At 67.6% G+C, this 55,710-nt stretch carries 54 protein-coding genes (2 of these 54 running past the window's edge); 32 read left to right on the top strand and 22 right to left on the bottom strand.

Annotated features, from left to right (window positions below):
- The 3 genes in view from GEMRO_RS0103740 to GEMRO_RS0103750 are tightly spaced (each overlapping or abutting the next) and all read left to right on the top strand, a layout consistent with a single transcriptional unit that may run on beyond the window.
- Positions 1-885, top strand: partial view of a pyridoxal-phosphate dependent enzyme gene (locus GEMRO_RS0103740; RefSeq protein WP_027132943.1) — the 3' portion only. 189 nt of this gene lie to the left of the window's left edge; 885 of the gene's 1,074 nt are visible here — the last part of the coding sequence; the start codon falls outside the window, past its left edge; it ends in the stop codon at positions 883-885.
- A complete protein-coding gene (locus tag GEMRO_RS27390) occupies positions 882-2,201 on the top strand; it encodes a Zn-dependent hydrolase (protein ID WP_051328656.1) in 1,320 nt (439 codons plus the stop codon). Before GEMRO_RS0103740 ends, GEMRO_RS27390 begins: the two co-directional genes overlap by 4 nt.
- The gene (locus GEMRO_RS0103750; RefSeq protein ID WP_027132944.1) at positions 2,198-2,776 is read left to right on the top strand and encodes a peroxidase-related enzyme; all 579 of its coding nucleotides are present in this window, start codon (positions 2,198-2,200) and stop codon (positions 2,774-2,776) included. The genes GEMRO_RS27390 and GEMRO_RS0103750 overlap by 4 nt, the downstream gene beginning before the upstream one ends.
- Before the next feature lie 52 nt (positions 2,777-2,828).
- Here GEMRO_RS0103750 and GEMRO_RS0103755 read toward each other — a convergent pair whose 3' ends face one another.
- Entirely contained in the window at positions 2,829-4,199 is a 1,371-nt protein-coding gene (locus GEMRO_RS0103755) for an amidase (protein WP_205624889.1), read from the bottom strand.
- Positions 4,200-4,398: 199 nt separating this feature from the next.
- Here GEMRO_RS0103755 and GEMRO_RS0103760 point away from each other — a divergent pair, with 199 nt between their 5' ends.
- Positions 4,399-5,361: a phosphotransferase family protein gene (locus tag GEMRO_RS0103760; protein ID WP_157505440.1), complete on the top strand. Its 963-nt coding sequence runs from the start codon at positions 4,399-4,401 to the stop codon at positions 5,359-5,361.
- Positions 5,361-6,332, top strand: coding sequence for a phosphotransferase (locus GEMRO_RS0103765; protein ID WP_035484701.1), 972 nt, complete (start codon positions 5,361-5,363; stop codon positions 6,330-6,332). Before GEMRO_RS0103760 ends, GEMRO_RS0103765 begins: the two co-directional genes overlap by 1 nt.
- Here the strand turns inward: GEMRO_RS0103765 and GEMRO_RS0103770 are convergent.
- From GEMRO_RS0103770 to GEMRO_RS0103780, 3 genes are all read right to left on the bottom strand, one after another.
- Positions 6,265-6,621, bottom strand: coding sequence for a hypothetical protein (locus tag GEMRO_RS0103770; RefSeq protein ID WP_027132948.1), 357 nt, complete (start codon positions 6,619-6,621; stop codon positions 6,265-6,267). The genes GEMRO_RS0103765 and GEMRO_RS0103770 overlap by 68 nt on opposite strands.
- Before the next feature lie 197 nt (positions 6,622-6,818).
- Complete coding sequence (locus tag GEMRO_RS0103775) at positions 6,819-7,013, bottom strand: hypothetical protein (protein ID WP_157505441.1); 195 nt, start codon at positions 7,011-7,013, stop codon at positions 6,819-6,821.
- A 420-nt stretch (positions 7,014-7,433) separates the two neighbouring features.
- The gene (locus tag GEMRO_RS0103780) at positions 7,434-8,267 is read right to left on the bottom strand and encodes an aldo/keto reductase (RefSeq protein ID WP_027132950.1); all 834 of its coding nucleotides are present in this window, start codon (positions 8,265-8,267) and stop codon (positions 7,434-7,436) included.
- Positions 8,268-8,354: 87 nt separating this feature from the next.
- Between GEMRO_RS0103780 and GEMRO_RS0103785 the strand changes: the two genes are divergently transcribed.
- Positions 8,355-8,741 (top strand): DUF1090 family protein, encoded by a 387-nt coding sequence (locus tag GEMRO_RS0103785; protein WP_051328659.1) that lies wholly within the window; start codon positions 8,355-8,357, stop codon positions 8,739-8,741.
- Between the two features lie 12 nt (positions 8,742-8,753).
- Here the strand turns inward: GEMRO_RS0103785 and GEMRO_RS0103790 are convergent, their stop codons facing one another.
- On the bottom strand, positions 8,754-9,800 hold the full coding sequence (locus GEMRO_RS0103790; RefSeq protein WP_027132952.1) for an NAD(P)-dependent alcohol dehydrogenase: 1,047 nt from the start codon (positions 9,798-9,800) through the stop codon (positions 8,754-8,756).
- A 547-nt stretch (positions 9,801-10,347) separates the two neighbouring features.
- Entirely contained in the window at positions 10,348-10,848 is a 501-nt protein-coding gene (locus GEMRO_RS33995) for a hypothetical protein (RefSeq protein ID WP_157505442.1), read from the bottom strand.
- Between the two features lie 589 nt (positions 10,849-11,437).
- Between GEMRO_RS33995 and GEMRO_RS34000 the strand changes: the two genes are divergently transcribed.
- Positions 11,438-11,740 carry a hypothetical protein gene (locus GEMRO_RS34000; protein WP_169728304.1) on the top strand — a complete coding sequence of 101 codons (303 nt, stop codon included), beginning with the start codon at positions 11,438-11,440 and terminating at the stop codon, positions 11,738-11,740.
- Between the two features lie 207 nt (positions 11,741-11,947).
- Here the strand turns inward: GEMRO_RS34000 and GEMRO_RS0103800 are convergent, their stop codons facing one another.
- Positions 11,948-12,733, bottom strand: a complete 786-nt coding sequence (locus tag GEMRO_RS0103800) for a bestrophin-like domain (RefSeq protein WP_027132954.1) — start codon at positions 12,731-12,733, stop codon at positions 11,948-11,950.
- A 366-nt stretch (positions 12,734-13,099) separates the two neighbouring features.
- On the opposite strand from GEMRO_RS0103800, the gene GEMRO_RS0103805 reads away from it, so the two are divergent.
- Positions 13,100-13,390, top strand: a complete 291-nt coding sequence (locus GEMRO_RS0103805; RefSeq protein WP_027132955.1) for a hypothetical protein — start codon at positions 13,100-13,102, stop codon at positions 13,388-13,390.
- Positions 13,391-13,450: 60 nt separating this feature from the next.
- Here the strand turns inward: GEMRO_RS0103805 and GEMRO_RS32305 are convergent, their stop codons facing one another.
- On the bottom strand, positions 13,451-14,452 hold the full coding sequence (locus tag GEMRO_RS32305) for a hypothetical protein (protein ID WP_051328660.1): 1,002 nt from the start codon (positions 14,450-14,452) through the stop codon (positions 13,451-13,453).
- Positions 14,453-14,670: 218 nt separating this feature from the next.
- On the opposite strand from GEMRO_RS32305, the gene GEMRO_RS0103820 reads away from it, so the two are divergent.
- Positions 14,671-15,441: an SDR family oxidoreductase gene (locus GEMRO_RS0103820; RefSeq protein WP_027132957.1), complete on the top strand. Its 771-nt coding sequence runs from the start codon at positions 14,671-14,673 to the stop codon at positions 15,439-15,441.
- Between the two features lie 602 nt (positions 15,442-16,043).
- Here GEMRO_RS0103820 and GEMRO_RS0103825 read toward each other — a convergent pair.
- Positions 16,044-16,856, bottom strand: a complete 813-nt coding sequence (locus tag GEMRO_RS0103825) for a DeoR/GlpR family DNA-binding transcription regulator (protein WP_027132958.1) — start codon at positions 16,854-16,856, stop codon at positions 16,044-16,046.
- Positions 16,857-17,058: 202 nt separating this feature from the next.
- On the opposite strand from GEMRO_RS0103825, the gene GEMRO_RS27400 reads away from it, so the two are divergent.
- Together GEMRO_RS27400 and GEMRO_RS27405 are read left to right on the top strand one after the other, a co-directional pair.
- Positions 17,059-18,315, top strand: a complete 1,257-nt coding sequence (locus GEMRO_RS27400) for a polyhydroxyalkanoate depolymerase (RefSeq protein ID WP_084507708.1) — start codon at positions 17,059-17,061, stop codon at positions 18,313-18,315.
- Positions 18,316-18,346: 31 nt separating this feature from the next.
- Entirely contained in the window at positions 18,347-19,516 is a 1,170-nt protein-coding gene (locus tag GEMRO_RS27405) for an MFS transporter (protein ID WP_051328662.1), read from the top strand.
- Here GEMRO_RS27405 and GEMRO_RS0103840 read toward each other — a convergent pair.
- Complete coding sequence (locus tag GEMRO_RS0103840; protein ID WP_027132959.1) at positions 19,498-19,983, bottom strand: DUF1579 domain-containing protein; 486 nt, start codon at positions 19,981-19,983, stop codon at positions 19,498-19,500. The genes GEMRO_RS27405 and GEMRO_RS0103840 overlap by 19 nt on opposite strands.
- Before the next feature lie 174 nt (positions 19,984-20,157).
- On the opposite strand from GEMRO_RS0103840, the gene GEMRO_RS0103845 reads away from it, so the two are divergent.
- Complete coding sequence (locus GEMRO_RS0103845) at positions 20,158-21,771, top strand: peptide chain release factor 3 (RefSeq protein WP_084506496.1); 1,614 nt, start codon at positions 20,158-20,160, stop codon at positions 21,769-21,771.
- Between the two features lie 49 nt (positions 21,772-21,820).
- Here the strand turns inward: GEMRO_RS0103845 and GEMRO_RS0103850 are convergent, their stop codons facing one another.
- Both GEMRO_RS0103850 and GEMRO_RS0103855 read right to left on the bottom strand, forming a co-directional pair.
- Positions 21,821-22,576, bottom strand: a complete 756-nt coding sequence (locus GEMRO_RS0103850; protein WP_027132961.1) for a hypothetical protein — start codon at positions 22,574-22,576, stop codon at positions 21,821-21,823.
- A gap of 13 nt (positions 22,577-22,589) precedes the next feature.
- Positions 22,590-23,390, bottom strand: coding sequence for a hypothetical protein (locus GEMRO_RS0103855; RefSeq protein WP_157505444.1), 801 nt, complete (start codon positions 23,388-23,390; stop codon positions 22,590-22,592).
- Positions 23,391-23,547: 157 nt separating this feature from the next.
- Here GEMRO_RS0103855 and GEMRO_RS27410 point away from each other — a divergent pair, with 157 nt between their 5' ends.
- From GEMRO_RS27410 to GEMRO_RS27415, 4 genes are all read left to right on the top strand, one after another.
- On the top strand, positions 23,548-25,548 hold the full coding sequence (locus GEMRO_RS27410; protein WP_035484704.1) for a DUF4139 domain-containing protein: 2,001 nt from the start codon (positions 23,548-23,550) through the stop codon (positions 25,546-25,548).
- A complete protein-coding gene (locus GEMRO_RS0103865) occupies positions 25,545-26,282 on the top strand; it encodes a Crp/Fnr family transcriptional regulator (RefSeq protein ID WP_051328663.1) in 738 nt (245 codons plus the stop codon). Before GEMRO_RS27410 ends, GEMRO_RS0103865 begins: the two co-directional genes overlap by 4 nt.
- A gap of 112 nt (positions 26,283-26,394) precedes the next feature.
- Complete coding sequence (locus GEMRO_RS0103870; protein WP_027132964.1) at positions 26,395-27,564, top strand: zinc-dependent alcohol dehydrogenase; 1,170 nt, start codon at positions 26,395-26,397, stop codon at positions 27,562-27,564.
- A gap of 11 nt (positions 27,565-27,575) precedes the next feature.
- On the top strand, positions 27,576-28,268 hold the full coding sequence (locus GEMRO_RS27415) for a cyclase dehydrase (protein WP_205624890.1): 693 nt from the start codon (positions 27,576-27,578) through the stop codon (positions 28,266-28,268).
- Here the strand turns inward: GEMRO_RS27415 and GEMRO_RS0103880 are convergent.
- Positions 28,253-29,161 (bottom strand): sugar phosphate isomerase/epimerase family protein, encoded by a 909-nt coding sequence (locus tag GEMRO_RS0103880; protein ID WP_027132965.1) that lies wholly within the window; start codon positions 29,159-29,161, stop codon positions 28,253-28,255. The two genes, GEMRO_RS27415 and GEMRO_RS0103880, sit on opposite strands and share 16 nt — an antisense overlap.
- Before the next feature lie 307 nt (positions 29,162-29,468).
- Here GEMRO_RS0103880 and GEMRO_RS0103885 point away from each other — a divergent pair, with 307 nt between their 5' ends.
- The 10 genes from GEMRO_RS0103885 to GEMRO_RS0103930 all read left to right on the top strand — a co-directional run bounded on the left by GEMRO_RS0103885 (position 29,469) and on the right by GEMRO_RS0103930 (position 41,010).
- Positions 29,469-30,296 (top strand): carbohydrate ABC transporter permease, encoded by an 828-nt coding sequence (locus tag GEMRO_RS0103885; RefSeq protein ID WP_205624891.1) that lies wholly within the window; start codon positions 29,469-29,471, stop codon positions 30,294-30,296.
- Positions 30,296-31,186 carry a carbohydrate ABC transporter permease gene (locus GEMRO_RS0103890; protein ID WP_035484708.1) on the top strand — a complete coding sequence of 297 codons (891 nt, stop codon included), beginning with the start codon at positions 30,296-30,298 and terminating at the stop codon, positions 31,184-31,186. Before GEMRO_RS0103885 ends, GEMRO_RS0103890 begins: the two co-directional genes overlap by 1 nt.
- A gap of 42 nt (positions 31,187-31,228) precedes the next feature.
- Positions 31,229-32,755: an ABC transporter substrate-binding protein gene (locus GEMRO_RS0103895; protein WP_035484710.1), complete on the top strand. Its 1,527-nt coding sequence runs from the start codon at positions 31,229-31,231 to the stop codon at positions 32,753-32,755.
- Positions 32,756-32,839: 84 nt separating this feature from the next.
- Positions 32,840-34,372 (top strand): xylulokinase, encoded by a 1,533-nt coding sequence (locus GEMRO_RS27420; protein WP_035484712.1) that lies wholly within the window; start codon positions 32,840-32,842, stop codon positions 34,370-34,372.
- Positions 34,369-35,664, top strand: coding sequence for an iron-containing alcohol dehydrogenase (locus GEMRO_RS0103905; RefSeq protein WP_051328664.1), 1,296 nt, complete (start codon positions 34,369-34,371; stop codon positions 35,662-35,664). The genes GEMRO_RS27420 and GEMRO_RS0103905 overlap by 4 nt, the downstream gene beginning before the upstream one ends.
- 1 nt (position 35,665) lies before the next feature.
- Positions 35,666-36,706 carry a 2-dehydropantoate 2-reductase N-terminal domain-containing protein gene (locus tag GEMRO_RS27425; protein ID WP_051328665.1) on the top strand — a complete coding sequence of 347 codons (1,041 nt, stop codon included), beginning with the start codon at positions 35,666-35,668 and terminating at the stop codon, positions 36,704-36,706.
- A gap of 11 nt (positions 36,707-36,717) precedes the next feature.
- On the top strand, positions 36,718-37,176 hold the full coding sequence (locus tag GEMRO_RS0103915) for an RpiB/LacA/LacB family sugar-phosphate isomerase (protein ID WP_027132970.1): 459 nt from the start codon (positions 36,718-36,720) through the stop codon (positions 37,174-37,176).
- Positions 37,177-37,213: 37 nt separating this feature from the next.
- On the top strand, positions 37,214-37,888 hold the full coding sequence (locus tag GEMRO_RS34005) for a hypothetical protein (RefSeq protein WP_157505445.1): 675 nt from the start codon (positions 37,214-37,216) through the stop codon (positions 37,886-37,888).
- Between the two features lie 61 nt (positions 37,889-37,949).
- Positions 37,950-40,211: a N,N-dimethylformamidase beta subunit family domain-containing protein gene (locus GEMRO_RS0103925; RefSeq protein ID WP_027132972.1), complete on the top strand. Its 2,262-nt coding sequence runs from the start codon at positions 37,950-37,952 to the stop codon at positions 40,209-40,211.
- 25 nt (positions 40,212-40,236) lie between these two features.
- Entirely contained in the window at positions 40,237-41,010 is a 774-nt protein-coding gene (locus GEMRO_RS0103930; RefSeq protein WP_051329543.1) for an SDR family NAD(P)-dependent oxidoreductase, read from the top strand.
- Here GEMRO_RS0103930 and GEMRO_RS27430 read toward each other — a convergent pair.
- From GEMRO_RS27430 to GEMRO_RS35115, 7 genes are read right to left on the bottom strand one after another with little or no spacing between them, the layout of a single operon-like run.
- Positions 40,995-43,001, bottom strand: a complete 2,007-nt coding sequence (locus tag GEMRO_RS27430; protein WP_157505446.1) for an adenylate/guanylate cyclase domain-containing protein — start codon at positions 42,999-43,001, stop codon at positions 40,995-40,997. The genes GEMRO_RS0103930 and GEMRO_RS27430 overlap by 16 nt on opposite strands.
- 31 nt (positions 43,002-43,032) lie before the next feature.
- Positions 43,033-43,692 (bottom strand): LysE family translocator, encoded by a 660-nt coding sequence (locus tag GEMRO_RS0103940; protein WP_027132974.1) that lies wholly within the window; start codon positions 43,690-43,692, stop codon positions 43,033-43,035.
- Positions 43,693-43,699: 7 nt separating this feature from the next.
- Positions 43,700-44,089 carry a RidA family protein gene (locus GEMRO_RS0103945; RefSeq protein ID WP_027132975.1) on the bottom strand — a complete coding sequence of 130 codons (390 nt, stop codon included), beginning with the start codon at positions 44,087-44,089 and terminating at the stop codon, positions 43,700-43,702.
- 21 nt (positions 44,090-44,110) lie between these two features.
- Positions 44,111-44,875, bottom strand: coding sequence for an SDR family NAD(P)-dependent oxidoreductase (locus GEMRO_RS0103950; RefSeq protein ID WP_027132976.1), 765 nt, complete (start codon positions 44,873-44,875; stop codon positions 44,111-44,113).
- Positions 44,872-45,405, bottom strand: coding sequence for a GNAT family N-acetyltransferase (locus tag GEMRO_RS0103955; protein ID WP_027132977.1), 534 nt, complete (start codon positions 45,403-45,405; stop codon positions 44,872-44,874). Before GEMRO_RS0103955 ends, GEMRO_RS0103950 begins: the two co-directional genes overlap by 4 nt.
- Positions 45,402-46,511, bottom strand: coding sequence for a 3-dehydroquinate synthase (gene aroB, locus GEMRO_RS0103960; RefSeq protein WP_027132978.1), 1,110 nt, complete (start codon positions 46,509-46,511; stop codon positions 45,402-45,404). The genes GEMRO_RS0103955 and aroB overlap by 4 nt, the downstream gene beginning before the upstream one ends.
- Complete coding sequence (locus GEMRO_RS35115) at positions 46,508-47,032, bottom strand: shikimate kinase (RefSeq protein WP_240476590.1); 525 nt, start codon at positions 47,030-47,032, stop codon at positions 46,508-46,510. Before GEMRO_RS35115 ends, aroB begins: the two co-directional genes overlap by 4 nt.
- A gap of 180 nt (positions 47,033-47,212) precedes the next feature.
- Between GEMRO_RS35115 and GEMRO_RS34575 the strand changes: the two genes are divergently transcribed.
- The 6 genes from GEMRO_RS34575 to GEMRO_RS0103995 all read left to right on the top strand — a co-directional run bounded on the left by GEMRO_RS34575 (position 47,213) and on the right by GEMRO_RS0103995 (position 53,654).
- On the top strand, positions 47,213-47,353 hold the full coding sequence (locus GEMRO_RS34575; RefSeq protein ID WP_169728305.1) for a hypothetical protein: 141 nt from the start codon (positions 47,213-47,215) through the stop codon (positions 47,351-47,353).
- Complete coding sequence (locus tag GEMRO_RS0103975; RefSeq protein WP_027132980.1) at positions 47,350-48,855, top strand: hypothetical protein; 1,506 nt, start codon at positions 47,350-47,352, stop codon at positions 48,853-48,855. Before GEMRO_RS34575 ends, GEMRO_RS0103975 begins: the two co-directional genes overlap by 4 nt.
- On the top strand, positions 48,848-49,762 hold the full coding sequence (locus tag GEMRO_RS0103980) for a site-specific tyrosine recombinase XerD (protein WP_027132981.1): 915 nt from the start codon (positions 48,848-48,850) through the stop codon (positions 49,760-49,762). Before GEMRO_RS0103975 ends, GEMRO_RS0103980 begins: the two co-directional genes overlap by 8 nt.
- 45 nt (positions 49,763-49,807) lie before the next feature.
- Positions 49,808-50,788, top strand: coding sequence for an HpcH/HpaI aldolase/citrate lyase family protein (locus GEMRO_RS0103985; protein ID WP_027132982.1), 981 nt, complete (start codon positions 49,808-49,810; stop codon positions 50,786-50,788).
- Positions 50,789-51,429: 641 nt separating this feature from the next.
- Positions 51,430-52,506: an NAD-dependent epimerase/dehydratase family protein gene (locus GEMRO_RS0103990; RefSeq protein WP_027132983.1), complete on the top strand. Its 1,077-nt coding sequence runs from the start codon at positions 51,430-51,432 to the stop codon at positions 52,504-52,506.
- Between the two features lie 161 nt (positions 52,507-52,667).
- Entirely contained in the window at positions 52,668-53,654 is a 987-nt protein-coding gene (locus tag GEMRO_RS0103995; RefSeq protein ID WP_169728307.1) for a glycosyltransferase family 47 protein, read from the top strand.
- A 98-nt stretch (positions 53,655-53,752) separates the two neighbouring features.
- Here GEMRO_RS0103995 and GEMRO_RS0104000 read toward each other — a convergent pair whose 3' ends face one another.
- Positions 53,753-54,862 carry an autoinducer 2 ABC transporter substrate-binding protein gene (locus GEMRO_RS0104000; protein ID WP_027132985.1) on the bottom strand — a complete coding sequence of 370 codons (1,110 nt, stop codon included), beginning with the start codon at positions 54,860-54,862 and terminating at the stop codon, positions 53,753-53,755.
- A 37-nt stretch (positions 54,863-54,899) separates the two neighbouring features.
- On the bottom strand, positions 54,900-55,710 hold the 3' portion of the coding sequence (locus GEMRO_RS0104005) for an ABC transporter permease (RefSeq protein WP_051328668.1). Its footprint extends 173 nt past the window's final position; only the last 811 of its 984 coding nucleotides appear in the window; the start codon falls outside the window, past its right edge; its stop codon occupies positions 54,900-54,902.

Consider the following 55,710-nt stretch of genomic DNA (forward strand, 5'->3'; position numbering starts at 1 on the left):
ACCTATGCCGGCCTGCACGCGCTGGCCCGCGCCGCCGGCACCACCATCGCCGGCCTGATCGATCCGGCGCGCCGCCCGGCCAAGCTGCCGGCCCTGGTCTGCGCCAGCGACGGCAACCATGGCCTGGCCGTGGCCGCGGCCGCCCGCGCCGCCGGCGCACCCGCCAGGATCTATCTGCACGCCCGGGTCCCCGCCGCCCGGGCCGACCGGATCGTGGCGCAGGGCGCCGAGATCGTGCGGGTGGACGGCACCTATGACGACGCGGTGGCCGCCGCGGCCGGGGCGGCGCGGGCGGGCTCAGGCATCCTGGTGGCCGATACCACCGACGATCCGGGCGACCCGGTGGTGCAGGACGTCATGGCGGGCTACGGCGTGATGGCCCATGAGATCCGCCGGCAGGTCGAGGTGGCCGGCCACCCACGGCCGACCCATCTCTTCGTCCAGGCGGGCGTGGGCGGCCTGGCCGCCGCCATGGCGGACGGCCTCGCCGCCTGGATGGCGCCTCCGGCGGCCGTGATCGTGGTCGAGCCGGCCAGTGTCGCCTGCGTCGCCGCCGCCCTGGCGGCGGATCGCCCCGTCCGCGTGCCGGGCGAACTGGAGACGGCGGCCGAGATGCTCTCCTGCGGCGAGGCCAGCGCGCCGGCCCTGGCGGTGCTGCGACGGCACGGCGCCCGCGGCCTGACCGTCCCGGAGGCGGCGCTGGGCGAGGCCACCCGCCTGCTGCGCGAGCTGGGCGGCCCGGCCACCACCCCGTCCGGCGCCGCAGGGCTGGCCGGTCTTTTGGCCCTGCAGGCGCAAGCCGCGGGCGCCGGCTTCGGACTCGATGCCGCCAGCCGGGTCCTGATCCTGGTGACCGAGGCCGACCTCGAGGAAGATGCGGCATGAGCCAAGGCGACGATGCCGGCGGCCTTGCCGCCCAGCCGCCCTCGATCGACGCCGATCGGCTGCTCGATCGCCTCCGGCAGCTCGGGCAGGTCGGGCGCGACGCGGAAGGCCGCCTGTGCCGGCTGGCGGCCTCGGATGCCGACAAGGCCGGACGCGACCGGCTGGCGGACTGGATCGTGAGCGCCGGGCTGGAGCTCGCGATCGACCGGGTCGGCAACATGTTCGGCATCTGGCGTCCCGCGCAGGCGCCGGACGCGACGCCGGACGAGGCGCCGGTGATGATCGGCTCCCACATCGACACGGTGATCGACGCCGGGATCTATGATGGCTGCTATGGCGTGCTGACCGGCCTGGAAGTCGCCCAGGCCCTCCAGAGCTCGGGCTTCACCCCCGCCTGCCCGATTGTGGTCGCGGCGTTCACCAACGAGGAAGGCGTGCGCTACGCGCCCGACATGATGGGTTCGCTGGTTTATGCCGGCGGCCTTGCGATCGACGAGGCGCTGGCGACCCTTGGCACCGACGGGACGGCGCTCGGCGCGGAACTCGCCCGGATCGGCTATGCCGGTTCCGAGGAGCCGGGCTTCCTGCGGCCGCGGGCCTATCTGGAGCTCCATGTCGAGCAGGGCCCGGTCCTGGAGCGCGACGCGGTGCCGATCGGTGCCGTGGAGAACCTCCAGGGCATCTCGTGGCAGCGCATCACGATCCAGGGCGTCGCCAATCATGCCGGCACCACGCCCATGTCGATGCGGCAGGACGCCGGCCAGGCCGCCGCGCGGGTGGTGACCTTCCTGCGCGACCGCATCGCCGGCCCGACCACGGTGGCGACGGTGGGATGCATGAGCTTCGAGCCGAACGCCATCAACGTCATCCCGTCGCGCGCGACCTTCACGGTGGATCTCCGCGATCCCGACGAGCACAGGCTCCGGCAGGCGGAGGCCGCGCTTGCCCGCTACCTGGACGAACTCGCCCGTTCCGAGGGTGTCACGGTCTCGGCCGAGCGCCTGGCGCGCTTTGCACCGGTGAGCTTCGACAAGGCCATTGTCGGGCTGGTGGAGGACGCCGCGCAACGGCTGGGCCTGCGCTCCAGGCGCATGACCTCCGGTGCCGGCCACGACGCGCAGATGCTGGCCCGCATCTGCCCGGCCGCCATGATCTTTGTCCCCAGTGCCGGCGGGATCAGCCACAATCCGCGCGAGCACACCGAGCGTTCGGACCTGCTGGCCGGGGCCGACGTGCTGCTCGACGTGGTGCGGCGCCTGGCCGGCGCCACCTTCCCGCCCCCATCGTGCCACCGAGCAGGAGGCTTTCAGCCATGACCGACGCCGCCCCTCCGATCAGCCGCTACCCGGTGCCCGCGCTCGAGGCGATGCCGGAGGACATCCGCGCGCGCATCCTCAAGGTGCAGGAAAAGTCGGGCTTCATCCCCAACGTCTTCCTGATGCTTGCCTACCGGCCGGACGAGTTCCGCGCCTTCATGGCCTACCACGACGCCCTGATGGACAAGGAAGGCGGGCTCAGCAAGGCCGAGCGCGAGATGATCGTGGTGGCGGTCTCCGCGGCCAACCAGTGCCAGTACTGCGTGGTCGCCCATGGCGCGATCCTGCGCATCCGCGCCCGCAACCCCCTGATCGCCGACCAGGTCACCGCCAACTACCGCAAGGCGGACATCACGCCGCGGCAGCGGGCCATGCTCGACTTCGCCCTGAAGGTCACGCGCCAGGCCGAGGCGGTGGACGAGGCCGACAGCGCGGCGCTGCGCGGGCACGGCTTCGGCGAGGACGAGATCTGGGACATCGCGGCGATCGCGGCCTTCTTCGGCATGTCCAACCGCCTGGCGAACTTCACCAGCCTGCGCCCGAACGACGAGTTCTATGGGATGGGGCGGAGCTGAACGGAGATTCTGGGCTGCATGACGGGCCGGGCATGTCCCGGCAGGGACATCCTCAGAACGGCCAGCGCGGCCCGGACCCCCGCACCTTCTCCAGGTAGGCCGCCGCCTGCAGCACCCCCAGGTCGTCGAACCGCCGGCCGACCAGCTGCACGCCGATCGGGTGGTTGCGGCCGTCATGGCCGAACGGGAGCGACAGGGCCGGCTGCCCGGTCTGGTTGAACCAGGCGGTGAAGGTCGCATGCGCCAGCGGCGTTTCCTCGTCCAGCCCGACCTGCTCGGCCGGGAAGCCCACGCAGGGCATGGTCGGGGTCAGCAGGAGGTCGTAGCCGCCGATGGCGGCGTGGAGCTCGAGCTTGGCGTTCTCGATCAGGCCCAGCAGCTCGTGGTAGCGCGCCCCGTCGATCGCTTCCGCCTTCAGGCTCCATGCCGCCACCTGCGGCAGCACCTTGGCCTGCTGGTCGGCGGTGAAGCTGCGATACTCGGCCAGGCCCCGGACCTGCAGGGTCTGGTCGATCGCGGCATAGGCGTCGTAGGCGAACGGCGGGTTGAGCGGCTCGACGATCGCCCCGGCATCGGCCAGGGCGTTGGCGGCGGCCAGCACGGCCTCGCGGACCACCGGCTCCACCGGCGCGCCATAGCCCATCGACAGGAGCAGCCCGACCCGCTTGCCGGCAAGATCCGCTTCCAGCTTCTCGTGGTAGGCGATGCCGTCCGGCGCCAGCGCGCCGCTGTCGCGCGGGTCGGGCCGGGCCAGGATGCCGAGATAGAAGGCGACGTCCGCCACCGAGCGCGCCATCGGCCCGGCCGAGCGGGTGGTGCTGGGCGCCAGATGCGGGATGCGCCCCTGGGTGGGCTTGAGCGCCACCACCCCGCAATGGGCGGCCGGCAGCCGCACCGAGCCGGCGATGTCGGAGCCCACCGACAGATGGCAGAAGCCCGCCGCCAGCGCCGCCCCTGCCCCCGCACTGGAGCCGCCGGTGTTGGTGGCGAGGTCCCAGGGATTGCGCACCACGCCGAACGCCGAGCTCACCCCGGCGGCGAGCAGGCCGAAATCGGGCATGGTGGTCTTGGCAAGGAGGATCGCCCCGGCTTCCAAACTGCGCGCCGCCGGCGGCGCGTCGAAGCTGGAGGCCGGGCGGCCCTCGTTGGCGGCGGTGCCGTGCAGGTAGGGCCAGCCGGTGACGTGGATGCTGTCCTTGAGGGTGATCGGGATCCCGTCCAGCGGCCCGGCGGGCGTGCCGGCGGCAAAACGCGCGGCCGATTCAGCCGCGGCCACGCGAGCCGCCTCGGCGCGGATCGACCAGAGCGCGTTGATCTCGCGGTTGCTTTCCTCGATCCTTGCCAGGGTCGCGTCGACCACGTCGACCGGCGAGACCGAGCCATCCCGGTAGGCGGCAGCGAGCGAAAGCGCCGATGATTCCAACAATTCCCGCATCGACACCCCTTTCACACAATCGCTCCCGGTCTCGCGCCGCTGTGCTGTCCCGTCAAGCCGCTGGCGGGTCGCGGCGGAGGCGGCATGGAACTTGCGGGCTTTTCCGAAGCGCCCGGCCTGCCTAGGCTGGGAACCGCAAAGCAAACAAACCCACAAAACGCGCCCCCATGTGGAGGAATCGCTGCCGATGAGCGAACCCGACCAGGAACGGAGCCGAGCGCTCGCCGCGGTGACCGCGGCCTGGGCCGAGCAGGCATCCGACGCGGCTCCCGTCCAGATCGTCCTGGAGCCGGCCTTCGCGGTCCTGGCCTCGCCGGGCTGGCACGGGGTCGACGGCGTCCATTTCAAGGCGACCCTGCCGGACGGCACCCGCCGCCACGTCAAGGCGATGCATGACGACGCCCGGCATTATGTCGACCTCGGCACTGCCTTCCTGGCGGCGCGCCAGGCGGCATCGATGGGCATCGGCCCGGCCGTGGAGCGCGGCAGCCTTGCCGACGGCGTGCTGGTGATGGCGGACCTTGCCGACTACCGCACCGGCACGCTCGACAAGCTGCGCGATCCCGATACCTGCCTGGCCCTGCTGCGCCAGCGCCAGGCCTTCCAGAAGGGGCCGAAGCTCGGCCGCGCGGTCAGCGTGTTCGACGAGATCCGCCGCTTCCATGCCGCCTGCCGGGAAGCCGGCGCCGCCCTGCCCCCGGACACGGACTGGCTGGTCGACAACGTGCTGGACGCGGAAAAGGCGATCCTGGCAGCCGGCGTCGACCTGGTGCCGGCCCATGGCGACGGCAACGCGTCGAACTTCATGGTCGGTCCGGACCGCCATGTCCTGCTGGTCGACTGGGACCGCGCCGCCGACATGGACCCGTTCGCGGATCTCGGCAGCTTCATGGTCGAGGCCGCCCAGCAGGAGCCGGAGGCCCGCGCTTTGTTCGAGCTGGCCCATGGCGCCATGGACGAGGCGCTGTTCGCCCGGACCATGCTCTACGGCGTGGCCGACCATCTGCGCTGGGGGCTGATCGGGACCCTGCTGGCCAAGGTCTCGCCCAGGACCTCCCTGGAATTTTTGAAATACGCCAGCTGGCGCTACTTCCACGGCCGGCAGGCGGTGCGCGACCCGCGCTTTGCCGAGCGGGTGCGGAGGATCTGATGAGCACGACCGAACGCAGGCTGGGCGAGGCCCGCACCCAAGACGAGGCCGCGATCGAGGCGGCGATCCGCCGGGTCCCGGACTGGCAGGGCCGGGAGGCGACCTACAAGATGCTGGTCGGCGGGATCAACAACCGCAACTGGCTGGTCGCGGTGGACGGCCATCCGCGCCGCTACTTCGTCAAGGTGCCGGGCCCCGGCACCGAGAAGTTCATCGACCGGGCGGTGGCGCACCAGGCGGCGGTCAACGCCCATGCCATGGGCCTGGCCCCCGAAGTGGTCTATTTCGACCCATCCGACGGGCTGGAGGTCCACGAGTTCCTGGAGGGCTATGCCGCCTGCACCAATGCCGATTTCGAGCGGGCGGAGATCCAGGAGGCGGTGATCGCCTGCTACCGGCAGCTCAATGCCGGGCCGAAGCTGGGGCTGACCAAGACCATCTTCGACATGATCGACGAGCACTGGCAGGACGCGAAGGCGCTGGGCGCCTTTCTGCCCCACGACTTCGACTGGATGATGAAGCAGTACGGGCAGGCCAGGGCGGCGTTCGAAGCCTCCGGCCTGGACCTGGTGCCGTGCTTCAACGACCCGATGCCCGGCAACTTCCTGGTCTCGCCCGGCAAGCCGATGAAGATCGTCGACTACGAGTTCGCCTCCAACAACGAGCGGGCCTACGAGCTTGGCGTGCTCTTGGGCGAGATGTTCTTCACCGAGGAGCGCTCGCTGCAGCTGATCGAGGCCTATTACGGCGAGGCCCGCCCGGAGACCGTGGCCAGGGTCTGGATCGGCCGGGCGCTGGCCGACATCAAATGGGCCGGCTGGGCGATCCAGAACCGGATGCTGACCGACTGGGACTTCGACTACCAGAAATACGGCGACTGGAAATGGGCGCGCGCCCGCTCGGTCATCCTGGATCCGCGCTGGGAATGGTGGCTTCGCCTGGTGGCGTCGGGTCGGCCGCAGCCGCGTTGAAGTCCAGCGCCAGCGGGCCGGCCCGGCCGGTCCGCCGGCCGGACGGCGCGTTGTGCAGGATCGCCTGGCCCAGCTCTTCCCAGGGCTCGTCCTTGGCGTTGCGGATCTCGACCCGGACCAGGCCCGGCCGCAGCTCGGAGGCGCGCTCGGGCAAGAGCCCGCTGGAAGCGCTCAGCAGCATGTCCGGGATCGACCCGGCCTTCTTCACCAGCAGGCAGCGCGGCGCGTCCAGCACCAGGGCGATCCGTCCCTGGGACAGGCGGACATGGGCTATCGGAAAGGCGATCATGCGGCCATCGCTCGTGCGCGGTTCCCGTGCTGGCAGGCGCGCGGGCGGGGCAGCTCAAGACCCGCTCACGGTCCTGCACATGACCGGCGCGTCCACCCGGCTATCATCATCCGTCCATGTTCGGCCATAGGCCGCGCGTTTTGGCCCCGTGGGACAAATCCCCGCAGGGCCGGTGTCGTTTGCCTTCTGAACGGTGCTTAGAAAATATGCAGGTAGCGGATCGCCTCGGCCAGCACGCAGCCGAGCGCGGTGCCGGCCAGGGCGAAGCCCAGCCAGGACCAGGAGAAGGACAGGGAGCGGCGCTTGCCGCGCGGGCCGATGGTCAGCTCGATCCGGCCGTCCTCGCGCTCGTGGCTGGCCAGGATCTGCTCGTCGGGCAGCAGCACCAGCATGCCGGCCATTTCCGGCTCGATCAGCAATGTCTGCCGCGACGGATCTTCGAGAGATACCAAACCTGACCTTAGGGTCGCCATGGCGCAGTCACGCAGGAGGGGAACGAGGGCGGGCCCGGCCATGACCGGCATCGGCCGGTCACGATCAGTTCAGACGACATTAACGTCCGGCCAGCAGCCTAGCAACTTAAACGATTTGTTAATATTCACCGCGACAAGCAGGCGTCCAGGACAATTGCCGCAAATTCTCGACATATATCCGGAAATCTACTTCAAGAACAAACTCCGTCCTTGGGAGTGTTCTTCAGAATCCCTTCGGCAACCGCCCGCATCGCCCGAGGCGCGGCAAGACGCGCCAGGACGACGACCCGGTTCCGATCCTGATCGGGCCAAGTCGCCGGCCGGCCTGTTCTCTTTGGCTCAAAGCATTTCCAGCGGCCGCCGCCGGGTCGGCGGCGGGAAGGCCCGGTCGAGTGCTTGGCGGTCCTGGTCGGTCAGGACCAGGTCGGCCGCCCGCCGGTTCGCCTCCAGATGCTTGCGGTCCGCCGCCTTGGGGATCGCGATCACGCCATCGTGGCCCAGCACCCAGGCCAGCGCCACCGCGAACCGGTCGACCCCGTGGCGCCTGGCCACCTCGTCCAGCGCCGGATGGTCCGGCATCCGGCCCTGCTCGATCGGGCTGTAGGCCATCACCGGCATGGCGCGCGCCCGGCACCAGGGCAGCAGGTCGAAGCCCGGCCCCCGCCGGGTCAGGTTGAACAGCACCTGGTCGGTGGCGCAGTCCGCCCCGCCCGGCGCCGCCACCAGTTCCTCCATGTCGTCCTGGTCGAAATTGCTCACCCCCCAGTGGCGGATCTTGCCCTCCTCCTGGAGCTGGCGGAACGCCGCCACCGTGTCCGCCAGCGGGTGGCTGCCCGGCCAGTGCAGCAGATAGAGGTCGATATGGCTGGTGCGCAGCCGCTGCAGGCTGCGCTCGCAGGCGGCGATCGCCCCCTTGCGCGAGGCGTTGTGCGGATAGACCTTGCTGACCAGGAACACCTGGTCGCGCTGGCCCTGGATCGCGTCGCCCACCACCTCCTCGGCGCCGCCCTCGGCATACATCTCGGCGGTGTCGATCAGGGTCATGCCGAGCTCGATGCCATGGCGCAGCGCGTCGGCCTCGGCTTTGCGCCGTCCGCCCCCCTCGCCCATGTACCAGGTGCCCTGCCCCAGCGCCGGGACATTCTCGCCATCGGGTAGGCTGATCTGGCGCATCGCCGCACTCCTGTCCGCGTTCGGGCGCCAACCTATATGGCACCAGCCGGGCCCGGTCGATCCGTCCCGGCCGATCGGGAGGATTTCATGAAGGCCACCGTCCTGCTGTCTCTCGCGGCCGTCCCGGCGCTGCTCCTGGCCTCCACCGGCGCCCATGCCCTGGACATCCACTGCGCGGAGAAGATCGACACGCTGGAAGCGTCGCTGGCGGATGCCCGGGCGGAAGCCGATCCGGAGCGGATCGGCGGGCTGGAGGAGGCCTTGCGCCGCAGCCGCGCCGAGTGCGAGGGCCAGGACCTGCGCGCCCAGCGGGAGGAGCGGCTGGCGCAGCTTCAGGCCGAGGTCGCCGAGGACCGGCAGGAGCTGCACGAGGCCGAGCGCGAGGGCGACGTCGACGACATCCTGGATGCCCGGCGCGACCTCGCCGAGGCCAAATGGGAGATGGAGGAGGCCAGGCGGGCGCTGGCCCCCTGACCTCCCCTGCCCTCACATGTCGATCTGGATCTTCACCGAGCCTTTCGGCGAAGTCGCCGCATACTCGAACGCCTTCACGCTCTCCTCGAACGAGAACTTGTCGGTGATCAGCGGCGACACATCGATCGCCCCCGAGCCCAGCATCGCGATGCAGCGCGGATAGACATGGGCATAGCGGAACACATGCTCGACCCGCGCCTCCTTCAAGGCAGCGCCCGGCACGTCATAGGCCACGTCGTGCAGCGGCATGCCGATGAACACCACGCAGCCGCCCGGACGCAGCGGCTTGAACACGCCCGCCGCCGCCTTCTCATTCCCCGAGCACTCGAACACGATGTCCGCGCCCCAGCCATCGGTGTCGGCCATCACCACGTCCTGGATGCTCTTGGAGCGCACGTCCACGCCCACCACCGAGCCCGGCACCTTGGCCAGCTTCTCGGCCAGCGCCAGCTTGCCCTCGTCGATGTCGGCCACATAGACCTTGGCGCAGCCCGCCGCGAACGCCGCCAGCACCGTGACGAGCCCGATCGGCCCAGCCCCGATCACCACCGCGGTGTCGCCCGGCATGACCCGCGCCTTGACCGTGCCATGCACGCCCACCGCCAGCGGCTCCACCATGGCCGCCGCCTCGAACGAGACATTGTCCGGGATCTTGAAGGTGAAGTCCGCCGGGAACACCAGGCTCGGCCTGAGGCAGCCATGCACCGGCGGCGTCGCCCAGAACTGCACGGCCGGATCCAGGTTATACATCCCCAGCCGTGACGCCCGGCTGCTCGGATCCGGAATGCCCGGCTCCATGCACACCCGGTCGCCGACCTTGAGGTTGCTCACCTCCGCCCCGGTCTCGATCACCACCCCCGACGCCTCGTGGCCCAGGATCATCGGCTCCCGCACGATGAACTGCCCGATCCCGCCATGGGTATAATAGTGCACGTCGCTGCCGCACACGCCGACGGTCTTCATCTCGATCCGCACGTCGCGCGGACCGAGCTCCTCCGGCACGTCGATGTCGCGCAGGTTGAGCTTCAGCTTTTCTTCGAGAACGAGGGCTTTGACCATGGTGCCTTGGTCCCTGAGGCGAGTGGGAAACCGGAGGATCGACGCCCTCCGCTTGGCGCGCACAGGTAGCGCGTTTGTTCTCTGGTTGCCACATAGCGCTGCTATGGTTGCCTCGGCGGCAGGTGGCGCAGCGGGAAATGCACATTGCACCCCAGGCGTCGTATTCTACATGTCGGAGGATGCTTAGACCAAAACTGGATCTAAAATACAGCAGAACGACGCGCGCAGCTCGCCGGACGTCCAAGGCAAGAACTGATTCATGTTTGCGGCACACCTTGAAGACACTAGTAAGAAAAATTTGTATGATAGGATCCCCACGCCACAACCTCGCAGAGCATCTTGATATTGTGACGCGAATAACCCCGTGGGCTTCATCTAAGCGGGATGCCTGCACAAAGGGCTAATGCAAGAAGGTATTAATGCAAGAAGCGAGGCCTGAATCTCCAAGCTTGAAGAACACATCTGCGAATCGCCTTACTCACGATCTGGATGCGCAGCTTTGGAGACAAACCTAGTTTCTGCTGCAATAAATCGGAAGACGTTACACCTAAGGCGCGGCCACAGCTTTTACCAAAGCTTCGGTATTCAGCTCGCCGGAAGCAAGGAGTGCGTTAGCAATCTTCTCAACGACGTCCAATGAGATTTTATCAGCCCAGCCAATCGCGTACTTCATAAATTCCGTATCCAGATCACTCGGCCACTGACCATCGGACTGAGCAAGATCTTCTCCAAAATAGCTAATACGATCTTGATTAGAATTATCAATAGCATAATCGATGAATTCTTTTTCTTTTGGTCGACACCCATCTTGTTTCACTAACCGACCTGTTTTATACAGCAGATACTCTGCTGCAAAGCCTCCCAGTGCAATGTGGCGTCGCTGACAGTCATTCCGGCAGACCTGCGTGCGACCATAACTGCGGGGTTCTGCGGAATAGAGTTTCATCTCAACAACTGTCGCGCCAACCTTTAATGCCACAGCGGCATGACCAGCCTCATGATAACATGCAAGCTCTGGAGAATCGAAAGAAATTATCGGTGGCATCATGGTCTCGCTACGCTCCTGAGGCTCTTAACATCCCGCCTATCCTTGACATGGTCTACTCAAAAGATCTCCCAAGGTACGTCAGAGCCCAAACCGCTCTCTAGCAGGTAAACGCTGACCAGCGACCGGATGCCAACCACCATAAGAACTCAGCCGATTGCCTGGAAGGCGTACTCACAGGCTTGCAGCCGGGAGAGCCAAGTGCCGACTTTCAGGTGATGCCAGCCGAAACGGGTGGCCGTAAGGATCCTGAACTGCAAAGCAGTATCGATCCGCCTCCACCAACCCTGCATACGCAGTTGTTCAAGCCTAATCTGCTCCGCCCACGTCATCTGACGGTACTTTGGCGCCACCCAATCATTTAATCGAATTGAATCGACGTCACCGAGACCTTCGTTGAGACACGGTAATGAGGCTAACAATGCGGCGTCCTTAGATTCCGCGCCGGCTCCTGCTCTGGCGGCTCTAGAACCGTCCGAGTTACGGATCGATTCCACTAAAAATTATTGGAATAAGGTGAACCGAACAAGTTATTGACTAGAAGTGAGATGAATGCTTTAGATTGTGCGCGACTTCGTGTTGCAGGAGAACAATGATGCTAAAAGCAATGACGGTTGCCGGTTTTTCGCTGTTTGCGTTAGTTGCAACTATATCGCTCGATGCGAGTGCGCAGCAGGATGATAATTTGATACCCAATGATCTCGCGATCGAAGCATATCAAGGAGGCTGGCGAAGCGGCGGCAGCGATCCAACAAAAGAGTGCCTCGCACACTTCAACTCGAAATATCCGACTAAGCGCATCCAAATAATTTCGACAAGCGAAGAGAGCAGAAAAGATTGGAAGGGACATGTCGAGTATAAGTATCAATGCACTGCTGCCATAAAATTAAAATAGCGATAGTTGATTATTAGGGTTTGGGGTTCGATGCGAGCAGGCACTCAGACCAAGCCATAGTAGATCTAATCTAAAAGAGCCCTCAGTCTTCACCTTCGGCATTATGCCAACTCAGCCTCATAGGCGGCCTGAAGTGCAAGAACTCTGGATCAGGCCTTGCTTCTTGCGTTAACGCCGCCTTGCACCGGACCGACGCCCCAACACCCCTCACCCCGACCCACCCGCCGGAATCGCATCCCGAGCATCGATCAGCGGCTGCACCGGCACCTGGATGAACCCCCGCGCCGGCCGGTCCAGGTCGGCCACCAGCGTCATCACCACGCCCACCGTCGCCGCCATCAGCAGCGTCGCCACCGGCCGCCGCACGCCCTGAGCGCCCGAGTGGTAGCCGATCAGCAGCAGCGCCACCAAGGCGACCCCCAGCAGGATCGCCATCACCTCGCGCGGGATGCCGTAGCGGAGCGCGGTGACTCGGCGCTCGTGGATGTTGTTGACCTCGTTGAGCGAGCCGACGAAGCGGTAGGCGGGCAGGGACTGCGGCGAGGCCGCGGTCATCTGGACCGCCAGCGCCCATAGCCGGTTCTGCAGTTCCTCGGAGCGCTGGACGTCCCGCTCCAGCTTCGCCGGGTCGTAGGGCGTGCCCAGGCCGGTCCGCACCTCCACATAGCCGCGCAAGAGGTCCAGGACCGGCTGCCGGTCGGCCTGCGGCAGCATCAGGGCGAAGTTGGCGGTGCTGCCGATGGCGTTGGCCTCCTCCAGCACCATGGAGCGGCGCGTGTCGAACCGCGACAGGGCCAGCGAGAAGCTGAAGGCCAGCAGCAGCGCCAGCAGGCCCAGGCCCGCCCCCGCCAGCATGCCCAGATCCTCCCGCCCGCCATTGCGGCCGTGCGTGCGGTTGCCGAGCCAGGTCCCGACGAGCGCGGTCACGACGCTCAGCGCCACCACGGCGGGATAGAGGATCGAGAAGTCGAGGTCGTAGACCCAGTCGGACATGCCGGCCTGCCCCAGGCTCGATGCGGAGCCGGCTGATCCCAGGCTCGGCCCGGACGGTGGTTCAACTCCACGTCGAAGTCGAGTCCGGCCGCCCGGCGGGACGATCCGGCCTTGAAGGGGGTGGCACTCCCGGCCCCGGCCCCGCCTCCCGGCGCCCGCCCGCCAGGGCCAGCCGGCCGCGGCCGCGCACCGGGCGAGATCGATCGACTTGGCCCGCGAAAGACGATCGCCGCGTTCTCGGCCGCCGTCACTTCCGGAAAACCTGGCGGAGCATCATGCTTGCAAGAAAAAACGATCAAGCCTATTCGATAATGTCGATGCCGGTTCATCCGTCGACATCGGCCTCGCCCGAGGGGGAGACATGCCGTGCACGCCGTCATTCGCAGCTACACAGGCGCTGGTGCGAAGGAACTGTTCGACCTGCTGCTCGCCAACAGATCGGAAGTCGAGAGCCTGATCCGGTCGGCCACCGGCTTCGTGAGCTACCACGCCCTGCGCACCGAGCAGGGCGGCAGCACGATCACCATCTGCCAGGACAAGGCCGGCACCGACGAGAGCGTCCGCCTGGCCGGCGACTGGGTGCGGAACCACACTGCCGACCTGCCCGGCATCCAGCCGCCCACGATCACCGAGGGGCCGGTGGTGATCCATATCTAGCCCGGCGCATGTTCTGGCCGATGTCATGGCCGGCGCGCGCGGGCGGCCAGTCCGTCCGCCCTACCGGATCGAGCAGGCCGGATACCCGTTCGCCCGTATGAACGCCTTGGTCTCGACCCACCAGTCCATGTCCTTCTCCCAGCGCGCCCGCTTGAAGCCGGAGCCGTCCGCGCCGAGCGTCCCCCAGATCACCGCGCCATCGGCGCCTAAGCGCTGGAGCGTGGCCAGCTGGGTCGCGAACACCCCCTTGTCCAGCAGCTTCTTGCGGATCGCCGGGTCGGACGCATAGTCGTGGTATTGCGGCCAGAGATAGGCATAAACCGGCTTTCTGCCGATCGCGGGCTGCCAGTCCTCGCGGATCAGCCGCATGATCCCCTCGGCCCTTGCGATCCAGCCCTTGCTGCCGCTTTCCCGGTAGCGGGTGTACATCTGCGGGAACAGGACGTCGGCGTTCTGGGCGATCTTCCGGGTGAAGCTGTTGGTCTGCATCGTGGACGGCACCTGGCTGCGCCCGGCGATGTAGCCGAAATAATCGTTGATCGGCGCTTCGCCGAAATAGCCCAGGAGCGTGCCCTTGGCGCGGATCGCCGGCTGGCGGCGGAAATGCGCGATCAGGGTGGCGTACTGCTCGGACTTGCGCGCCGCCTGGGGATCGCCCCGCTGGATCATCCAGCCCTGCTTCTCGACGTTCAGCACCACGAGCTTCGCCGGCGGCGTCGCCGCGGCGATCTTGTCGGTGGCGTACTTCATCCGCGCGCCGGCCAGGTCCAGCGGCTCGTGGTAGCGCGGCATGCTGCTGCCGAAGATCACCGATTCGGTGATCAGCGGCACCGTCTCGATCCCGCAGGCGCGCAGCTGCTCGGCGGTCGGCGCCTTGGCGGTGGTGCCGTTCGCCCAGCTCATCTGGTAGAAGATCTTGAACTTGGGCGTCGCCGGCTGGTGGCTGGCCTTGGCCGGCGCCATCGCCAGCACGCCCAGGCAGGCCGCCAGGCCCAGACAGGAGGCGGCCGCGCGGATGCGGGCGGTCAGGCCCCGGCCGCGAAAGGACATCGATCCGGACATCTGCTCTTCCCTCGCGTCGCACCATGGTCGAGGGTCGCCGGCCTGGCCGGTGGGCAGCGAACGACCCGATGATGGTACGCCCCTTCGCCGTGCTGTCGCTGGCGGCATTGGCAGGGCCTTCCGTTGCAGCTAACGGCTTTTTCCGGCCAAGGTGCCCTGGGGTATGCATAAATGGCAGGCTGCGGCCCCGAGCCGCCCGCCTGCCGAAGGAGGTTTGGATGTTCAGCCTGCAGTCCCGCACCGTCGCCATCACCGGGGCCGGCGGCGGCATCGGCCAGCGCCTGGTCGCCCGCTTCGTCGAGGCGGGTGCGGTCGTCATCGCCTTCGACCGCACGCGCGAGCGCATCGAAGGCCTGCCCGGCATCGCCCATGCCGGCGCCTTCGAGATGGGCGACCGCGAGGGAGCCGAGGCGGCGATCGCGACGGCGGTGGAGGCGGTCGGCCCGATCCGGGTCCTGGTCAACAATGCCGGCGGGGCCAGCGCCGAGACCCTGACCGACCTGACGCCGGAGGGCTGGGACCAGGACATCGCCCTGAACCTGACCGGCGCCTACCAGGTCACCACGCCCATCCTGGCGGGGATGCGCGAGCAGGGCGGCGGTGCCATCGTCACCATTGGCACGGTCAACGCGCTGATGCATTTCGGCAACCCGGCCTATGCGGCGGCCAAGGCGGGCCTCGTCGCCTACACCAAGGCGATCGCCCTGGAGCAGGGCCGCTTCGGGATCCGCGCCAACATCGTCTGCCCGGGCTCGGTGCGCACGCCCGCCTGGAACCGCCGGATCGAGAAGGATCCCACCATCGTCGAGCGCCTGTCCCGCCACTACCCGATCGGCCGGATGGTCGAGCCCGACGAGGTCGCCGCCGCCGTCCTGTTCCTGGCCTCCGACCTGGCCTCCGGGATCAGCGGCGCGGTCCTGCCGGTCGATGGCGGGCTGATGGCCGGCATGAAGGCGATGACCGAGGTGATCACCTCGGAAACCTTCTGACCCGCAGCCCGCCCCGGAAATACTAGGACCGAGTACCTACAACCATGCTATCCTGCGCCTCCCCCCGGAGCCGCAGGAGGCCCATGCCGTGCCCGTCCCCCTCGCCACATCCTGCACGAACGAACCCGAGCCCGGCGCTGCCAAACGAACCCGGGAACAGCCGGGCGACCTTGGGCACCACGCCGCCCAACGAACCCGAGAACGGCCGCCGGCACGTTTTGCACCAACGAACCCGAGCCCGGCGCTGCCAAACGAACCCGGGAACAGACGGACGACCCCAGGCACCACGCCGCCAAACAAACCCGACAACGGCCGCCGGCACGCTTTTGCACAAACGAACCCAAGCCCGGCGCAACCAAACGAACCCGGGAACAGCAGGGCGACCCTGAGCATCACGCTGCGCAACAAATCCGGAGACGCCCGCCAGCACGCTTTGCACAAACGAACCCGAGCCCGGCGCTGCCAAACGAACCCGGGAACAGCCGGACGACCCCGGACACCACGCTGGCCAACGAACCCGAGAACGCCCGCCGGCACGTTTTGCACGAACGAACCCGAGCCACCCGGCAGAAGTTGCCCCGGCAGGACCTGCCGGCCGGCAGCTATGACCGGGCCGGGCGCGGGTCCTGGGCCACGGTCACCGTAGCGCCGGCATGCGCCAGCGCCTCCGCCAGGTGCTCGTCCGGCGCCCGGTCGGTGATCAGCTGGCCGATCTCGGCCAGCTCGGCATGGATCGCGAAGGCCGGCCGGCCGAACTTGGCATGGTCGGCCACCACCAGGACGCGCGCCGAGGCCAGCCGCATCGCCCGGTAGACCGCGGCTGCCTCGTCGTCCACATCGGCCGCCCCCGCCGCGGTGATGCCGCTGGCGCCCACGATCGCGCATTCGGCATGGAAGCGCCCGACATGGTCGACCGTCTCCGCCCCGACCACGATCCCCTCGCGCGGCTCGTAGCGCCCGGGCACCATCAGCACCCGGATGCCCGGGTTGGCGGCCAGCACCGCGGCATGGGCGAAGCCGTGGGTGACCACGGTGCCGCGCGGCAGAGTGGTCGCCAGCATCCGCGCCACGTGCAGCGTGGTGGAGCCGCCGCCCAGCATCAGCGCCTCGCAGCCGCCAAGCGCCGCCACGGCGGCCACCGCGATCCGCCGCCGCTCCGCCACCATCTCCCGCTCGCGCTCGGCCACCGCCGGCTCGATCGCCACCGGCCTTGCCGCCCCGCCATAGGTGCGCGCCAGCAGCCCGGCATGGCCGAGCTCGTCCAGGTCGCGGCGGACGGTCTCGGTGGAAACCCGGAATTCCTGGGCCAGCTCGGCGATCCGCAGCGCCGGGGCGGCCCGCAGCGCCGCCACGATCGCCTGCTGGCGGCGTGCCTTGGCATTGGCGGCCGGCATCCTGCCATCCCGGTTGACCATGCTGCCGCTCCGCTCGCGCTGTCTGGGCGAGCCGGTTACCACAGCCGGGTTGGCCAATCCAACATGGACGAAGCTTCCGGAAATTGCCAGACTTGGGAACTGCGCATCGGGGAGGGCACCAGAGCTTGGCACAGCCGTTGCTCCTCCCGGCAGTGGTATGATTTTTTTTGAGAACTCCCTGGCAGAGAAGACGCCCGCGCCGATGCAGTACCACACGTACGAAATGGCCCATGCCCTTCTGGCGCCCCTGCGGGCCCAGGCCAAGCTGGTGAGCCAGTTCCTCGACAACCCGCTGGTGCCGCTGGCCCATACCAAGCTCGGCCGCGAGATCTCCGCCGGCTGCGAGGTGTTCGAGGGGATCACCCGGCGCTACGGCAAGCCCGAATGGGGCATCAAGGACACCCGCATCGCCGGGCTGACCGTGCCGGTCCGCGAAGAGGTCGTGATGCGCACGCCGTTCTGCGAGCTGCGCCATTTCGACCGCGACGAGGCGGTCTGCGGCAAGCGCTACGACCCCAAGGTCCTGCTGGTGGCGCCGATGTCCGGCCACTACGCCACCCTGTTGCGCGGCACCGTCCAGGCGATGCTGCCCGAGCACAATCTCTACGTGACCGACTGGGTCGACGCCCGCCACGTGCCGGTGTTCGCCGGCAAGTTCGACCTGGACGACTTCATCGAGCACATCATGCAGATGGTGCGCTTCATCGGCCACAACACCCACGTGATCGCGGTCTGCCAGCCCTCGGTCCCGGTGCTGGCGGCCACCGCGATCATGGCGGCGCTGAAGGACGAGTGCCGGCCGGCCTCGATCACCCTGATGGGCGGGCCGATCGACACCCGCTGCAACCCGACCCTGGTCAACCAGCACGCCCAGTCCAAGGACATCGGCTGGTTCGAGCGCAACGTGATCTCGCCGGTGCCCTGGCCGAACATGGGCTGCATGCGCCTGGTCTACCCGGGCTTCATCCAGCTCACCGGCTTCATGACCATGAACCTCGACCGGCACCTGAACGCGCACAAGGGCCTGTTCGAATCGCTGGTGAAGGGCGACTGCGATTCGGCCCTGCAGCACCGCAAGTTCTACGACGAGTACCTGGCGGTCATGGACCTGCCGGCCGAGTTCTTCCTGCAGACGGTCAAGACCGTGTTCCAGGACCACGACCTGCCCGACGGCCGGATGACGTGGAAGGGCCAGCCGGTCGACTGCGGCGCCATCGAGGACACCGTGCTGATGACCGTCGAGGGCGAGCGCGACGACATCTGCGGCCTGGGCCAGACCGAGGCGGCCCACGCCCTCTGCCGCAACCTCTCCAACGAGAACCGGGTCCACTACGTCCAGCAGGGCGTGGGCCATTACGGCGTGTTCAACGGCACCCGCTGGCGCACCGAGATCCAGCCGCGCATCCGCGAGATGATCCGCGGCGTCAACTTCCAGCGCCGCCGGATGGCGATGCACTGACAGGCCGCGCCTGCCCGATGGGAGACCGGCCATGGCAGCGGGAGGAGTGCCCGGCGGGCGGCTGATCCTGGTCGTCATCCTGATGGCCAGCGTGTTCGCCATGGCCCAGGGCCTATCCTACCCGCTGCTGGCGTTCATCCTGGAGCGCCAGGGCGTTTCCCCGGCGCTGATCGGCCTGAACACCGCGATGACCCCCTTGGGCATCGTCTGCTCAGCACCCCTGGTGCCGCTGGCGGCGCGGCTGATGGGGGCCGCCCGGATGGCGCTGGCCTGCGCGCTGATGCTGGCTTGCGTGCTGGCGGTGATCGGCGCCTGGCAGAACCTCGCGGTGTGGTTTCCGGCCCGGTTCCTGATCGGGGTGGCGATCAACGGCCTGTTCGTCGCCAGCGAGACCTGGGTCAACCTGATGGCCCCGCCGGAGCGGCGCGGCCGCCTGCTCGGCCTGTTCTCGGCCTCCCTGGCCGCCGGCTTCGCGCTCGGCCCCTTCATCATCGTGGTCACCGGCACACGAGGCTGGCCGCCCTTTTTGGTCGGGGTCGCCGTGTTCCTGGCGACCGCCCTGATCCTGTTCCTGGCCCGCCGGCAGCTTCCCTCGATCCATGGCGACGGCCATGCCTCGATCCGCGCCTTCCTGCCGCTGGCCCCGTTCCTGCTGCTGACCGTCGCCGCCGCCGCTGCGTTCGACCAGGGCAGCCTGGCGCTGCTGCCCTCCTATGGCCGCGCGTTCGGAGTCGGCGAGGCCGAGATGGCGACGGCGCTGGGCGTGCTGATCCTGGGCAACATCCTGTTCCAGGTCCCGATCGGCTGGCTGGCCGACCGCTGGTCGCGGCGCGGGACCATGCTGCTCCTGTGCAGCGTCACCATCGCCGGCGCCATCCTCCTGCCGCTGGTGATCGGGTCGCCGCTGCCGACCCTGGCGCTGTTCTTCGTGTGGGGTTCCACCGCCTACGGCATCTACACCGTGGCGCTGATCGATCTGGGCGACCGGTTCGGCGGCGCCCTGCTCCTGTCCGGCAACGCCGCCTTCTCCCTGATGTGGGGCTTTGGCGGGATGACCGGCCCGCCCGCCTTCGGCCTCGCCATCGCCCTTCTGGGCCCGCACGGCCTGCCGCTGATGCTGGGCCTGCTCTACGCCGTCCTGCTGGTCGCGGCGCTTGGCTGGCGGGCCGGGATGCCCGTTCCTCAGCCGGTCCGTCGGTAGCGCGCGGTCATGAACACCTTCCAGCTGCCGTCCTCGGTCAGCACCGAGGAGGTCATCACCCGCTGATCGGGGCCATCGAACGTGATGCTGTCGCGATAGGTCGCCGTTCCGGCAGGATCGGCGAAGGACGGGCCTTCGACCTCCAGCACCAGCGTCTTCCCGTCCGGCTCCAGCCATCCCTTCGTGTAGACGCAGTGCCAGCTCATCATCGAGCCGACCCAGCTGCCGACATAGCGTTCCTGCCGGATGTCGTAGCCGATGGTCAGCAGGGTGGTGGCGGGTCCGCCCCCCGGCACCTCCCCCTGCCCCTCGGCGACCACCCAGAACCCGCCCAGCGACCGCACCGTCTCGATGCCGCTCGCCTTGGACGGCGGCTGGCCGTCGCCCATGTCGGCCTCCGCCTCGTAGCTCCACGCGCCCACGAACTGCTGCAGCCATTCGTGCTGCGGTTGCAGGGTCTCGTTCATCGCCGTCTCCTTGGCTTGGCCCGGTCGTGCGCGGCAGGATCTACAGTGGGAAAATGCCAACCGTCCAGTTAAGTATCGTCAGGGTTCGACCGCCCTCGCTCGGAACCCTGCGCCGGCCGGTCCACCCGGTAGTGGCGCCGGCACCGCGCCTCGTGCTAGACGCCGCGCATCTTCATGCTGGGACCCAGACCCTTGGACCTCGACCAGAGCAGGAACGGAGGCGGGCTTGCCGCCGACGTGGCGCGCAGGCGTACCTTCGCCATCATCAGCCATCCCGACGCCGGCAAGACGACCCTCACCGAGAAGCTCCTGCTGTTCGGCGGCGCCATCCATCTCGCCGGCGAGGTCAAGGCCAAGGGCGAGCGGCGGCGCGCCCGCTCGGACTGGATGCGGATCGAGCAGCAGCGCGGCATCTCGGTCACCACCTCGGTGATGACCTTCGAGTATGGCGGGCACACCTTCAACCTGCTGGATACGCCGGGCCACGAGGACTTCTCGGAGGACACCTACCGCACGCTCACCGCGGTCGATTCGGCGGTCATGGTGATCGACGCGGCCAAGGGCATCGAGGCGCAGACGCTGAAGCTGTTCGAGGTCTGTCGCATGCGCGACGTCCCGATCATGACCTTCATCAACAAGATGGATCGCGAGACCCAGGACCCGCTCGACCTGCTGGACGAGATCTCCTCCAAGCTGGCGCTGGACGTCACTCCGGCCAACTGGCCGATCGGCATGGGCCAGAGCTTCCGCGGCGTCTGGTCGGTCTGGGACGACCGGGCGCTGCTGATGCGGCCGGACGCCAACGGCCGCGACGTCGAGGAGGTGGTGGGCGACAACGCCCTGCGCGACCGGGTCGACCCGGCGGTGCTGGCGGCGTTCGAGGAGCAGCGCGAGCTGGCCCAGGGGGCTTTGCCCGAGTTCGACCTGCAGAGCTACCGCGAGGGCCATCTCACCCCGGTGTTCTTCGGCTCGGCGCTGCGCAATTTTGGCGTGCGGGCCCTGCTCGACGCCCTGGGCGCCCACGCCCCCCCGCCCCGCGCGCAGAGCGCCGGCGAGGCCGAGGTCGAGCCGGACCGCAGCGACGTGTCCGGCTTCGTGTTCAAGATCCAGGCCAACATGGACCCCAAGCACCGCGACCGGGTGGCGTTCATGCGGGTCTGCTCCGGGCGCTTCCGCCGCGGCATGCGCCTGGCCCCGGTCCGCACCGGCAAGCCGCTGACGATCTCGGCGCCGATCTTCTTCTTCGCCCAGGACCGCGCCATCGCCGAGGAGGCGGTGGCCGGCGACGTGATCGGCATCCCCAACCACGGGGCGCTGCGGGTCGGCGACACGCTGACCGAGGGCGCGCCGATCCGCTTCACCGGCCTGCCGAACTTCGCCCCGGAAATTCTGATGCGGGTGGTGCTGGACGACCCGATGAAGGCCAAGCACCTGCAAAAGGCCCTGGGCGACCTCGCCGAGGAGGGCGTCACCCAGGTGTTCAAGCCGATGCTGGGGGCGGGCTTCATCGTGGGCGTGGTCGGTGCCCTGCAGCTGGACGTGCTGCGCGCCCGGCTGGACGCCGAGTACGGCCTGCCGGTCCGCTTCGACGACGCGCCGTTCATCACCGCGCGCTGGGTCGACGGCGAGCGCTCGGTGCTCGACCAGTTCGTGCGCACCAAGTCGGCCAGCCTCGCCGAGGACCGCGACGGCAACCCCGTCTACATGGCGCGCAACAACTGGGACCTGAACCGGGTCAGGGACGACCATCCGAAGCTGAGCTTCACCGCGACCCGCGAGCGTAGCTGAAGCAGCCGCACTGCCCCTGGGTCCGGGGGCGGTGCCATGCGGCCCGGGCTCAGCGTGCCGGCAGCGCCGCCTCGCCTTGCGTGAGCGCCTTCCAGGACCAGGCGAGCAGCCCGCTGGTCAGCGCGATGAACAGGAGGGTCAGCGCGTGGCCGACCACCTTGAGCGACGGGTGGTCGGCCAGGGCGGCGCCCGGATCCACCGCCATGATCGCGGTGCCGATCGGGATCACCAGGAGCAGCGTCACCACGTAGCCCGAGACGGCCACCAGCAGGAACGCCGCCAGGAGGCGCCACCAGCTGCCCTGCCCGGCCTCCCAGCCGGCCTGCAGCTTGGAGCCGTCCCGCTCGATCGCCACCGGCACGAACACCAGCGCCAGCCGGACCACGAACGGGACGGCGATCACCACCGCCGCGATCTTGGCCAGCCCGACATAGGTCGAGTCCTGGCCGAGCACCGCATAGGCGATCGCCGGCGCGGCCGGCAGCGCCGCCAGCACGATCAGGACCGGGTTCCACAGGAGATAGCGGATGGCGCCGCCATTGACGGGCGCCGGGCCGCGGCGGCGCTCCTCCAGCAGCACGTGGCGGATCCAGGCCCGCGCCACCACCAGCCCGGCCAGATAGGCGATCGCCGTCTCGATGCCGCCATACCAGGGATCGCCGGCCTGGCCGAGCGCGGGGGCCAGGGCGGCCATGCCGATCGGGATCAGGAACCACAGCCCGCCCAGGCGCAGCAGGTCGAACTTGTGGCGGATCAGATGCAGCCAGGCGAGCCCGACGACCCGATAGACCGGCAGCTTGTGCAAGATGGGCCTCTTCTTAAGCGGACGTGCTGGCCGCCGGCTGTTCCGGCTGGGACAGGCGGCGCCAGGTGAGGGAGAAGTAGATCGCGAGGAGGCAGGCCTCGAGCAGGTCGGTGAGCAGCGCCACCGCCTGGGGCAGGTTCTGCAGGATCGGCACGCCGGCAAAGCCGCCGCCCACCAGGAGCAGCAGCAGGGTGCTGCCGATCATCACCGGCGCCAGGAGGATGATGGCGCCCAGCAGCAGGCGGAAGCCCTGGTTGCGGGTGCGGTCCCAGGCTTCGGAGAAGCTGCCCTTGAGGTCCAGGGCGGTGGCCGGCAGGATCGGATGGAGCCGGCAGATCACCAGCAGCATCGCCAGCATGCTGGGCAGCAGGGCCAGCTGCAGGGACGCCATGCCGCCCCCGCCGATGGACAGGGCGATCACGACGATCACCACCACCGGCAGCATCGACGCCATCAGCACCCCCAGCATCCGCAGCGCGTAGCGGACGCTGCGCCCGTTGATCGGCACCAGCGACGGCACCGGCTCGTCCAGCAGCACCGCCCGGTGCAGGGAGACCGAGACGGCCGCCAGCACCAGGGCCTCGGCGAGCTTGAGGACGATCAGTCCGCCCATGCCGGCCGGCAGGGCGAAGGCTTCCGGGTCGGCGCCGGGCTCGGGCAGGTCGACCGGGCCCATCATGCCGCGCGCCACCACGGAAACCAGGAGCAGGAGCACGAACCACAGGCTGCAGGCCTCGCTCAAGGCACGGCGCCGGTCGAGGAGGAGCGCCCAGCACTCGCGGACGATGTCGTGCACGGCGAGAGGTTGCATCAACAAGCTGCTCCGATGTCCGCGGTGGTACCGGACCCTGAATGGATGTGCCGGGAGCGATGGCGCCTGCCCGGTCCGGGGATCCCGATTCCGACGTGGCACCGGTCGCCAGGACGAGGCAAGCTGGATATAGGGAGCAGGTCGCCTGGGAGGAACCGTCATGCCCGCTCGATCGTCGCTTCGGCCGCGTTTTGCGTCGTTCCTGGCCGGGCTGTTGCTGGCATCGGCGAGCTTTCCGGTCGCGGCGGCGGACCTGCCGGAGCTGGAGCGGGTGGTCATGTCCACCAGCGGCATGGGCTGGCTGGGCTTTCGCGCCATGACCGGCCCGCAGGGCGCGGTGCCGCTGGACCTGCCGGCCAGCCAGCTCGACGACGCGCTCAAGAGCCTGACGGTCACCGCGGCATCGCCGGATGCCCGGCTGGAGCTCCAGCAGGTGACCATCGGCGGACGCGGCGTCCTGGCCGATCCGTTCCAGGGCACGCCGCTGCGGCCGGACGACCTGCTCAGCCTGACCAGCCTCCTGGAGCGGATGCGCGGCGCCAACGTCGAGATCGAGGACGATTTCGAGGAGGAGGACCGGATCACCGGACGGGTCATCGGGGTCGAGTCACGCTTAACCGGCGAGGACGGCGCCGTGGTCGAACACCCTTATCTGATGCTCTCGACCGAGGATGGCCTGGTGGCGATCGACCTGAACGAGGCCGATGCCATTCAGTTCGACGATCCGGCCGCCCAGGATGCGCTGGAGAAGGTGCTGGTGCGCAGCGCCCAGACCCGCAGCGACGAGCGGCGCACGCTGGAGATCCTCACCGATGCCGCGCCGGACACCGAGGTCGAGCTTGGGCTCCTGGTGGAGACCCCGGTCTGGAAACCGACCTGGCGGCTGATCCTGGACAAGGACAATGCGCGCATCCAGGGCTGGGCGGTGGTGGAGAACCGTACCGGCCAGGACTGGAGCGAGGTGCAGCTCACCCTGACCGATGGCGACGCCCGCACCCTGCGCCAGGAACTGACCCGCGCCTGGTATGTCGAGCGGGAGACCGTCCCGGTGGTCGACCAGGGGAACGGGCCACTTCCGCTGGCCGAGGGCTTGCTGGCGCGCAACAAGGCGCAGGCGGCGCCGCAGATGGCGGCCATGGCCGCCGAATTCGGTGATGAGTTCGCGCCGGCTCCGGTGACCGAGGCGGCCGGCACCGAGGCCGACCTGGCGACGACCTTCACGATCAAGGCGCCGGTCGACGTCGCCGACGACGGCAGCGTGATGGTGCCGCTCCTGGACCGGCGGCTCGATGCGACCAGGATCGCCTTCGTGCCGGCTGGCGGCAGCGGCGGCGCTCCGGACGCCGCTATCCTCCTGCGCAACGACACCGGCACCTCCCTGCCGAGCGGGATCGTGACGGTGCTGGATTCCGGCGACGCGGCGGCGCCAGTCCATGTCGGCGATGCCGTGATGCCGCTGGTCCCGGCCGATGCGGAGCGGCGCCTGACCTTTGGGGCCGACCGCAAGATCACGTATGCGATCGAGCAGGACGACAGCCGCGAGATCCGCTCGCTGGCCATCGCCAACGGCATGGTCACGCTGCGGATCGCCGAACGGCAGGAACGGCGCTGGCGCTTCGAGAGCGACGACAGCCAGCCGCGCCGGATCGAGGTGCAGGCCTGGGCGCAACCGGGGACCCAGACGGCCGGCCAGACGGAAGCCAGGCGCCAGGGCGAGTTTTGGTATGTGGACGGCCAGCTGCCGGCCATGGGCGAGACCTCGCTGCGCCTCATCACCGAGCGCCCGGTCGAGGAACAGTTCGTGCTGAGCGACGCCAAGACGCTGGGCACGCTTTTGGCCTCGCGCGGCCTGGAGGTGCCCGACGCCTGGGTGCCGAAGATCGAGGAGATCTCCCGGCTTTCGGCCAGGCGGGCGGAGGCGGAGCAGACCCTGGCCAGGCTCGCCGAGGAGCGCGGCGCCATCGTCGCCGAGCAGAACCGGCTCCGTGCCAACCTGGAATCGGTCTCTGAGGCCGGACCGCTGCGCGAGCGCTGGCTGGCCGGGCTGGCCGAGCAGGAAGACCGGCTTGCGGCGCTGCAGGACGAACGGCAGCAGGCCACCCGGGAGCGCGACCAGGCAGCCGACGCGCTGCGCGCGGTCGTCGCCGAGCTCGCGCGATGACCGCGCCTGCGGGGAACCGCCCGGACCGGCTGGCGCTCGCCCGCGACGCGCTCGCCGACAGCGACGTGTTCGGCGCCCTCTATGATGAGGACATCGAGAAGCTGATGCCGCTCGGCCGGCTGGTCCACGTGCCGGCAGGGCGCACCGTGTTCCAGAAGGGCGACCCCGGCGACTGCCTGATGATCGTGGTGTCCGGCCGGATCCGGATCGGCACGGTCGGCCTGGACGGCCGCGAGGTGATGCTGAACCTGGTCGAGACCGCCGAGGTGTTCGGCGAGATCGGCGTGCTTGACGGCAAGCCGCGCTCGGCCGACGCCACGGCGCTCACCGAGTGCGAGCTGTTCGTGCTCGACCGCGCCCGGATGATCGAGTTCCTGGAGCGGCATCCCGACGTCGCGATCCGCCTGATCGGCATCCTGTGCGAGCGGCTGCGCCATTCCACCGAGCTGATCGAGGACACCATGCTGCTCGGCATGGAGCAGCGGGTCGCCAAGACCCTGCTGCGGATCGGCCGGCGCTACGGGATCGAGAAGAACGGGATCGTGCGGATCGAGAACGGGCTGAGCCAGCGCGACCTGGGCTCGTTTGCGGGGCTGGCGCGCGAGAACGTCAACCGGCAGATGCGCTCCTTCAAGGAACGCGGCCTGATCGAGGTCGATCATGGCGTGATCACCCTGAAGAACGTCCCGGCCCTGCAGGCGATCGCTACCCCCGACGGCGCGTCGAACGGCTGACGGGGCGGGAGCCGGCCGGAACCGCTTCATCCCAGCCTCGTTGTCCCGTGCAGTAGGCGGCGACGCTCCTTGCTCGGCCTGGATCGTCCCGCAAGAGCAACGGGAGATCGGCATGCGAGCGCTTTGCTGGCACGGCAAGCAGGACATCCGCTGCGACACGGTTCCAGACCCCAAGATCGAGGACCCGCGCGACGCAATCATCAAGGTCTCGAGCTGCGCGATCTGCGGCTCGGATCTGCATCTGTTCGACGGGTTCATGCCCGGCATGGAGTCCGGCGACATCCTCGGCCACGAGTTCATGGGCGAGGTGATGGAGGTCGGCTCGGAGAACAAGAAGCTCAAGGTCGGCGACCGGGTCGTGGTGCCGTTCACCATCTGCTGCGGCGAGTGCGACCAGTGCCGGCGCGGCAATTTCTCGGTGTGCGAGCGCAGCAACCGCAACAAGGACGTGGCCGACAAGCTGTTCGGCCACACCACCGCCGGCCTGTACGGCTATACCCACCTGACCGGCGGCTATGCCGGCGGCCAGGCCGAATACGTGCGCGTCCCCTATGCCGACGTGACCCCGGTGAAGGTGCCGAACTCGCTCAGCGACGAGCAGGTCCTGTTCCTCAGCGACATCCTTCCGACCGGCTGGCAGGCTGCGGTGCAGTGCGACATTGAGCCGACCGACACGGTCGCTGTCTGGGGTTGCGGGCCCGTCGGCCAGTTCGCGATCCGCAGCGCCGTGCTGCTGGGCGCCAAGCAGGTGATCGCGATCGACAACGTGCCCGAGCGCCTCGCCATGGCGAAGGCCGGCGGCGCCATCACGATCAACTTCGACGAGGAGAGCACGGTCGAGCGGCTCAACGACCTCACCTTTGGCAAGGGCCCGGAGAAGTGCATCGACGCGGTGGGCATGGAGGCGCACGCCTCCGCCACCGTCGATTCCATGTACGACCGGGCCAAGCAGGCGGTGATGCTGGAAAGCGACCGGCCGCACGTCCTGCGCGAGATGATGTATGTCTGCCGCCCGGCCGGCGTGCTGTCGGTGCCCGGGGTCTATGGCGGGCTGATCGACAAGGTCCCGTTCGGCATGTTCATGAACAAGGGCCTGACCATGCGGACCGGGCAGACCCACGTGAACCGCTGGACCGACGATCTCCTGCGCCGGATCGAGGAAGGCCAGATCGACCCCAGCTTCGTGATCACCCACACGGTCGGCCTCAAGCAGGGACCGGAGATGTACAAGACGTTCCGCGACAAGCAGGACGGCTGCATCAAGGTCGTGCTGAAGCCCTGAGGAGCAACATCATGCATCGCCATCATGACGGGTCCTCGCAGCACCTGATCTCCCGCGAGTCGACCCACGCCCTTGCCCAGGGCCTGGGCTGGTTCAGCATCGGGCTGGGGCTGGCGCAACTGCTGGCCCCGCGCAGGGTCGGCGAGTTCTTAGGCACGGAGGAGCACACGAACGTGATCCAGGCCTGTGGCGCGCGCGAGGTCGCCACCGGCATTGGCATCCTCACCGCCCAGGATCCGACTCCCTGGTTGTGGGGGCGTGTCGCCGGCGACGCGCTCGACCTGGCGACGCTGGTGCCGGCGGTCCGCGACAATCCCAAGAAGGGCAATGTCCTGTTCTCGATCGCGGCGGTCGCGGGAATTGCCGCACTGGACCTGATCTGCGTCCAGGAGCTGAACGCGCAGCGGCGGGAACAGCAGTGGCAGCGACGGCGCCGCTGGATTCCGGACTACAGCAGCCGCAGCGGATTTCCCAAAGGGGTCGAGCAGACCCGCGGAGCTGCCCGCGACTTCGAGGTGCCGCGCGACATGCGCATCCCCGAAGCCCTGCGCCCCTGGAAGACCGACCGCGGGACCGCCGCGGCTGCGTCACCTAGGTCACCGGGCTCCTTGTCCGCGACCGATACGTCCACCCCGGCGCCCAAGCCGCAGATCTCCAGCACCACAGCGTCGCGGGTTGCCGCTCAGACTCAGACCCGGACATAGGGGCGCCAGAAGTCCGCCGACTGCTTCAGCGCCTGGATCACGTTGCTGTCGGTCGGCTCGCGCTCCCGGAACGAGAACTCGAACACCAATTCGTTGTCCTGGCCTCCACCGCGCCGGATCGCTTCCAGGAGCGGCTCCGGGGTGATCCGGCCGGTGGCGTTGTTCTCCGGCGTGAACGGCCGGTGCCCGCCCTTGTCCATCGAGCTCTGCTTGATGTGGATCACCGGGCTGTCCGCGGCCAGCGCCTCGGCGATGGCATAGGGGTCGTAGTCGCGGGGATCGGGCGAGGTCACGTCGCCATGGTCGATGTCGGCGCAGATCTTGAAGGGCAGCGGCATGTCCTGCTCGACCAGCGCCTGGATCCGCCGCGTTTCCGGCAGGGTGTGGCCGAACTCGCGGCGGATCGACATGTGCTCCCACATCAGGAAGGACAGGCCTCTGTCCTTCGCGCGCTGCGCCAGGTCGCGCCAGTCGTCGATCACCCGCTTCAGCACCGCCTCGCGCCGTGCGTCCTCGGCATCGTCGGCATAGGTCATGATCGCCAGCAGGGTGCCGGTGCCGCGGGCGCCGAGATCGGCGGAGATGTCGATCCAGGTGGCCAGCCAGTTCTTCCACCATGCGCGCACATCCGGATCCGGATGGCCCAGATGGTTCACCCGCGTGTAGGCGCCGGAGAAGGTCGTGCTGATGGTGGCGCCGTTGGCTTGCAGCGCGCTGTTGTAGCGCTTGACGAAGCTGGCCTGCAGCGGTGCCGGCCAGGAAGGGTCCAGGAATTCCGGCGTGAGCTGGATGCGGCTCATGCCGATCTCCTGGGCGATCGTACCGACCAGGGCCTCCGGCTCGACGATCCGGTTGATCGCGAAGTTCGTGTTCAGCCCGAGCGTGTAGTCCATCGTCCCTCTCCCTCATCGCCCCGCTGAGGCGCCGGCCGGCCACGTCACGCGCGACTCGATGGACCATCGCCGCCGGTCGATCAAGCACCCGTGCGCGGCCCGTCTCCGATCGATCCCCGCTTGACAGTATGCGATAGCGAAGACCCTATGCGCGAAAGTGAGCATCGACCGCGACCAGGGCGGAAAAACGTTTTTAGGGTAGGCTTTCAGCACGATGAGCAGCAGCTCGATTGCAGCCGGCAGCGCTGCGCACAGGCGCTCGTGGCTGCCGCGGTGGTTCACGGCGGAATCGGCCCTGGGATGGCTGATGCCGGTAGTCGTCCTGCTGGTCGTGTTCGGCGTCTACCCGCTCCTCTACAGCGTCTGGCTGAGCCTGCAGGAGCGCTCCCGCGTCACCCGCCAGTTCGAGTTCGTCGGGCTGAAGCAATGGGAGATCGCTCTTACCGATCCCCGCACCTGGGACAGCTTCCAGGTCACCCTCACCTATACCCTGGTCTGCCTGTTCTTCCAGGTCGTGCTCGGCATGGCGATCGCCATGCTGCTGGACACCGAGCGGCGCGGCTACGGCCTGCTGCGCTCGCTGATGACCCTGCCGCTGGTGGTGCCGCCCGCGGTGACCGGCCTGATGTTCCTGCTGATGGAGGACGCCCAGTTCGGGGTGCTCTCCTACTACCTCAAGCAGCTTGGCATCATCGATCCGCTGAACCCGATCCTGGCCGGCAACGACACCGCGCTGATCGGCGTCATGCTGGCCGACATCTGGCAGTGGACGCCGTTCATGGTGCTGATCTTCCTGGCCGGGCTGCGGGCCTTGCCCAAGGAGCCCTATGAGGCGGCGGCCATCGACGGCGCCTCGGCGTTCCAGGCATTCCGGATGATCACCCTGCCCCTTCTGACCCGGGTGATCGCGGTGGCGGTGCTGATCCGCTCGATCGACCTGTTCCGGGTCTATGACTATGTCTACGTGATGACGAGCGGCGGTCCCGGCACCCAGACCGAGACCTTGAGCTTCTATGCCGGCCGCCTGTTCACCCTCGCCAACTTCCCCTACGCGGCGGCCCTAGCGCTGATCGTGCTGATCTCGCTGAACGTGATCGCCTCGATCTTCATCAAGCTGTTCAAGGTGCGGTTCTGATGCGTACCCATCCCGCCCTCGGCATCCTGCGCGACGTCTGCGCGTGGCTGGTCGTGCTGCTGTTCGTGTTCCCGATCTTCTGGTGGGTCCTGGCCTCGTTCAAACCCTACACGGCGATCTTCAACACGACCCCGGTCTACTGGGGCTTCGAGCCGACCCTGGACAACTACCGGGTGACGCTGGGCGGCGTGTCGCGCCTGTCGCTGGTGACCGACGAGGGTGCGGCCGGCACGGTCGCGGGCGGCGGCAGCTCCTACTATTCGATCCCGTCCATCATCGACAGCGTGGTGGTGGCGCTGGGCTCGACCGCGATCAGCATCGTCCTGGCAACGCTGTGCGCCTACGGCCTGTCGCGTTTCAGGTTCCGGGGCCAGCAGCCCTTCGTGTTCTGGATCCTGTCGCAGCGCATGATGCCGCCGATCGCGATCGCCATCCCGATCTTCTTCATGTTCCGCGATCTGGGCCTGCGCGACACCCATCTGGGCCTGATCCTGGCCCACACGCTGATCAACCTGCCGATCGCCGTCCTGCTGATGAAGAGCTTTCTGGACGACATCCCGGCGGATCTCGACCAGCAGGCGATGATCGACGGGGCCACGCGCTGGCAGACCTTCTGGCTGGTGGTGATGCCGCTGGTGAAGGGCGGCCTCGCGGCCACCGCGGTTCTGTGCTTCATCTTCTCCTGGACCGAGTTCCTGCTGAGCCTGCAGCTCACCTCGCAGATCCGCACGATCCCGGTGAAGATCTCGACCTTCGTCACGTCGACCGGCACCGAGTGGGGCTTCATCACGGCGCTGGGCAGCGCCGCGCTGATACCGAGTTTCATCTTCATCGTCCTCGTCCAGAAGCATCTGGTACGCGGCCTGACCCTCGGCTCACTCAAGGACTGAGCGGCCGTTCTCCGTTCGATCAATCAAAAGGGAGGCAGAAGAATGAGTTTCAGGGAACACGACCGCAAGACGTTCATCGCCGACACCTGCGGCGACTACGCGTCGCGGCGGATCAGCAAGCGCGAGTTCATCCGCAAGCTCGGCATCGCAGGCGTCGGCCTGTCCGGCTTCGGTGCTGCGATGCTGGGCGGCGGCCGCCCGTTCCGCGGCCTGGACTTCGGCAACCCGGCCTTCGCGCAGGCCGGGCCCGACGAGGCCATGATGCAGTGGCTGTCCGAGGTGGGTAAGCCGTTCGCCGGCACCACGATCCGCTACACCTCCGAGGCGACCCCGCCGACGATCGTCGCCAACCAGCTCGCCAAGGAAGAGTTCACCAAGGCGACCGGCATCAACGTCGAGATCGAGATCGTTCCGCTGGAGCAGGTGCTGCAGAAGGCGACCCTCGACATCCAGGGCCAGATCGGCACCTACGACCTCTACTATCTCGACCAGTCCTGGATGGCGACCTTCTCGCCGGACATGGAAGATCCGCGCGAGTACTACGATTCGCATCCCGACATCGCGATGCCGGACTTCGACTGGGCCGACTTCAGCCAGCCGCTGCTCGACGGCATCTCGATGTATGACGGCAAGCTGGTCTCGATTCCGTTCGACATCCCGATCTTCATCCTGATGTACCGTCGTGACCTCTACGAGAAGCACGGCCTCAAGGTCCCGACCGACCTGAACGAGTACATGGCCAACGTGAAGGCCATCCAGGAAGCCGAGAGCAAGAACGGCATCTACGGCACCACCGGCCAGCTCCGCTCCGGGCACTACAGCCTGGAATGCGACTGGACCGCCTGGCTGTGGGGCAATGGCGGCTCGATCTACGACAAGGCCGGCATGTTCTCCGGCGGCGACGAGCAGGGCATCAAGGGCCTCGAGTATCTCATGGAGATCTCGAAGAACTGCCCGCCCGGCGCCTTGACCTGGACCTGGGACGGCGAGGGTCAGTCGGTGGCGCAGGGCCTGGCCGGCCAGGTGATCACCTGGGGCGAGTATTTCCCGAGCTTCGACGGCGCCAACAGCAAGGTCGTGGGCCTGATGGAGGCGGCGCCGCCGCCAAAAGCGATCTCGCTGCGCAAGCCCGAGGATTGCGGCTTCAACGAGATCCCGAACGTCGGCCACCAGGGCGGCTCGGGCCTGGGCCTGTCGAAGTACTCGCAGAACCAGGAAGCGGCCTTCCTCTTCATGCAGTGGGCCACCTCCAAGGACGTGGTCGGCCGCGGCTCGGTTCTGGGTGGCGGCGCCTCGCCGGTCCGCCTCTCGGCCTTCACCGACCCGCGCACCCTGGCGGCCGCCAAGGTCGGCCCCGGCACCACGCGGCACTTCCCGGCGGTCGAGAAGACCATCAACACCATGATGGGCTCCGAGCCGGACTTCCCGGCCTGGGCGGAACTGTCGAACAACACCATCCCGGTGGAACTCGGCAAGTACCTGACCGGCCAGTTCAAGACCCCGCAGGAATGCATGGACGCGATCAAGCCGGTGGCCGACGAGATGGCGGCGCCGTTCCGCAAGGCCTGACGCCCGTCGGCAGGCCTGATCGAAGAGTGGCGGGGCAGCGATGCCCCGCCAATTTTCTGCAAGAGAACGAAGATCCCTGGCACCATGACCGAACCGCTCGTCATCGGCATCGACAGCAGCACCACCGCGACCAAGGCAATCGCCTGGGACCGGTCCGGCCAGGTGGTGGTCGAGGGCCGGGCGAAACTGCCGATGGCCAACCCGGCACCCGGCTGGTTCGAGCAGGATCCGGAGGACTGGTGGGCCTCGGCCGCCGAGGCGATCCGTCAGGTCACCGCCGCGGTGGATCCCGCCCGGATCGAGGCCCTTTCGATCGCCAACCAGCGCGAGACCTTCGCCGTCCTGGACCAGGAGGGCAATGCCCTGCGCCCAGGCGTGCTCTGGCTGGACGAGCGCTGCGGCGAGGACGTCCATCTGCTGGTGCAGCGCCATGGCGTCGAGGCGATCCGCCGGATCACCGGCAAGACGCCTGACCCCACCCCCGCCCTGTACGGCCTCTCCTGGCTGGCGCGCCATGAACCCGAGATCCTGGCCAGGGCAGCCCATGTCGTCGAGGTGCATGGCTTCCTGACGCATCGGCTGACCGGCGAGCGTGCCACCTCCTGGGCCAGCGCCGATCCCCTGGGCGTCTACGACATGGCCGCCCGCAGCTATTCCGCGGAATTGACCAGCCCGCTCGGGCTCGGCCCCGACCGTTTCTTCGACGCCCGTCGCCCGGGCGAGGTCCTGGGCCAGGTCACCGCCGTGGCCGCCCGGGCGACAGGCCTCCTGGAGGGAACCAGGGTCGTCGCCGGCGGCGGCGATGGCCAGTGCGGCGGGCTTGGCTGTGGCGTGATCGAGACCGGTCGCGCCTACTGCAACCTCGGTACCGCCACCGTGTCCGGGGTTTGGGCAGGCCGGTACATGGTCGATGCCGGCTGGCGGACCATGAACTCGGTGTCCGGCGAAGGCTTCATCAACGAGCTGTGCCTGCGTACCGGCACCTTCCTGACCGACTGGTTCGTCAACAACCTGTTCGGCCTGGACGGCGCCGCCGACCCGGAGGCCTACCAGCGGCTGGAAGCCGAGGCCGCTTCCGTGCCGGTAGGCTCCTGCGGCCTGCTGCTGACCCCCTGGTGGCTCGGCAGCATGACGCCCTACTGGGACAATGAGGCCCGCGGCGTGATGATCGGCCTGTCCGCCGAGCATGGCCGCGGCCATTTCTATCGCGCCATGATGGAAGGCATCGCGCTGGAGCAGGCGCTGGGCATCGGCAAGATCGAGGCGGCCTTGGGCGTGCCGGTCACCGAGATCGTGGCGATCGGCGGCGGCTCGCGCTCGGACCTGTGGTGCCAGATCCTGGCCGATTCGATCGGACGCCCGGTGCTGCGCTCCTCCACGGTCGAGGCTTCCAGCCTGGGCGCCGGCATCTGCGCCGCGGTCGGGGCCGGCTGGTTCGATGGCATGAAGGAGGCCGTCGCCTCCATGACCGGCCGGATCGAGCGCCGGATCGAGCCCGACGCCCTGCGCCATGACCGATATCGCGAGTTGCTGGCGTTGTTCGAGCGGCTGTACCCGCAGCTCCGCTCGATCTACGCCGATCTCGCCGCCTTCAAGCAGAAAGGATCCAGCCGGTGACCGGAGCCGACCCGCTCATCCAGGAGTTCGTCCACGGCCGCTATGTCGACCGTACCACCGGCAAGACCGTTCCCTGCAGCCTGCAGAAGGTGGTGACCACCGAGAGCACCGCCGGCCAGGAAGCCGAGCTTCTGTCCGGCCTGGGTCTGGGCGAGCGGCTGGGCATCGTCGCCGACGAGAACACCTGGGAGGTGGCCGGAAGGCGCATCCAGGCGGCCCTGCCCAACTCGGAAGCGATCCTCCTGGAGCACCCCAAGGCCGACGAGAAGAACGCTGCCATTCTGAAGGACAAGTCCCGCCATGTGGACGGACTGGTCGCCGTGGGCTCCGGCACGATCAACGACCTGTGCAAGCACGTGACGTTTGCCGATGGGCGCGGCTGCGCGGTGTTCGGCACCGCCCCGTCCATGAACGGCTACGTCACCTCGACCGCCTCGATCACCCGGGATGGCTACAAGCTTTCCCTGAAGAGCCACGCGCCCCGCGGCGTGTTCTATGACCTGTCGGTCTTAGCGGCGGCACCGGTGCGGATGATTCGTGCGGGCTTCGGCGACGCGGTCTGCCGCAGTTCCGCCCAGGTGGACTGGCTGCTGTCGCACCGCCTGCTCGGCACCGTCTACGAGCAGGGGCCGTTCGACATCCAGGCCCCCTACGAACCGATCCTGCTCGAGCGTGCCGAGGGCCTGGTCAAGGGCGATCTGGTCGCGATGCGGGCGCTCACCGACATGCTGACGCTGGGCGGCTTCGGCGTGCTGTTCACCCACACCAGCCATTCCGGCTCGATGGCCGAGCATTCCATCAGCCACTACATCGACATGTTCGCGGATCCGCATCCCGGGACCCTGCATGGCGAGCAGGTCGGCGTCGCGACGCTTACCGCCAGCCGGCTCCAGGCGCGGATCCTGGCGCTCGAGACCCTGCCGCCCCTGCAGGTACGCCAGATCGACGACGAGAAAATTCGTCGCCTGCACGGAAAATCCGGCGACGAGATGGTCAAGGTCGCCCACGCCAAGGCGCTCGATGCCGAACAGACCCGCGCCATGAACGAACGCCTCGAGCGCAGCTGGCCGGAGCTGCGTTCGGAACTGCTGGCAATCATGTTGCCATTGGAAAAACTGGTTGCCGCCTATGCCGCATCCGGCACCGCGACCACGGCGGCAGGCATCGGGATCGCCCCTTGCTTCTACCGCCGGGCCGTGCTCAACGCCCGCGACGTCCGGGACCGCTGGTCGTTCCTGGACCTGGCCGGCGACCTCGACTTCTTGGAAGGGTTCGCCGAACACGAGGGATGACATGGCGACGGTACTGATCCTGGGCGCGGGCGTGATGGGCAGCGCGTTCACGCTGCCACTGGCCGATGCCGGCCACGACGTCCGCCTGGTCGGCACGCCCATCGACGCCCAGACCATCGACGCGCTTCGTCAGAATGGGGTCCACCCGCGGCTGAACGCGCCCCTGCCCCGGAACGTCCGGACCTTCCATCACCACGAGATCGGTCAGGCGGTCTCCGACGAGATCGAGCTGATCGTGATCGGGGTGAGCACGGCAGGCGTCACCTGGGCCACCGACCTGCTGGCGCCGGTCCTGCCGGGCCCGCGGCCGGTGATGATGCTCACCAAGGGCCTGGACACGGACGGGAAGAACATCCGCCCGCTGACCGACCCGGTGGCGGAAGCCCTGAAATGCCCGACCGGCGGCGTCGGCGGCCCCTGCATTGCCGGCGAGCTCGCGGTCCGGCGCGACACCTCGGTGGTGTTCGCCCATCCGGAGGAAGCGACGCTGCGCCGCCTGCTGGATCTGGTGGCAGCACCCTACTACCACGCGCGGCCGTCCCGGGACGTGGTCGGCACCGAGGTGTGCGCCGCGCTGAAGAACTTCTACGCACTCGGCATCGGCGCTGCGGTCGGGATGCTCGACCGCCAGGGCGGCGCGGAAAACGGCGCGCAGATGCACAACATCGCCGCCGGCCTGTTCGCGCAGGCGCTCCTGGAGCTCAGGCAGATCAACGCCCTGGTCGGCGGCAGCGACAGTTCGGTGCACGGCCTGGCGGGTACGGGCGACCTCTACGTCACCGTGCAGGGCGGCCGGAACAGCCGGATGGGCCGTCTGCTCGGCGCCGGCTGGCGCTATTCGAAGGCCAAGGCCGAGAAGATGAAGGACGAGACGGTGGAGGGCGCCGAGCTGGCGCTGTCCGCCGGGCCGACCCTGGAGAACATGATGCGCGAGGGGGCGCTTGCGAAGCAGCAAATGCCCCTCACATGTGCGATCATCGACGCGATCAGTCGCGACCACGAGTTCAGTGTCGACTGGCAGCGTTTCCACTACGCGCACTGAAGGAGAGCAGCGTGAGCAAGGTCGTGATCGGAGCGGACAATCTGGGCCTGCCGCTGAAGGACATTCTGGTCGAGCACCTGAAGTCCAAGGGTCACGAGGTGGTCGACATCGGCACCAACACGAGCGATCCGGTCGACTATCCCGGCGTCGGCCGTCGGCTGGCGGAGAAGGTCGCCGCCGGCGAGTTCAGCCGCGGCATCCTGGTCTGCGGCACCGGCGCCGGCATGGCGATCGTGGCCAACAAGGTGCCGGGCGTGCGCGCTGTCTGCGTGACCGATCCCTATACCGCCGAGCGCGCGATCGCTTCCAACAACGCCCAGGTCATCACCATGGGCGCCCAGATCACCGGCCCTTCCGTCGCGAAGATGCTGGCCGACATCTATCTCTCCAACGAGTTCCAGGCGGAGCGCTCGGGCAAGAAGGTCGCGCAGATCGACCAGATCGACGCGGAGATGCGCAAGGCCGGCTGAACGCCACTCCCTTGATGGCCAGCTGGAAAGGCCGGCCTTGAAACGGAAGCCCCGGCTCGCGCCGGGGCTTCTTGCGTTTCGGAAGCTGCTTGGGGCCCAGCCAGCAAAGCGGCTGCATTCGCACAAGATCGAACACTCCAGACGTGCGATTTTGTGGTTTATCTGGGCTTTTCCATCTCGTCGGCTTGTGCATTTGGTGCCACTCTCGACGCCGTCGGCACGGACCAGAGCAGGGCTTGTTCCGGAGGCCCCGGGTCGAGCCGACCGCGAAACCGGCAGTCTGTCGGCATCGATGCCGGACTGGAAGACGGCGCGCTCCCGCCGCGCCGCGCCGCGCCTGCCGACAGGAAGTGCCGAGCGTCGTGCCGGCCAATCTCGCAAGGAGGGACGGGTGCCTTACAAGATCGATCCGGCGGTCGACCGGCAGTATATCGAAGAGATGCGCAAAAAGCCGATCGGCGCCCACAGCCCGGGGCTGCAGCGGGTCCTCAACACGTTGCGCACCGACAAGAGCGGCCGGCAGGTGATCCTGGTGGTGCTCAAGCCGTTCGAGAAATGGGTCCTGGGCGAGATGCCGGCGGATCGCCGCGATCCGATCACGATCGAGGATGGCCCGGTCTTCACGAGCCGTGAGGAAGCGGAGTGGGAGATCTTCCGCCGCCGCTGGCTCCTGCACACGGGCGAGAACATCAACCTGCCCTTCAAGGACTAGCTGCCGCCTCGGCGATTGCACGAACGAACCCAAGAAGCCTTTGCCAGGTAAGAGACAGCGCATGCTCAAGATCGTCGGCTATCCGGACCGCTACAGCGTCGCCCCAGGCGAGACCATCTCCTTCCAGGTCTCGGTCGAGGAGGGCGATCGCTTCGATGCCCGGATCGTCCGGGTCCTCAACGGCGACTGCAACCCGGAAGGCCCCGGCCTGAAGCTGCCCCATGTGCCGACTTCGATCGACGGCAGCTACCCGGCCAGGCGGCAGCGCATCGATCCCGGCTCCTACATGACCGTGCCGGCCATGCCCCCGTTGGCGGATCAGGCCTTCACCTTCTTCGCCACGATCTGGCCCACCCTCACCGATCGCGGCGACCAGACGCTGGCCGCACAGTGGGACGAAGAGAGGCAGGCCGGGTTCCGGATCGAACTGGTGGACGGCGGCAGGCTGGCCTTCGTCAGTGGCGATGGCAGCGGCACGGCACGGGTCGCCACCGGCAAGCCGATGCTGGTCCGGCAATGGTACCGCATCGCCGTCGGCTACGACCCGGCCAGCGGCCGCGTGACCCTCATCCAGGAACCGCTGCGCCACTATCCGCTGGTCCACGACGCTGACCGGGTCGACGGGACGGCCGAGACCCGGCCGACGCCCCTGGCAGTTCCCTTCCTGCTGGCAGGTTCGCCCGAGGCGGACGGCTTCATCGGTCGCCACTATGACGGCAAGATCGACAGCCCGGCTCTCGTCTCCGGCATCCATGGCCTGGACCGCTACCTGCCGCTGCTGGGTTCGGGCGTGCCGTTCGTCCACGACACCGGGCTGATCGCGCGCTGGGACTTCACCAGGGAGATGCGCACCACCCGCACCGTCGATCTCGGGCCATCGCGGCTGGACGGCGAACTGGTCCACCTGCCGACCCGGGCCATGAAGGGCTGGAACTGGACGGGCGAGCAGCACGACTGGACCCGCAAACCCGAGCATTACGGTGCGATCCACTTCCACCGCGACGACATCTACGACGCCGGCTGGGAGACCTCCGTCGCCTTCACCCTGCCGGACGACTTCAAGAGCGGCGCCTACGCCCTGCATGTCCATTGCGGCGACAGCGACGAGCAGGCCACCCGCGAGGACTATCTGGCGTTCTTCGTGCGTCCGCCGCGCGGCAAGAACCGCGGCCAGCGCCCCAAGGTGGCCTTCCTGGCGCCGACCTGCGCCTACATCGCCTATGCCAACCACGGCGAGCACATCACCGCGCGTGGGGCGGAAGCGCTGATGAACCGGCTGCTGCCGTTCGGCCACTCCGACATGTACATGTACTACCATCCGGAACTCGGCGGGTCGCTCTACGACAGCCATGCCGACGGTTCCGGCGTCTGCTATTCCAGCCGCCTGCGCCCGGTGCTGAACTTCACCAGCCGCTACCATTCCTGGCTGGGCGGCCATGGCTCGGCGCTGTACCAGTACAATGCCGACACCCACCTGTTCTACTGGCTGGACCAGAAGGGCGTCGACTACGACATCGTGACCGACGAGGACCTGCACCATGACGGCTACGAGCTGATCAAGGACTATCAGGTCATTCTCACCGGCACCCACCCGGAATATCATTCCACGCAGGCCTGGGACGCGATGAAGGCCTGGGTCGATCGCGGCGGGCGGCTGATGTACATGGGCGGCAACGGCTGGTATTGGCGCGTCGGCTTCCATGACACGCTAGACGGCGTGATCGAGCTGCGCCGCGCCGAGGACGGCATCCGCCCCTGGATCGCCGAGCCCGGCGAGTATTTCCAGTCGTTCAACGGCGAGTATGGCGGCCTGTGGCGCCGGATCGGCCGGGCGCCCAACGTGATGGCCGGCATCGGCTTCGTTGCCCAGGGCTTCGACGTCAGCTCCTACTACCGGCGGGCACCCGACGCGGACAATCCGCGCGCTTCCTTCATCTTCAAGGACGTGCCGGACGAGATCATCGGCGACTTCGGCCTGATCGGCGGCGGTGCTGCCGGCATCGAGCTGGACTGCATCAACACCGACCTCGGCTCGCCGCCGAACATGCTGCGGCTGGCTTCCTCCGAGGGCCACAGCTCGATGATGATGCTGGTCAACGAGGAGTTCGGCGTGGTGCCGCCAGCACTGGGCGGCGACCAGAACGACCAGGTGCGCGCGGACATGGCGTTCGGCGAGACCGCCGCGGGCGGCGCCATCTTTGCCACGGGCTCGATCGCCTGGTGCGGGGCGCTCCTGCCGAACGGTTGCGACAACAACGTGTCGAAGATCACCTGGAACGTTCTGGAACGCTTCATGGATCCAAGGCCGTTCACCACAGACTGAACTCGGCAACCTCAGGGAAATGACGATGGATGCGCTCGCCCGGTTTCGCCTGGATGGCAAGGTCGCCGCCGTGACGGGGGCGGCCCGCGGCATCGGCCTTGCGGTGGCGGAACTGCTTGCCGGTGCCGGCGCCGACGTCGCCCTGATCGACCTGAACGCCGAACTCGGCCCAGCAGCGGCCGAGAAAGTCGCCGCAACCGGGCGGCGCTCGATTTTCTATCCGGCGGACCTGCGCAAGCCGGAGGCGTCCACGCGGGCGGTCGAACAGATCCTGGCCGACTTTGGCCGCGTCGACATTCTGGTCAACTGCGTCGGCATCAACCCGAACACCGATGTCCTGGACATCTCTCCGGAAGAATGGCGGGAGGTCCAGGACGTCAACGTCAACGCCATGTTCTTCACCAACCAGGCCTTTGCCCGCCACATGGCCAAGCATGGCGGCGGCAGCATCGTCGCGATCGGGTCGAACTCCGGCTTCACCGTCGACAAGCCGCAGCCGCAGGCCCACTACAACGCCAGCAAGGCGGCGGTGCACCAGATGGTGAAGTCGCTGGCGGTCGAACTGGCGCCATTCAGGATCCGGGTGAACGCGGTCGCCCCCGGCTATACCCTCACCGAGATGACCAGGCTTGGGCTGGGCAAGCGCGAGTGGGTCGAGGTCTGGGAGGAGATGACCCCGATGAAGCGCTTCGCCGAGCCGGACGAGATCGCCCACGCCGTCCTGTTCCTGGCCAGCGATGCGGCAAGCTACTGCACGGGCACGGTGCTCCTGGTGGACGGCGGCTACACCTGCTGGTGACGTCCGGAAGCCTCTCGCCCGGTCGACGGCTCCCGCTGGAAGCCATGCTCGACAACCGCAGTACCGCCTGGTCCTGAAGGCGGATCAGCCACGAGTTCGTGAACCTCCAGGCGCTCCAGGCGGCCCTTCAGTGGAACCTCGCCCAGCGAGCGGAACCGGAAGTCCTGCCTGCATCCCTTCCGGACCGCCTCGCTCACCAGGATCGTCGTTCCGAACTGCTTGTTCAGGCCCTCCAGGCGGGAGGCGACGTTCACCGTGTCGCCCATCCCGGTGTACTGCAGCCGGTTGGTTGACCCGACGCTGCCCATCACGGCGTGCCCCGTGTGCAGCCCCAGCCGGGTGATGAAGACAGGCCTGCCTGCAGCCGCCTGGGCGAGGTTGAAGGCCTGGATCCTCTCGGCCAGATCGAGCGCGCAGGCGCAGGCATGGTCGACATGGGCCGGATCGGGCGTGGGCGCGTTCCAGGAGGCGAAAATGGAATCGCCCAGGAACTGGATGATGGCCCCGCCATGGGCATAGACGCCTGCGCTGAGCAGGTCGAAATACGCCGAGAGCATCTCGACGACGTCTTCCGGGTCGTTGCTCTCGCAGATGGTGGTGAAGTCGCGGATATCGGTGAACAGGACGGTCACCTCCTGGCGCCGGCCGAACCGGCGATGGATTCCGGCACTCTCGACGATGCGGCTTACGATCTCGCGGGGAACATAGAGGGCGAAGGTCTGGATGGCATGGCGCGCAGCCGTCAGCGCCTGGGAGAGCGTGGTGATCTCCAGGACACGCGATCCCACCACGGGTCGGGGCTGGAAATCCAGGTCGCCCAGGCGTCGTGCGGCGTCGGTCAGGCCCGTCAGCGAGCGTCCCAGCCGCCACGCTACCAGCACAGCGACGCAGACGCCGAGGGCGATCACGGCCGCGGAGATCAGCAGGCCGTTGCGGGCCAAGCGCTCGCTGGGCGCCGTGAAGTCGGAAAGCGGAGCGGCCACGACCACCGCGTAGCGGGCAAGCATGTCCTGGCCGACCGAAGGCACCACCTCGATCAGCCAAGGCTCCTCTTCGAAGGCGACCTCGTTGGTTGGATTGGCAGCTTTGCGCGTAAGGCGCGCCTGCACGATCGGCAGCATCGGGTCGGCTGCCTGGAGCGAGGACGATGCCTGGACGCCGTCGAGGTTGGCGCCGATCAGCCCCATCACCTTCGGATCCGAATGGGCCATCAGCACACCGTCCGGATCGAACAGATAAGCCCGCGCATGATCTGAAATCCGCCTGTCCTGGAGGAAATGGCCGAGCGTCTCCAGCAGGACGTCCGTGCCGACCACCACCGACGGATCCTCGACGAGACGCCTGGAGATCGTGACCCCCAGGTCGCCAGTGGATGCCATCCGGTATGGCGGGCTGAGAACCGGGGCAGCCTGGTGCTGCGCTTCCTTGAACCATCCGCGTGTCCGCGGGTCGAAATCGCTTGGAGATGGCGGCGCGTCTGCAACCGTCTGGCCTTGAGCGTCCCGGAAACGCCAGCTCTGTACCCTGCCCCGGACGGGGTCCTGGTGGATCCTCCGGAATGCATAGGCAGCGTCGGACGGGGCTCCTGTCACCTTCCGCCATGCGCTGCCGGGCTCATCCAGGGCGACACCTTGGCTGAAGCTGCCGTCGCTGCGACCGATATAGATCGAATCGATCTGGGGCAGCTGGTCCAGGGCCTCCTGGGCGAAGGCGATCCGATCCGCATCAGCGACAAGATCCAGGCCCGACACGCTGGCCATCACCGTGACCATCTCCGGTGCGTCCAGGAGATGATCGAACTCGGTACCGATCCGCTCCCCGGCCACCCGCATCTCTTCCAGGGCCATGAGGTGGGCGAGGTGCCGGCCCTGCAGGTAGGTGAACAGGACCAGGGACAGCGCCACCACCAGGAGCAGGCTGACCACCATCACCCCCAGATAGACACTCAGCGGGCGGACCCGGCGCCGGAGGAGCCGTGGCCTCAGTGGCACCGGCCACCCAGCCCGCAAGCCGGCCTTTCCGTCATACCCGCCGCTCGGTCAGGAACAGCTTGACGGCAAGGCCCAGGAAGAACAGGCCGGACAGCCCGTCGAGGGCGACTGTCACCCAGCGGACCCTGGAGAAGCGGTCGACCATCCAGCCGGTCAAGGCGGCGATCCCCATCAGCCAGACGATGCCGATCAGATTCAAGGTCATGCCCAGCACGAAAGTCTGCATGGCGACGCTGCCTCGCAGTGGCGACACGAACTGGGGCAGGAACGCCACGAAGAACATGATGACCTTAGGATTGGCAAGGTTGGTCAGCATGGCGCGGGTGAACACGGTCCAGCTGCCGGGAAGTTCCCGCACGGGCTGGGTGGGATCCGGCTTCTGTCCGCCCTGCCAGTTCCGCCATGCCGCCTTGAGAGCCTGCAGACCGATCCAGGCGAGGTAGAAGGCGCCCAGCCAACGCAGCACGTCGAACGCGGCAGGTGACGCGGCGATCAGGGCAGACACGCCCACCGCCGCCAGGAGGCTGTGGCCGATATTGCCGACCAGAATGCCCAGGCAGGCGGTCAGCCCGCTGCGCACCCCTCCCAGCAGGCTGTTGGCCGCGACGAACATGGTGTCGGGGCCGGGGGTAACCGCCAGCAGCACGGCCGCCCCCAGAAATACCGCGAAGAGTTGTGCCTCGGGGAACATGTCGACCTCAGACCGGCTGGAAAGCGACGGCTTCAATCTCGCAGTGCAGTTGCGGGCTGGCCAGGCCACGCACGATCAGCAGCGTGGCGGCACAGGCATGGCCGTCCATGCGCTGGTCACGGATCTGCCGCCACAGCTTCACGTCGCGCTGGTCGACCAGGAACACCGTGATCTTGACGATGTCGCGAGCGGCCATGCCAGCATGGGCCAGCACGGCGAACAGATTATCCCACATCTGTTCCATCTGCTCTCCGACGCCTTCCGGCACGCTGCCGTCGACCCGGACACCAATCTGCCCGGACACGTGCAGCCATCGCCCAGGCCCGGTCACCAGGGCTCCCTGGCTGTAGGCGGAAGCCGGCCGGTGCACGCCCGCGGGGTCGAAGACTTCGATCATGGGTCCGCTCCTCGATCCACGTCAGATGGAAGCTAAAAAGCCCCCGTCCACGTACAGGCACTGGCCGGTAACGTAGCGCGCGGCGTCCGAGCAGAGGAAGACGGCAGGACCGACCAGATCGTCCAGATCGCCGAACCGGCCCTGCGGTATTTTGGCGAGCATCGCCTGCTGCCAGCCGGGATCGGCATAGAACGCCTCGGTGAGCGAGGTGCGGAAGTAGCCCGGGCCGATCGCGTTGACGCGGATCCCCAAGGGCGCCCATTCGGTCGAGAGAGCGCGGGTCATCCCGAGGAGGCCAGACTTGGAGGCGCCGTAGGGCGTGGCGGTCGGGACACCCACCTCCGAGGTGAGCGAAGCCACGTTCAGAATGACGCCCGACTTCCGTTCGGCCATGCCCTTCGCCACCGCCCGGGCGGTAAAGAAGGCACCCTTCAGGTTCGTGTCGACGATCCGGTCCCACAGAGCCTCGTCGACCTGGAGCGATGGCCGGACCTCTTCCATGCCCGCATTGTTCACGAGCAGGTCGATCCGCCCGGCCTCGTCCAGGAGCCTGGCGATCCCGGCATCGATGTCCGCCACCGAGGATGCATCGACCGGCACGGCCCACGCCTGGCGCCCCTCCGCCTCGATCGCCTGCCTGGTGGCGGCCAGACGCGCCACCTCCCGCCCGGTCACCGCGACGTCGGCGCCTGCCGCGGCCAGACCTCGCGCCAGCGCAGCGCCGATCCCGCGCGAGGCCCCGGTCACCAGGGCGATCTTGCCGGAAAGATCGAACAACGCGTTCATCCTGAACTCCTGGCTGAACTCCTGGGTGGCTCGATCCGATAGACCAGGGCGCGGTACTTGGGATGCAGGCGCTCGCCGATGATCGCACCGCCCATCGATTCGACCAGGCGACGGCTCGGCCCGTTCTGCTCGGCGACCGGATAGAGCAGCCCATCCGGCTTCAGCGTCGCGAAAGCCCACTCGGCCAAGGCGGCGATGGCCTCCCGGCCATATCCCTGGCCATGCTCCGACTCCCGGATCCAGATCCCGAGTTCGGGCAGGCGCTCCTGCATGGCATGGAGCCCGCAGAGCCCGAGAAACCTCCCGTCCTGGAGGTGCCGGATGGCGACATGCATCTCGTGGCCCGCCGCCATCGAGGAGGGCCAGAACGCCACGATCGCTGCGAGTTCCTCCATCGATGCCGGAGGATCGAAGCTGAGGAAGCGGGTCAGCGTCGGCGTGATGGCGGGGAAGATCTCGGTGACGTCGCCGGGCCCGGCCGGCCGCAGGTCCAGCCGTGCGCTCCGAAGGCGGAACGCTGCCGCGGTCACACTGGCCGGTCCAGAAGCTCGCGCAGGACATCCGGGTCCACCGCGCTGCTGGTGAAGGCCTCGCCCAGACGCCGCAGCAGCACGAAGTTGATGGTGCCGTCGGTCGTCTTCTTGTCGCGCCGCATGGCGGTCAGCATGGCGTCCGCAGCGAATCCCTGATTGGTCACCTCGCCGGGCGACACCTTGAGCCCGAGCGACTGCAGGTGGCGGCGCACCCTGCTAGTCGAGCCGGCCGGCAGATGTCCGCTGCGCACCGACAGTTCGGTGGCTTGGACCATGCCGATGCCGACTGCTTCGCCATGGAGCAGGCGCCCGCCATAGCCGGACAGATTCTCGTAGGCATGGGCGAAAGTATGGCCGAAATTCAGCAGCGCACGACCGCCTTTCGTCTCGAATTCGTCGTCGCCGACGATCTCGGCCTTGAGCGTGCAGGAGCGTTCGATGGCATGGGTGCGCGCCTCCTGATCGCCGTCGATCACGCCCTGCCCGTGCTCTTCCAGCCAGGCGAAGAATGCCTCGTCGCGGATCAGCCCGTACTTGGCGACCTCGGCATAGCCGGCCCGCAGTTCGCGCACCGGAAGGGTGTCGAGGGTGGTAGGATCGATCAGCACCACCCGCGGCTGATGGAAGGCCCCGACCAGGTTCTTGCCGGAACGGGCGTTGATGCCGGTCTTGCCACCGACGCTGCTGTCGACCTGCGCCAGCAGCGTGGTCGGCGCCTGAACGAAGGGCAGGCCACGCAAAAGGATGGAGGCGGCGAATCCCGCCAGATCGCCGACCACCCCTCCCCCAAGCGCCAGGATCGCGGTCTTGCGGTCGATGCCAGGCTCCAGCACCGCCTCGCAGACCCGTTCCAGCACCGCCCAGCTCTTGCTGCCCTCCCCCTGCGGCACGGTCACCGTACGGAAGGACAGGCCGGCTTCGGCCAATGAGGCCTCCAGTCGGGCCAGGTGCGGCGTTCCGGCCATCGCCTCGTCGGTGACGACCACCAGTCTTCTCGAGGGCAGGAGTTCGCGGATCTCGTGCCCGGCCCGGTCGAGCAGACCAGCGCCGATTTTCACGTCATAGGCGCGCGTGCCCAGGGGGACATGGACAGTTCGGGTCATGCAAGTACTCCTGCGTCGACCAGACGCCGGACGAGGTCGAGGACGAGCATGTCGAGCGGCTGGTCGCCCGTGTCCACGGTCATGTCCGCCTTGGCATAGAACGGATGGCGCCGTTCCATCAGGTCGGCCAGGATCGCCCTGGGATCGCCGGCATCCAGAAGCGGCCGCGTCCCTTTCTTGCGGCCGGTGCGGGCCACCAGGGTGTCCAGGTCGGCGCGCAGCCATACCGAGAAGCCCCGGGCGGCCACCCGCTCCTGCGTGAGCGGATCGATGAACGCGCCCCCGCCCAGGGCCAGGAAATGCGGCGTCCCGATGAGGAGGCGAGCGATCACCCGCCGCTCGAGCGCCCGGAATTCTGCCTCGCCGTGGCCGGCGAAGATGTCCGGGATCGACATGCCGGCTGCCTCGACGATGGCATCGTCGGCATCCATGAACGGAGCCTCCAGCAGCGTCGACATCCGGCGGCCGACGGCCGACTTGCCAGCGCCCATCAGGCCGACCAGCACCACATGACGGGTCAACTTCAGCTTGTGCAGAGCGATGAGGTCGAGATTCGGAGCGGCTTCTTGGCGCGCTTCGTGGTTGGTCATTTCGTGTCAACGTTGAACGGGCGGGACGTCGCCGATATAAACCGGCTGGCGTCGTGTCCGGCAAGCCCGGGGTGGACGAAAATCCGAAGGCCTGGGTTGTGAAGCGGAGCGATGGCTGCACTAGTTCGGGCGCTGATCGTGATCTTGCTGGCGGGGATCCTGGGCGGGGTGGCCTTCCTGATGTTCTGGGACGTCCCTGCCCCCCGCCAACCGGTCGAGGTCCTGATCCCGGACGACAGGCTGGCCAATTGACCATGCGGGCGGCCCTGCTCGCCCTGGCGCTGTCCCTTGGCGTGACCGCCACGTCCCATGGCCAGCCGAGACCCCTGTTCCAGGACCAGGAACCGGATATACCGACAGTCCGGGTTCCGGCCGTTCCGGACATCGTCGTCCGGGAACTGCATGCCCCGACCGCGGATGCCGCCGGGGCCGGTTCGGCCACCGACCTGTCGGATGGCTGGGGTGACACCTCCCCGGAGATGGTCATGGCGGCGCTGAACAGGCTGCCGCCCGAGCCGTTGAGCCGGCGCGCGCGCGACCTGCAGGTGGCGCTCTTGCAGTTGCCTACGCCGGAAAGCCAGCCTCCCGGAGCCCTGCTCGACCTGCGCTTGCGTCAGCTGATCCGGCTCGGCCAGACAGCGGAAGCCCGCTCCCTGGCCGACGAGGCGGGGTTCTCCGCCTTGCGCACCCCCACTCTCGCCCCTGCGGCAGCTGGCCTGGCCCTTGCCGAGGGCAACGACCACGATGCCTGCGAACTTGCGCGCCATGGAGATGGGTTCACGCCGGGCCTGGGCGAGATCAACCTGTTCTGCGCGATCCGGCAGGGCGACCTGGATACCGCCCTCGTGCTGTTCAATGCGCTCGGGGAAACCGACAGCCTGCGTACCCAGCCGTTCGCTGCCCTGGCAGCCGTGGCGCTCGGCTTTGGTACCGTCCAGGAAGTGGAGTGGAGCGCGCCGGCTCAGCCCGTCGACCTCGCCTTGACCGAGCATCTGCAGATCCCGGTCCCGGATGAAGCCCTCGCCTCAGCCAGTCATGCAGCCCTTCGGCGGGTGGCGCAGGATCCGGTCAGCAGCCCGAGCCTGCGCGCCCAGGCGCGCGCTTGGATCGCCACGCTTGAGGGACGACCGACCACCGTTGGTCCCCAGGCCGACCGTCTCCGCGCGATCGGCGACCCGAGCGAGCGGGCACGAGCGGTTGTCGCGCTTTGGCAGTCGACGGAGGACCCGGCGGCCCGGCTGGACCTCCTACCCCAGCTGGCGCCGCTGGTGGCGGCGATCGCGCCGCGGGTCGCGCTCGCCCCGGAGGCGCCCACGCTGGCCGCCATCCTGGTCGCTGCGGGCGAAGAGGGCGCTGCCCTTACCTGGTTCGACATGCTGGAGACCCAGCGCCAGGGCGGGCGAGACGCCGCCGACCGCACGGCCGTGCTGATGATCCTCGCCGGGCTGATCGACCCCTCGCGCATGCCGGCCTCGCCGGCAGGCCTGTATGATCCGGTGGATGCGGCATGGTTGGCGGCAGGACTGGCCGGCCAGGGTATCGAGCTTTCCGCTCCCTGGCAGAGGATCCGACATGATCCCGGTCCGGCCACGGCCGGCGCACCTGCCCTCGACCTGGCCCGGGGATTGGTGGATCTGGAAAGCCAGGATCCCGCCGTGTTCGCCCGTGGCCTCGCGGCCCTGGTGGAGCAGGACCATGCCATGGATGCGCGGGCGATCGCCTCCAACATGGTGGTTGCCCGGCTCCATGCCTGAAATCCGCTCATCTCTGGCTCCTTTCCTGGAGATGATGGCCGTGGAGCGCGGCGCCTCCAGGAACACGCTGGACGCCTATCGCAACGACCTGGAGGGCTGGCTTGCCTTCCTTCGGACGCGGAGGCGCAGCGAAGCCGATGCCGACGAGGATGATGTCCGCGCATTCCTGCAGTCCACCGCCGACGCCGGCCTGAAGGCCACCACCCAGGCGCGCCGGCTGGCCGCCATCCGGCAATTCCACCGCTTCCTGCACCTTGAAGGGCACCGCCCGGACGATCCGACGCTTTCGGTGGACGGGCCACGCCGCCAGCGCGCGCTGCCGCGCGTCCTGGCCGAGGAGGAGGTCGAGGCGCTGCTTGCCGTGGCGCGGACCAAGGCGGGACCTGAGGGCCTGCGCCTGACCTGCCTGCTGGAACTGGCCTATGCCTCCGGCTTGCGCGTGTCCGAACTGGTCGGGCTGACCCTGAGCGCCTTCACCCCGGACCGGTCCGCCCTGCTGGTGCGGGGCAAGGGTGGCAAGGAGCGGATGGTCCCGGTCGGCCGGTTCGCCCGGGAAGCGCTGGCACGCTGGCTGGAGATCCGGCCGACCGATCGGAAGAACCGGCTCTTTCCTTCCACGGGCGCCAGCGGCCATCTCACCCGGCAGCATGTCCTGTTCATGCTGAAACGGCTGGCGCCGGAGGCCGGGATCGATCCGGACAGGATCTCGCCGCATGTCCTGCGCCATGCCTTCGCCACCCATCTGCTCGCTCACGGGGCGGATCTGAGGGCCGTGCAGACCATGTTGGGTCACGCCGACATTGCGACGACGCAGATCTACACGCATGTTCACCCCGAGCACCTGGCGACCGTGGTGACCGATCATCACCCGCTCGCGAGATCCACCAAAAAACCGGCGGAGTCCTGACCCTTGGTGGCGTAGGGTGGAAGACGACCGCGTAGGAGAGGAAGCATGAGTTTCACGATCGTCGAGCAATGCACGCCCCGGCTGAACCGCTCGGAACTGGCCGTGCCCGGCAGCTCGCCACAAATGTTCGAAAAGGCTGCGCAGTCGGCGGTCGACGTGGTGTTCCTCGATCTCGAGGACGCGGTGGCGCCCGACCAGAAGGAACAGGCGCGCAAGAACATCATCCAGGCGATCAACGACATCGACTGGGGGCAGAAGACCCTGTCGGTTCGGATCAACGGCCTCGACACCCACTACATGTACCGCGACGTGGTCGACGTGATCGAGCAGACCGGTGAGCGGCTCGATATGATCATGATCCCCAAGGTCGGCACGGCCGCCGATATCTACGCGGTCGACATGCTGGTGACCCAGGTCGAGACCGCCATGAAGCGCAAGAAGAAGATCGGTTTCGAGCTGATCGTCGAGACCGCGCTGGGCATGGCCAACGTTCACGAGATCGCCAAGGCGTCCAAGCGCAACGAGAGCCTCCATTTCGGCGTGGCGGACTATGCCGCCTCGACCCGGGCGCGCACCACCGTGATCGGCGGGCCGAACCCGGACTACGGCGTGCTCACCGATCCCGACGTCGACAACTCGCGCTCCTACCACTGGGGCGACATGTGGCACTATGCGATCGCGCGCATGGTGGTGGCGGCGCGCGCCAACGGGCTGCGCCCGGTCGACGGCCCGTTCGGCAACTTCCAGGACCAGGACGGCTACCAGGCGCAGGCGCGCCGTGCGGCGGTCCTTGGCTGCGAAGGCAAGTGGGCGATCCATCCCTCGCAGATCGCGCTGGCCAACGAGGTGTTCACCCCCCCGGCCAAGGAAGTCGAGCGCGCCCGCCGGATCCTGGTGGCGATGGACGAGGCGTCCAAGGCCGGCAAGGGCGCCGTCAGCCTGGACGGCCGCCTGATCGACATCGCCTCGATCCGCCAGGCCGAAGCGCTGGTCGCCAGCGCGGATCGGATCGCCGCCGCCGGCTGATCGGCACGATCGAGCATCCAGGAAGAACGACCCGGCTCCGGCCGGGTCGTTCGCTTTCCGGCAGGCTCTTCGGCCTTGCACGCCGTCACGATACCCGCCTCCTCGAAGCGACATCCTGGACATCGAGCCAGTTACGCCCTCACCCTTTCCTGGTCAGGCGCGAGAACTGGGCCACCGTCCGAATGCCGACCGTACGGCGCAGAACAGGGGCAATATCCACAGCTTACCCGATGCTATTCTTGACCTGGCTCATTTCCCGAACCACAATTTCATCCCGCCAGAAGCGAACTCTCGCACGTATATTCTTCCAGAGCGATCCTGATCTGTGCGGATCCAGTAACGTCACGTTTCCGACTGGCTCAACAAAGTGTTGCCTCTCAACTGTCTCGTTGTATCTCCAGAGATCCCCCGGTACTGGTCCCGGAACAGTGCTAACCGGTTCCTGCCCACCCGCGCCCCGGACCGTTCGTAGCGTCGGCTCGGCATCAGCGGCTGCCAGATCGGTGCCTGCAGGATGCCGGTTGCGACGGACGAGCGGCAGGCATCGCCTCATCGTCTGCCTGGATGGCGACGTCAGGGACGGGTGACGCGGCCGCTTGCCGGGGCGCCACCAGTCGGTTCGAGCGCGAAAGGACAACGACGTGCGTGTGGTCATCCTGGGTTGTGGGGGATTTGTCGGCAGCCATCTGCTCGACAACCTGTTGCGCGACGAGTCGTATCTGATCGAAGGATGGGACCCGGAGGACCGAAAGATCCGGCAGCATCTCGACAATCCGCGCTTCACCCTCCACCGCAGCATCGCCAACGCGCCGGAAGCCCTGGTCGAGGTCGAGCGGGCGATCCGCGAATGTGACGTCGTGGTCAATCTGGCGGCGATCTGCAACCCGGCCGATTACAATACCCGCCCGTTGAGCGTGATCCGCGCGAACCTGTTCGAGGTCTATCCGATCGTCGAACTGTGCGCGAAGTACAAGCGGTGGCTGGTCAGTTTCTCGACCAGTGAAACCTATGGCCGGACGATCGCCAGCTACCTTCCGGCGGGCACCTATGACGATCCGGAGCTGTACGAGTTGCGCGAGGACGAGACCCCGCTGATCATGGGGCCGATCCGGAACCAGCGCTGGACCTATGCCTGCGCCAAGCAGATGACTGAACGCCTGATCTATGCCCATCACGATGAGGAGGGCCTGCCGTTCACGATCATCCGCCCGTTGAACTTCTTTGGGCCCAGGATGGACTACATCCCGACCCGTGACGGGGACGGCGTTCCGCGGGTCCTCGCCTGCTTCATGGCGGCCCTCCTTTCGGGCGAGCCGATGCAACTGGTCGATGGCGGACAGGCCCGGAGGACCATCGTCTCGATCTACGAGGCTGTCGATGCGATCCGGCGGGTGCTGGAGCGGCCTGAGACGTCCCAGAACCAGATCTTCAACATCGGCAATCCCAACAACGAAGTCACCATCGCCGAACTGGCCGATGCGATGCGCAGGACCTATGCGCGGATCACCGGAGACGCCCGCTACAACGACCACCCGATCGTGGTGACGACGGCGGATGCGTTCTACGGGGCAGGCTACGAGGATTGCGACCGCCGGATGCCGGATATCAGCAAGGCCGAAAGGCTGCTGGGCTGGGTGCCGAGGATGAGCCTGGCCGAGGTGCTGTACGGTACGATGCAGTCCTACCACGACACCTATACGGCGCCGAAGGCCGCCTGAGCCTCCGCTTCCTTTGGTGCTGGAGAATATCCAGATAATGACACGTACCGGCGCTTGACCGGCGACCGGACGACGACTGTTCGATGACCGCCAGCATGCCTCGCACGATCCCTGTCGGGAACATAAGGAACGGTGGAGCATCCCACCTCCTCCAGGTTGGAATGCCCGAGACCGGCACCGGCGAGCGGTATGAGTACTTTTTGAACATCATACGGCGCTTGGTTTCTATCCATCGGATGACCGAGCGCCGTTGGTTCATCACCTATGACGGCAAGTACGACATCGACGGTCTGGACGAAGATTGTGTCGTCTTCATGTATGGTGACGAACGCTCGCTGACGCCGTGGCGCTACGAGAAGGCCGGACTGATCCTCAAGGCTTACGGCATGCATCCGCATGCGGTGGAGCGGTTCCGGCCGGACATGCCCTGGCTGCTCGACCGGATACGGGTGGCACGCAACATACTCCAGAACCGCGCGTTGATCCGACGAATGGGACAAGCCCGGCATCAGACCTTGGCTGCGCGTACTCTGCCATTTCCGCTAGGATATGCCCGGCAGGTCGATCTACCGCTCAAGCCGCTTCACGAGCGGCCTCATCTGCTGTGGTTCGCAGGCAGCCTGCACAATGCCCAGGTCACCCGCTTCTCCTTCTACGCCCGGCTGGCCAACATACCTAAGCTCCATGCACGCCAGGAGATGGTCGCTGCTCTGAAGGGGATCCAACAGGATCGTCCAACTTGGCCGATCTCCTTGCGCATCAACCAGGTGTACCAGGTTGGCACGTCCGCACCCGGTCAGGACTATTCCGAACGGATCATGGACACCAAGATCTGCGTGGTCCCACGCGGAACCACGCCGGAGACCCATCGCTTCTTCGAGGCGATGCGCTCGGGGTGCATCGTGATCGCCCAGGATCTCCCGGACTACTGGTTCTATCGCTCCGCACCGGTCATCCGGATCCGAAGCTGGAAGGAACTGGAGGGCGAGGTCCAGGCGCTGCTGGACGCTCCCGCGCGCATGGAATCGCTGCATCTGGCCAGCCGGCGCTGGTGGGACGAGGTGGCGGGACCGGTTGCCATGACCGAGACGATCGCGGCACTCCTGAAAGGAGAGACGACCGTAGCCGAGGTCGCGGCTCGCCGATGATCGCCGGCAGTCAGTTCAGGATGATGGAGCGGAGAAAAAGGACGGGCCCGGGAGGATGCCTCCCGGGCCCGCTCAGAAAGCTGACCTGAGCAACCGGCTCAGAAGTCGAAATCGTCGATGTTGTCCTTGCTGAACACGAACGGCGCGCCGAGCAGGATCTCGGAGCCGTTGACCACCTGGAGCTTGCCGAGCTTTCCGGCCTCCAGCTCGGTCGAGCCGGGCTTGAGATCGCCGTCCGCGGCGGCCCGGGCAGCGTAGACCGCGGCATAGCCGAGATCGACCGGGTTCCAGAGGACCACCGACTTCACGCAGTCGGACTTCACGTAGGGGCGCATGGCGTTCGGCGTGGCAAGGCCGACGACCGCGACCTTGCCGCACATGTCGGCCTGCGTCACCGCCTCGGCCGAGGCCGGGGTGGCGATGCTGGTCATGCCGAAGATGCCGTCCAGGTCCTCGCCATACTTGTTGATGAGGGTCGAGGCCTGGTTGAAGGACAGGATGTTGTCCTCCTGGGCTTCCACCGTCTCCAGCCACTCCATGTTCGGGTAGCAGGCCTGGGCATACGCCGCCATCTCGGCGATCCAGCGCGCCTGGTTCGGGGTGGTGAAGGTGCTGGTGACGATCGCGAACGAGCCGTCCTCGCCGATCTCCTTGGCCATGTTGTCGATCAGCGACTTGGCCACGCCGTTGAACTCGGCCTGGTTCACGAACCACTCGCGCGAATCCGGCGTCGAGTTGCTGTCGTAGCCGATCACGTTGATGCCCTGCTCCAGGGCCTTCTTCAGCACCGGTGCAATTGCCACCGTGTCGTTCGCGGCGAACAGGATGCCATCCACGCCACGGGTGATGTAGTTGTCGATGAAGGTGATCTGCTCGTCGATGTTGGCCTTGGTCGGCCCGTCGGTGGTGACCTCGACGTTGCCGAGTTCCTTGGCGGCTTCCTGCATGCCCTTGGTGGTGGCGCCGAAATAGCCAACGCCGATCAGCTTGGGGATGTCGACGAGAGTGATGTTCTTGCCGGACCGATCCGGCGCATTGCTCGGCTGCGCGCCGTCATAGGGCTTGGCTTCCACGGCCCCGGCGCTGCCGTCGCAGGCGAGCGGATTGACCGGCAGGTCATCGCCGCCGTCCCAGGCGCTCTGCGCCATGGCACTGGTCGAACCGAGCAGGACACCCAGCCCCAGCAGGGTGAACAGGGACTTCTTCATCACTTATCTAGCCTCCCTCGATGGATCGAACGGAACATCAATGCTCAGCGCCTCGCTGCCTCCGCAAGAGGTCGCTGACCAGGATCGACAGGATCAGGATCACGCCGATCACGACGATGGTGCCATCGCCCTTCACGCCGGACAGCGCCAACCCGTTCTTGAGCAGCTGGATCAGCACCACGCCCAGGGCCGTACCCAGGATCGTGCCGGTACCGCCGAAGATGCTGGTGCCCCCCAGGACCACCGCCGTGATCACGTCCAGCTCCAGGCCCGTGCCCATGTCGGAACGGGTGGTGCTGACCCGGGACACGAACACCCACGCCGCAAGGCCACCCATGATGCCGGACAGGGTGTAGATCGAGATCTTGATGCGATCGACCGCAATCCCGGAGAAGCGCGCCGCCACCTCGTTGTTGCCGATCGCATAGAGCGACCGGCCGAAGGTGGTGAAGGTCAGCACGATCGCGGTGACCACGAAGAAGAACAGCAAGAGCCAGATCTGGGTCGGCACGCCGAACAGCTCGCCCTGGCCGAGCTGGAAGAACCAGTCGGGATAGCCTCGCACCGAACGGGCCTGGCTGATGCCTTCTGCCAACCCACGGTACAACGCCAGCGTCGCCAGGGTCATGATCAGCGGCGGCACCCCGACCTTGGTGATGAACCAGCCGTTCATGAAGCCGGCCATGGCTCCGACGAGGATCGCCATGACGATGGCCAGTTCGAGCGGCAGGCCGACATTCTTCCAGAACACGCCGAGCATGATCGCGCACAGGCCCATGATCGAGCCGACCGACAGGTCGATGCCGCCGGTGATGATGATGAAGGTCATCGGCAGGGCCATCAACCCG

The sequence above is a fragment of the Geminicoccus roseus DSM 18922 genome (assembly GCF_000427665.1).
GTDB lineage: Bacteria > Pseudomonadota > Alphaproteobacteria > Geminicoccales > Geminicoccaceae > Geminicoccus > Geminicoccus roseus.

Coding starts and splice junctions, on each gene's coding strand:
- GEMRO_RS27390 (WP_051328656.1), top strand. CDS start 882: ATGAGCCAAGGCGACGATGCCGGCGGCCTTGCCGCCCAGCCGCCCTCG.
- GEMRO_RS0103750 (WP_027132944.1), top strand. CDS start 2,198: ATGACCGACGCCGCCCCTCCGATCAGCCGCTACCCGGTGCCCGCGCTC.
- GEMRO_RS0103760 (WP_157505440.1), top strand. CDS start 4,399: ATGAGCGAACCCGACCAGGAACGGAGCCGAGCGCTCGCCGCGGTGACC.
- GEMRO_RS0103765 (WP_035484701.1), top strand. CDS start 5,361: ATGAGCACGACCGAACGCAGGCTGGGCGAGGCCCGCACCCAAGACGAG.
- GEMRO_RS0103770 (WP_027132948.1), bottom strand. CDS start 6,621: ATGATCGCCTTTCCGATAGCCCATGTCCGCCTGTCCCAGGGACGGATC.
- GEMRO_RS0103775 (WP_157505441.1), bottom strand. CDS start 7,013: ATGCTGGTGCTGCTGCCCGACGAGCAGATCCTGGCCAGCCACGAGCGC.
- GEMRO_RS0103780 (WP_027132950.1), bottom strand. CDS start 8,267: ATGCGCCAGATCAGCCTACCCGATGGCGAGAATGTCCCGGCGCTGGGG.
- GEMRO_RS0103785 (WP_051328659.1), top strand. CDS start 8,355: ATGAAGGCCACCGTCCTGCTGTCTCTCGCGGCCGTCCCGGCGCTGCTC.
- GEMRO_RS0103790 (WP_027132952.1), bottom strand. CDS start 9,800: ATGGTCAAAGCCCTCGTTCTCGAAGAAAAGCTGAAGCTCAACCTGCGC.
- GEMRO_RS33995 (WP_157505442.1), bottom strand. CDS start 10,848: ATGATGCCACCGATAATTTCTTTCGATTCTCCAGAGCTTGCATGTTAT.
- GEMRO_RS34000 (WP_169728304.1), top strand. CDS start 11,438: ATGATGCTAAAAGCAATGACGGTTGCCGGTTTTTCGCTGTTTGCGTTA.
- GEMRO_RS0103800 (WP_027132954.1), bottom strand. CDS start 12,733: ATGTCCGACTGGGTCTACGACCTCGACTTCTCGATCCTCTATCCCGCC.
- GEMRO_RS32305 (WP_051328660.1), bottom strand. CDS start 14,452: ATGTCCGGATCGATGTCCTTTCGCGGCCGGGGCCTGACCGCCCGCATC.
- GEMRO_RS0103820 (WP_027132957.1), top strand. CDS start 14,671: ATGTTCAGCCTGCAGTCCCGCACCGTCGCCATCACCGGGGCCGGCGGC.
- GEMRO_RS0103825 (WP_027132958.1), bottom strand. CDS start 16,856: ATGGTCAACCGGGATGGCAGGATGCCGGCCGCCAATGCCAAGGCACGC.
- GEMRO_RS27400 (WP_084507708.1), top strand. CDS start 17,059: ATGCAGTACCACACGTACGAAATGGCCCATGCCCTTCTGGCGCCCCTG.
- GEMRO_RS27405 (WP_051328662.1), top strand. CDS start 18,347: ATGGCAGCGGGAGGAGTGCCCGGCGGGCGGCTGATCCTGGTCGTCATC.
- GEMRO_RS0103840 (WP_027132959.1), bottom strand. CDS start 19,983: ATGAACGAGACCCTGCAACCGCAGCACGAATGGCTGCAGCAGTTCGTG.
- GEMRO_RS0103845 (WP_084506496.1), top strand. CDS start 20,158: ATGCTGGGACCCAGACCCTTGGACCTCGACCAGAGCAGGAACGGAGGC.
- GEMRO_RS27410 (WP_035484704.1), top strand. CDS start 23,548: ATGCCCGCTCGATCGTCGCTTCGGCCGCGTTTTGCGTCGTTCCTGGCC.
- GEMRO_RS0103865 (WP_051328663.1), top strand. CDS start 25,545: ATGACCGCGCCTGCGGGGAACCGCCCGGACCGGCTGGCGCTCGCCCGC.
- GEMRO_RS0103870 (WP_027132964.1), top strand. CDS start 26,395: ATGCGAGCGCTTTGCTGGCACGGCAAGCAGGACATCCGCTGCGACACG.
- GEMRO_RS27415 (WP_205624890.1), top strand. CDS start 27,576: ATGCATCGCCATCATGACGGGTCCTCGCAGCACCTGATCTCCCGCGAG.
- GEMRO_RS0103880 (WP_027132965.1), bottom strand. CDS start 29,161: ATGGACTACACGCTCGGGCTGAACACGAACTTCGCGATCAACCGGATC.
- GEMRO_RS0103885 (WP_205624891.1), top strand. CDS start 29,469: ATGCCGGTAGTCGTCCTGCTGGTCGTGTTCGGCGTCTACCCGCTCCTC.
- GEMRO_RS0103890 (WP_035484708.1), top strand. CDS start 30,296: ATGCGTACCCATCCCGCCCTCGGCATCCTGCGCGACGTCTGCGCGTGG.
- GEMRO_RS0103895 (WP_035484710.1), top strand. CDS start 31,229: ATGAGTTTCAGGGAACACGACCGCAAGACGTTCATCGCCGACACCTGC.
- GEMRO_RS27420 (WP_035484712.1), top strand. CDS start 32,840: ATGACCGAACCGCTCGTCATCGGCATCGACAGCAGCACCACCGCGACC.
- GEMRO_RS27425 (WP_051328665.1), top strand. CDS start 35,666: ATGGCGACGGTACTGATCCTGGGCGCGGGCGTGATGGGCAGCGCGTTC.
- GEMRO_RS0103925 (WP_027132972.1), top strand. CDS start 37,950: ATGCTCAAGATCGTCGGCTATCCGGACCGCTACAGCGTCGCCCCAGGC.
- GEMRO_RS0103930 (WP_051329543.1), top strand. CDS start 40,237: ATGGATGCGCTCGCCCGGTTTCGCCTGGATGGCAAGGTCGCCGCCGTG.
- GEMRO_RS0103940 (WP_027132974.1), bottom strand. CDS start 43,692: ATGTTCCCCGAGGCACAACTCTTCGCGGTATTTCTGGGGGCGGCCGTG.
- GEMRO_RS0103945 (WP_027132975.1), bottom strand. CDS start 44,089: ATGATCGAAGTCTTCGACCCCGCGGGCGTGCACCGGCCGGCTTCCGCC.
- GEMRO_RS0103950 (WP_027132976.1), bottom strand. CDS start 44,875: ATGAACGCGTTGTTCGATCTTTCCGGCAAGATCGCCCTGGTGACCGGG.
- aroB (WP_027132978.1), bottom strand. CDS start 46,511: ATGACCCGAACTGTCCATGTCCCCCTGGGCACGCGCGCCTATGACGTG.
- GEMRO_RS34575 (WP_169728305.1), top strand. CDS start 47,213: ATGGCTGCACTAGTTCGGGCGCTGATCGTGATCTTGCTGGCGGGGATC.
- GEMRO_RS0103980 (WP_027132981.1), top strand. CDS start 48,848: ATGCCTGAAATCCGCTCATCTCTGGCTCCTTTCCTGGAGATGATGGCC.
- GEMRO_RS0103985 (WP_027132982.1), top strand. CDS start 49,808: ATGAGTTTCACGATCGTCGAGCAATGCACGCCCCGGCTGAACCGCTCG.
- GEMRO_RS0103995 (WP_169728307.1), top strand. CDS start 52,668: ATGCCCGAGACCGGCACCGGCGAGCGGTATGAGTACTTTTTGAACATC.
- GEMRO_RS0104000 (WP_027132985.1), bottom strand. CDS start 54,862: ATGAAGAAGTCCCTGTTCACCCTGCTGGGGCTGGGTGTCCTGCTCGGT.